This window comes from Rahnella selenatireducens (assembly GCF_046449555.1).
GTDB classification, from domain to species: Bacteria; Pseudomonadota; Gammaproteobacteria; order Enterobacterales; family Enterobacteriaceae; genus Rahnella; species Rahnella selenatireducens.
Window position 1 is genome coordinate 57134 of the sequence record NZ_JBKEZJ010000013.1, and the last position, 57534, is coordinate 114667.

51 protein-coding genes (2 of these 51 only partly in view) are annotated in these 57534 nt (G+C 54.6%); 29 read left to right on the forward strand and 22 right to left on the reverse strand.

Features of this window, described 5'->3' with window-relative positions; all coding sequences use genetic code 11:
- On the forward strand, positions 1–413 hold the end of the coding sequence (locus tag ACLBVC_RS19350; protein WP_410150975.1) for a M20 aminoacylase family protein. 754 nt of this gene lie to the left of the window's left edge; 413 of the gene's 1167 nt are visible here — the last part of the coding sequence; its start codon lies beyond the left edge, outside the window; the stop codon is at positions 411–413.
- 81 nt (positions 414–494) lie between these two features.
- Here the strand turns inward: ACLBVC_RS19350 and choX are convergent, their stop codons facing one another.
- Entirely contained in the window at positions 495–1433 is a 939-nt protein-coding gene (choX, locus tag ACLBVC_RS19355; protein ID WP_410150976.1) for a choline ABC transporter substrate-binding protein, read from the reverse strand.
- A gap of 5 nt (positions 1434–1438) precedes the next feature.
- On the reverse strand, positions 1439–2980 hold the full coding sequence (gene betC / locus ACLBVC_RS19360; RefSeq protein WP_410150977.1) for a choline-sulfatase: 1542 nt from the start codon (positions 2978–2980) through the stop codon (positions 1439–1441).
- A 105-nt stretch (positions 2981–3085) separates the two neighbouring features.
- On the opposite strand from betC, the gene ACLBVC_RS19365 reads away from it, so the two are divergent.
- From ACLBVC_RS19365 to ACLBVC_RS19375, 3 genes are all read left to right on the forward strand, one after another.
- Positions 3086–4018, forward strand: coding sequence for a LysR substrate-binding domain-containing protein (locus ACLBVC_RS19365; protein WP_410150978.1), 933 nt, complete (start codon positions 3086–3088; stop codon positions 4016–4018).
- Positions 4019–4141: 123 nt separating this feature from the next.
- A complete protein-coding gene (locus tag ACLBVC_RS19370; protein ID WP_410150979.1) occupies positions 4142–4981 on the forward strand; it encodes an ATP-binding cassette domain-containing protein in 840 nt (279 codons plus the stop codon).
- Between the two features lie 21 nt (positions 4982–5002).
- Positions 5003–5836, forward strand: a complete 834-nt coding sequence (locus ACLBVC_RS19375; protein WP_410150980.1) for an ABC transporter permease — start codon at positions 5003–5005, stop codon at positions 5834–5836.
- A 48-nt stretch (positions 5837–5884) separates the two neighbouring features.
- On the opposite strand, the gene ACLBVC_RS19380 is transcribed toward ACLBVC_RS19375, so the two are convergent.
- Complete coding sequence (locus ACLBVC_RS19380) at positions 5885–6667, reverse strand: CatB-related O-acetyltransferase (protein ID WP_410150981.1); 783 nt, start codon at positions 6665–6667, stop codon at positions 5885–5887.
- Between the two features lie 180 nt (positions 6668–6847).
- On the reverse strand, positions 6848–8635 hold the full coding sequence (locus tag ACLBVC_RS19385) for a methyl-accepting chemotaxis protein (RefSeq protein WP_410150982.1): 1788 nt from the start codon (positions 8633–8635) through the stop codon (positions 6848–6850).
- A 319-nt stretch (positions 8636–8954) separates the two neighbouring features.
- Between ACLBVC_RS19385 and ACLBVC_RS19390 the strand changes: the two genes are divergently transcribed.
- From ACLBVC_RS19390 to ACLBVC_RS19415, 6 genes are all read left to right on the forward strand, one after another.
- Positions 8955–9935, forward strand: coding sequence for a TIM barrel protein (locus ACLBVC_RS19390; RefSeq protein WP_410150983.1), 981 nt, complete (start codon positions 8955–8957; stop codon positions 9933–9935).
- 66 nt (positions 9936–10001) lie between these two features.
- Complete coding sequence (locus ACLBVC_RS19395; protein ID WP_410151060.1) at positions 10002–11045, forward strand: sugar ABC transporter substrate-binding protein; 1044 nt, start codon at positions 10002–10004, stop codon at positions 11043–11045.
- A gap of 33 nt (positions 11046–11078) precedes the next feature.
- The gene (locus ACLBVC_RS19400; RefSeq protein ID WP_410150984.1) at positions 11079–12581 is read left to right on the forward strand and encodes a sugar ABC transporter ATP-binding protein; all 1503 of its coding nucleotides are present in this window, start codon (positions 11079–11081) and stop codon (positions 12579–12581) included.
- 46 nt (positions 12582–12627) lie between these two features.
- Positions 12628–13599 carry an ABC transporter permease gene (locus ACLBVC_RS19405; protein WP_410150985.1) on the forward strand — a complete coding sequence of 324 codons (972 nt, stop codon included), beginning with the start codon at positions 12628–12630 and terminating at the stop codon, positions 13597–13599.
- Positions 13599–14456, forward strand: coding sequence for a MurR/RpiR family transcriptional regulator (locus tag ACLBVC_RS19410; protein WP_410150986.1), 858 nt, complete (start codon positions 13599–13601; stop codon positions 14454–14456). Before ACLBVC_RS19405 ends, ACLBVC_RS19410 begins: the two co-directional genes overlap by 1 nt.
- A 1-nt stretch (position 14457) precedes the next feature.
- Positions 14458–15318, forward strand: coding sequence for a ribokinase (locus ACLBVC_RS19415; RefSeq protein ID WP_410150987.1), 861 nt, complete (start codon positions 14458–14460; stop codon positions 15316–15318).
- Between the two features lie 60 nt (positions 15319–15378).
- Here the strand turns inward: ACLBVC_RS19415 and ACLBVC_RS19420 are convergent, their stop codons facing one another.
- The 4 genes from ACLBVC_RS19420 to ACLBVC_RS19435 form a co-directional block, all read right to left on the reverse strand.
- Positions 15379–16560, reverse strand: coding sequence for an MFS transporter (locus ACLBVC_RS19420; RefSeq protein ID WP_410150988.1), 1182 nt, complete (start codon positions 16558–16560; stop codon positions 15379–15381).
- Between the two features lie 140 nt (positions 16561–16700).
- Entirely contained in the window at positions 16701–17594 is an 894-nt protein-coding gene (locus ACLBVC_RS19425; RefSeq protein WP_410150989.1) for a LysR family transcriptional regulator, read from the reverse strand.
- Positions 17594–17899: an Rdx family protein gene (locus ACLBVC_RS19430; protein WP_410150990.1), complete on the reverse strand. Its 306-nt coding sequence runs from the start codon at positions 17897–17899 to the stop codon at positions 17594–17596. The genes ACLBVC_RS19425 and ACLBVC_RS19430 overlap by 1 nt, the downstream gene beginning before the upstream one ends.
- 91 nt (positions 17900–17990) lie before the next feature.
- Complete coding sequence (locus ACLBVC_RS19435) at positions 17991–18893, reverse strand: LysR family transcriptional regulator (RefSeq protein ID WP_410150991.1); 903 nt, start codon at positions 18891–18893, stop codon at positions 17991–17993.
- 121 nt (positions 18894–19014) lie between these two features.
- On the opposite strand from ACLBVC_RS19435, the gene ACLBVC_RS19440 reads away from it, so the two are divergent.
- From ACLBVC_RS19440 to recD, 5 genes are all read left to right on the forward strand, one after another.
- Entirely contained in the window at positions 19015–20112 is a 1098-nt protein-coding gene (locus ACLBVC_RS19440; protein ID WP_410150992.1) for an NADH:flavin oxidoreductase/NADH oxidase, read from the forward strand.
- Between the two features lie 205 nt (positions 20113–20317).
- Positions 20318–20830: an SRPBCC family protein gene (locus ACLBVC_RS19445; RefSeq protein WP_410150993.1), complete on the forward strand. Its 513-nt coding sequence runs from the start codon at positions 20318–20320 to the stop codon at positions 20828–20830.
- A 144-nt stretch (positions 20831–20974) separates the two neighbouring features.
- The gene (gene recC, locus ACLBVC_RS19450) at positions 20975–24421 is read left to right on the forward strand and encodes an exodeoxyribonuclease V subunit gamma (protein WP_410151061.1); all 3447 of its coding nucleotides are present in this window, start codon (positions 20975–20977) and stop codon (positions 24419–24421) included.
- Positions 24418–28098: an exodeoxyribonuclease V subunit beta gene (gene recB / locus ACLBVC_RS19455; RefSeq protein WP_410150994.1), complete on the forward strand. Its 3681-nt coding sequence runs from the start codon at positions 24418–24420 to the stop codon at positions 28096–28098. The genes recC and recB overlap by 4 nt, the downstream gene beginning before the upstream one ends.
- Positions 28095–30143 (forward strand): exodeoxyribonuclease V subunit alpha, encoded by a 2049-nt coding sequence (gene recD, locus ACLBVC_RS19460; RefSeq protein ID WP_410150995.1) that lies wholly within the window; start codon positions 28095–28097, stop codon positions 30141–30143. Before recB ends, recD begins: the two co-directional genes overlap by 4 nt.
- On the opposite strand, the gene ACLBVC_RS19465 is transcribed toward recD, so the two are convergent.
- The 6 genes from ACLBVC_RS19465 to ACLBVC_RS19490 form a co-directional block, all read right to left on the reverse strand.
- The gene (locus ACLBVC_RS19465; protein WP_410150996.1) at positions 30140–30382 is read right to left on the reverse strand and encodes a hypothetical protein; all 243 of its coding nucleotides are present in this window, start codon (positions 30380–30382) and stop codon (positions 30140–30142) included. The two genes, recD and ACLBVC_RS19465, sit on opposite strands and share 4 nt — an antisense overlap.
- A 204-nt stretch (positions 30383–30586) precedes the next feature.
- Positions 30587–30718: a hypothetical protein gene (locus tag ACLBVC_RS19470; RefSeq protein ID WP_410150997.1), complete on the reverse strand. Its 132-nt coding sequence runs from the start codon at positions 30716–30718 to the stop codon at positions 30587–30589.
- Positions 30719–30792: 74 nt separating this feature from the next.
- Entirely contained in the window at positions 30793–30900 is a 108-nt protein-coding gene (gene yniD / locus ACLBVC_RS19475; RefSeq protein WP_095923072.1) for a small membrane protein YniD, read from the reverse strand.
- A 25-nt stretch (positions 30901–30925) separates the two neighbouring features.
- Complete coding sequence (locus tag ACLBVC_RS19480) at positions 30926–31075, reverse strand: hypothetical protein (RefSeq protein WP_410150998.1); 150 nt, start codon at positions 31073–31075, stop codon at positions 30926–30928.
- A 98-nt stretch (positions 31076–31173) separates the two neighbouring features.
- Positions 31174–32403: an MFS transporter gene (locus ACLBVC_RS19485; RefSeq protein WP_410150999.1), complete on the reverse strand. Its 1230-nt coding sequence runs from the start codon at positions 32401–32403 to the stop codon at positions 31174–31176.
- On the reverse strand, positions 32400–33551 hold the full coding sequence (locus ACLBVC_RS19490) for a serine hydrolase domain-containing protein (RefSeq protein ID WP_410151000.1): 1152 nt from the start codon (positions 33549–33551) through the stop codon (positions 32400–32402). The genes ACLBVC_RS19485 and ACLBVC_RS19490 overlap by 4 nt, the downstream gene beginning before the upstream one ends.
- A gap of 115 nt (positions 33552–33666) precedes the next feature.
- On the opposite strand from ACLBVC_RS19490, the gene ACLBVC_RS19495 reads away from it, so the two are divergent.
- From ACLBVC_RS19495 to ACLBVC_RS19505, 3 genes are all read left to right on the forward strand, one after another.
- Positions 33667–34575, forward strand: coding sequence for a LysR family transcriptional regulator (locus ACLBVC_RS19495; RefSeq protein WP_410151062.1), 909 nt, complete (start codon positions 33667–33669; stop codon positions 34573–34575).
- Positions 34576–34727: 152 nt separating this feature from the next.
- Entirely contained in the window at positions 34728–35207 is a 480-nt protein-coding gene (locus tag ACLBVC_RS19500) for a 2TM domain-containing protein (protein WP_410151001.1), read from the forward strand.
- Positions 35208–35345: 138 nt separating this feature from the next.
- Positions 35346–36908 carry a sensor domain-containing diguanylate cyclase gene (locus ACLBVC_RS19505; protein WP_410151002.1) on the forward strand — a complete coding sequence of 521 codons (1563 nt, stop codon included), beginning with the start codon at positions 35346–35348 and terminating at the stop codon, positions 36906–36908.
- A gap of 76 nt (positions 36909–36984) precedes the next feature.
- Here ACLBVC_RS19505 and ACLBVC_RS19510 read toward each other — a convergent pair whose 3' ends face one another.
- Together ACLBVC_RS19510 and ACLBVC_RS19515 are read right to left on the reverse strand one after the other, a co-directional pair.
- Entirely contained in the window at positions 36985–37257 is a 273-nt protein-coding gene (locus ACLBVC_RS19510) for a hypothetical protein (RefSeq protein WP_259228963.1), read from the reverse strand.
- Positions 37258–37347: 90 nt separating this feature from the next.
- Positions 37348–38061 (reverse strand): DUF3053 domain-containing protein, encoded by a 714-nt coding sequence (locus ACLBVC_RS19515; protein WP_410151003.1) that lies wholly within the window; start codon positions 38059–38061, stop codon positions 37348–37350.
- A gap of 169 nt (positions 38062–38230) precedes the next feature.
- Here ACLBVC_RS19515 and ACLBVC_RS19520 point away from each other — a divergent pair, with 169 nt between their 5' ends.
- Together ACLBVC_RS19520 and cspE are read left to right on the forward strand one after the other, a co-directional pair.
- Entirely contained in the window at positions 38231–39301 is a 1071-nt protein-coding gene (locus tag ACLBVC_RS19520; protein WP_410151063.1) for a DUF1615 domain-containing protein, read from the forward strand.
- A 365-nt stretch (positions 39302–39666) separates the two neighbouring features.
- Positions 39667–39879 (forward strand): transcription antiterminator/RNA stability regulator CspE, encoded by a 213-nt coding sequence (gene cspE / locus ACLBVC_RS19525; RefSeq protein WP_101076387.1) that lies wholly within the window; start codon positions 39667–39669, stop codon positions 39877–39879.
- Positions 39880–40516: 637 nt separating this feature from the next.
- On the opposite strand, the gene ACLBVC_RS19530 is transcribed toward cspE, so the two are convergent.
- The 4 genes from ACLBVC_RS19530 to ACLBVC_RS19545 form a co-directional block, all read right to left on the reverse strand.
- Positions 40517–40654, reverse strand: coding sequence for a hypothetical protein (locus ACLBVC_RS19530; protein WP_410151004.1), 138 nt, complete (start codon positions 40652–40654; stop codon positions 40517–40519).
- 472 nt (positions 40655–41126) lie between these two features.
- Positions 41127–41330 carry a hypothetical protein gene (locus ACLBVC_RS19535; RefSeq protein WP_410151005.1) on the reverse strand — a complete coding sequence of 68 codons (204 nt, stop codon included), beginning with the start codon at positions 41328–41330 and terminating at the stop codon, positions 41127–41129.
- Between the two features lie 135 nt (positions 41331–41465).
- The gene (locus ACLBVC_RS19540; RefSeq protein ID WP_410151006.1) at positions 41466–42716 is read right to left on the reverse strand and encodes an L-lactate MFS transporter; all 1251 of its coding nucleotides are present in this window, start codon (positions 42714–42716) and stop codon (positions 41466–41468) included.
- Positions 42717–43124: 408 nt separating this feature from the next.
- Entirely contained in the window at positions 43125–43901 is a 777-nt protein-coding gene (locus tag ACLBVC_RS19545) for an alpha/beta fold hydrolase (RefSeq protein WP_410151007.1), read from the reverse strand.
- Positions 43902–44167: 266 nt separating this feature from the next.
- Between ACLBVC_RS19545 and ACLBVC_RS19550 the strand changes: the two genes are divergently transcribed.
- From ACLBVC_RS19550 to glnB, 6 genes are all read left to right on the forward strand, one after another.
- Entirely contained in the window at positions 44168–44566 is a 399-nt protein-coding gene (locus ACLBVC_RS19550; protein WP_410151008.1) for a hypothetical protein, read from the forward strand.
- Positions 44567–44806: 240 nt separating this feature from the next.
- Positions 44807–46753, forward strand: a complete 1947-nt coding sequence (gene mrdA, locus ACLBVC_RS19555) for a penicillin-binding protein 2 (protein ID WP_152324588.1) — start codon at positions 44807–44809, stop codon at positions 46751–46753.
- A gap of 587 nt (positions 46754–47340) precedes the next feature.
- Positions 47341–48777 carry a sensor histidine kinase gene (locus tag ACLBVC_RS19560; RefSeq protein WP_410151009.1) on the forward strand — a complete coding sequence of 479 codons (1437 nt, stop codon included), beginning with the start codon at positions 47341–47343 and terminating at the stop codon, positions 48775–48777.
- A 31-nt stretch (positions 48778–48808) separates the two neighbouring features.
- Complete coding sequence (qseG, locus tag ACLBVC_RS19565) at positions 48809–49585, forward strand: two-component system QseEF-associated lipoprotein QseG (protein WP_410151010.1); 777 nt, start codon at positions 48809–48811, stop codon at positions 49583–49585.
- Positions 49582–50919: a two-component system response regulator GlrR gene (gene glrR, locus ACLBVC_RS19570; protein ID WP_410151011.1), complete on the forward strand. Its 1338-nt coding sequence runs from the start codon at positions 49582–49584 to the stop codon at positions 50917–50919. The genes qseG and glrR overlap by 4 nt, the downstream gene beginning before the upstream one ends.
- A gap of 153 nt (positions 50920–51072) precedes the next feature.
- Positions 51073–51411 (forward strand): nitrogen regulatory protein P-II, encoded by a 339-nt coding sequence (gene glnB / locus ACLBVC_RS19575; RefSeq protein WP_013574351.1) that lies wholly within the window; start codon positions 51073–51075, stop codon positions 51409–51411.
- Positions 51412–51487: 76 nt separating this feature from the next.
- On the opposite strand, the gene hmpA is transcribed toward glnB, so the two are convergent.
- Positions 51488–52678: an NO-inducible flavohemoprotein gene (gene hmpA, locus ACLBVC_RS19580; protein WP_410151012.1), complete on the reverse strand. Its 1191-nt coding sequence runs from the start codon at positions 52676–52678 to the stop codon at positions 51488–51490.
- Positions 52679–53054: 376 nt separating this feature from the next.
- On the opposite strand from hmpA, the gene glyA reads away from it, so the two are divergent.
- Positions 53055–54308 (forward strand): serine hydroxymethyltransferase, encoded by a 1254-nt coding sequence (gene glyA / locus ACLBVC_RS19585; protein WP_195815491.1) that lies wholly within the window; start codon positions 53055–53057, stop codon positions 54306–54308.
- Between the two features lie 163 nt (positions 54309–54471).
- Positions 54472–55632 (forward strand): 3-phenylpropionate MFS transporter, encoded by a 1161-nt coding sequence (locus tag ACLBVC_RS19590; RefSeq protein ID WP_410151013.1) that lies wholly within the window; start codon positions 54472–54474, stop codon positions 55630–55632.
- Here the strand turns inward: ACLBVC_RS19590 and csiE are convergent.
- Positions 55629–56909, reverse strand: a complete 1281-nt coding sequence (gene csiE, locus ACLBVC_RS19595) for a stationary phase inducible protein CsiE (RefSeq protein ID WP_410151014.1) — start codon at positions 56907–56909, stop codon at positions 55629–55631. The genes ACLBVC_RS19590 and csiE overlap by 4 nt on opposite strands.
- 253 nt (positions 56910–57162) lie before the next feature.
- On the opposite strand from csiE, the gene ACLBVC_RS19600 reads away from it, so the two are divergent.
- Positions 57163–57534 carry the 5' portion of a DUF1007 family protein gene (locus tag ACLBVC_RS19600; RefSeq protein ID WP_410151064.1) on the forward strand. 228 nt of this gene lie beyond the right edge of the window, so the window shows 372 of its 600 coding nt (coding positions 1–372); it begins with the start codon at positions 57163–57165; its stop codon lies off the right edge, out of view.

The following is a 57534-nucleotide window of genomic DNA, read 5'->3' on the forward strand; positions in this document are numbered from 1 at the left end:
GCACGTTGCGCTGCCAGAGCAATGAAACGCGCATGACCTGCTGGCGGCTGATTGAAGAATACGTCAAAGCCGTGCCGTTGCCGTTTGGCGTCAAAGGCGAAGTCCGCTGGGAATTTGGTTATCCGGTCACGAAAAACCATCCGACGCAGGCAGAAATTGTGCGCGAAGCCGCGGAGAACTCGCCGGGCGTCACAAAAGTTCATTTCAATAATCCGCCGTCGATGGCGGCAGAAGATTTCGCGTATTTGCTCGAGCGATGTCCCGGCGCTTATTTCTGGTTGGGTGCTGACGGCGCAGAACCTTCCGCGTCGCTGCACAACGCCCGTTTCGATTTTAATGATGATCTCATTCCGCTGGGAATAGGCATCTGGGTCACGCTGGTGGAGAGACAGTTGAAGGATATGGCTGGTTAACCAGCTGACTGATAAACGTCAGACACAAAAAAACCAGGCACATAAGTTGCCTGCTTTTTTTTGTGCCTTTATTCCTGGCGATCAGATCCCCAGTGCTTTTTTCACCGTACTTTCTGCCGGTTTGCCGTCGCGGGTGGTCACGCCGTTCAGCCAGCCGGTCAGCAGTTCCGGATGTTTCGCCAGTTCGGCGCGCGCGGCGTCTTCCGGGCTTTGCTTGTCATCGAGCACGCGGGTGATGATGGCATTTTCCAGCGGTACGTTAAATTTCAGCTGCGTGAAGAAACGGTTGAGATTCGGGCACTGTTCGGCAAAACCTTTGCGCGTCACAGTGTTCACCGTCGCGCTGCCATAGTTCGCACCAAACCATTTATCGCCACCGCTCAGATACGTCAGCTTAAAGCGCGTATTCATCGCATGCGGTTCCCAGCCCAGAAACACGATCCACTGCTGACGGCTGACCGCTCGGGTCACTTGCGCCAGCATGCCGCTTTCGCTCGACTCCACCAGATTCCAGTTCTGCAAACCAAAATCATGCTGGTCGATCATCTTCTTGATGTTCTGATTTGCCGGTGCGCCCGGCGCGATGCCGTAAATCTTGTGATCAAACTTATCCGCGTATTTCTCCAGATCGGCGAAATCCTTCACGCCCGCTTTTGCCACGTAATCCGGCACGGCCAGCGTAAATTTGGCCGCCGGTAAATTAGCGCCGATGACGCGGATGTCATCGGTAAATTTCGCGATAACCGGTGCTTGCGCGGGCATCCAGTTACCTAAAAACACATCCAGCTGGCCGGTTTTCAATCCCTGAAATGCCAGAGCGACCGAAAGGTTTTGCACCTTTTGCTGATAACCCAGCGCGTTCAGCACCACGCCGGACACGGCGTTGGTCGCCGCAATATCCGTCCAGCCGGGGTCGGACTGATTAACGGTGGCACATCGGGCGTCGTCAGCGGCGAAACTGCTCAACGGCAGCAGGCTGGCACTGGCCAGAAGCGTCAGCGCGGTAAGTCTTTTTATCATCATCATTATTCCCCGGTCGGGTGTTTATAAGGGCGCGGGTAACGGGCAAAAGCTTCCTGCTCGTCCAGCGTCTGGTGGTTACGGATAAAGCGTTGCGAAGCGGCCTGATGCGGCTGGAAATCCCATTGCGGAATGGCATCCCGCCCGGCGATTTCGGTCAGATACAGCCTTTTTAACTGGCTGGCGCGAACCTGCTTGTTCAGGGTATTTAAGTCCCAGCGGGCGGCGACTTCGGCCGCAAACGCCGCGACGGTATCGCGATGTTCAGCCAGCGCCGCGAGGTTTTTCAGCTCAAACGGATCTTGCTCAAGCTGGTACAGATGCGGCGCTTCAGTCAGCGAATGAATGTATTTCCAAGGCCCGCGGCGGATCATCACCATCGGCTCAATTGCGCCTTCCGCCAGATATTCAGCGCAGGCTTCGTCCGGCCCCGGCTGGCCTTTAAGATGAGACACCAGACTGTGGCCGTCGAGCGGGGCAACCGGATGCTCAAGGCGTTCCGCGCCGCCCGCCAGTTCGGTAAACGTCGGCAGTAAATCCACCAGCGAGACATTGCCGCCGACGCGGCGGGGCGCAAAGCGTTTCGGATTGTGGACGATCAGCGGCACGCGCACGGCCCCTTCGAAGAAGGTCATTTTGTACCACAGCCCGCGTTCACCCAGCATTTCGCCGTGGTCAGCAATCACAAATACCACGGTGTTTTCCGCCTGACCGGTTTCTTCCAGCGTGCGGACCACTTCACCAAAACAGTCATCCACGTAGGCAATCGAGCCGTAGTAGGCGTGACGGGCACGGCGGATTTGTTCGTCACTGAGTAACCCTTCTTCGAGCTGATACATGGCGCGCAGGCGCTGCGAGTGCGCGTCGTCTTCCACGTCGCCCGCGCCGGTTTTCGGCAGGTCGATATCTTCCGCGTTGAAGCGGTCGAGATAACGGCGCGGAATAGCAAACGGATCATGCGGATGCGTCAGTGAAAGCAGCAGCAGAAACGGCTTATCGTCCGGTTTGCGCGCCGCGTCATACAACCGCTGGCGCGCCATGAACAGTGCTTCATCATCGAAATCCAGCTGGTTAGTACGTACACACTCACCGGCTTCCAGCACTGAACTCATGTTGTGGAACCAGTCCAGACGGCGTTCCGGATTTGCCCAGTCCGGCGTCCAGCCAAAGTCTGCCGGATAAATATCGGTGGTCAGGCGCTCGTCAAAACCATGCAACTGGTCCGGGCCGCAGAAATGCATCTTGCCGGAAAGCCAGGTCTGGTAACCCTGTTCTCGCAGGTAATGGCAGAAGGTTGGCGAGTCGGCGCGAAATTCCGCGGCGTTGTCGTAAACGCCGTTGTTTGACAAAAACTGGCCGGTCATTAGTGCCGCGCGGGAAGGGGCGCACAGCGGGCTGTTGCAGTAGGCGGATTCAAAGACCACGCCTTCGTTGGCCAGTTTGTCGATATTTGGCGTCAGGCTGACATTATTTCCGTAGGTGCGTAATGCCCCGGCGGTTAACTGATCGGCCATAAGAATAACGATATTCGGTTTATTTATAAGCATTATTAGCCTGAAAGAAAAATTAATTAGCGAATCGTGATATTTTTATCGCATGCCTTTTTCATTCTGTGAAGAGGTTATTAAATTATCATGGCATAAGGTGGGTTTATGGCAGGTAAATTAGAATTACCTCCGTTACAAGTTTTAGTGGTATTTGAAGCCGCCGCGCGACACGGTAATTTTACCGCGGCGGGAAATGAACTCGGACTTTCGCAACCGGCGGTCAGTCAGCGTATTCAGATGCTGGAAAATCTGCTCAACGGACCGCTGTTTGAACGGCGTCACCGGGGCGTGCAACTGACCGAATCCGGCAGTGCGCTTTACCAGATTGTCCGCGCCAGCTTGAGCGACATCAGCGAGCAGATAGAACGCACGCGATATCAGCGCAGTACGCTGCGGATTGACACCGATATGGGCTTCGCCACCTACTGGCTGATGCCGCGGATGAACGCGATTCAGGCGCTGATTCCTGGCGTTGAAGTGCAGGTATCGACCTCGCCAAATGACTATAATTTTCGCGATAACAACGCCCATCTGGCGATCTATTTCGGCAACGGTAGCTGGCCGGGAACGCATGCGCAAAAGCTGTTTCCCGAGGATGTTATTCCTGTTTGTAATCAGGTGGTTATGGATAAACTTGGCGATGATCCGTTGCCGGAAAAACTGATGCATTTCCCGCTGCTGAAACTGCCGGAAACCCGGCCACAGCGCTGGCTGACATGGGAAGACTGGTTTCGTTCGCAGGGATTGTCCGCGCAACATCACGCCGGATCGCGCACCTTTAATGCGTACTCGCTGGTGATCCAGGCCGCGGTCGAAGGACAGGGGATTGCGCTCGGCTGGCGGCCGTTGATTTCGGCGTTGCTGGAGAGCCGTCAGCTGTTCGTTTGCGGACCGGAAGTCCGCACGGAACGGGGCTATTATCTCATCTCTTCCGGCAGTAAACCGGCGTCCGTACAGCAGGAAAAAGTCACCCGCTGGCTGCTGAATGAAGCATGGAATTTTCATCATCATTCCGGCCCCGTTTCCCGGCAGAAATAGAGTGTATTTCACAAATAGTCATAAGCTAATGCGAAATAACTCTATATAGAATTCCAAAAGACATCACTTATTTTATTATTTTGAGTTAGCGTGTCAGGATAATTAACAGAGTGCGAAACCATTATGACGCAATCCATCATCGAGTTACGTCGTGTTTTTAAAAGTTATTCTTCCGCTACCGGAAAGAAACTGTTTTCCCGCGAGGAAAATAAACCCCCGGTCAATGCGCTGGACGATATTAGTTTGCAAATAACAGCCGGTGAGATCTTTGTTATTGTCGGGCTTTCCGGCTCGGGGAAATCGACACTGCTGCGCACGCTCAATTTTCTCATTCAGCCGGGTTCCGGCGATGTCCTGTTTCAGGGGCAGGCGCTGGGCAGCCTGAATGCCCGCGAAATGATTGAACTACGCCGCAGCCAGATTGGCATGGTTTTTCAGTCGTTTGCGCTGTTTGACGAACGCACCGTGCTCGATAACGTGGCGTTCGGGCTGGAAGTGTCGGGCGTCAGTCGTGACGAACGGCACAAACGGGCGTACGCGATGCTGGAAAAAGTCGGGCTGGCGCACGTTGCCGTGCAGTATCCGCATCAGCTTTCCGGCGGCATGCAGCAGCGCGTCGGGCTGGCGCGGGCGCTGGTGGTGAACCCTGCGGTGCTGCTGATGGATGAAGCGTTCTCGGCGCTGGATCCGATTATCCGGCGCGACATGCAGTCATTGCTGCTGGCGCTTCAGGCAGAACAGCAGCGCACGGTGGTTTTCGTTACACACGATATGGAAGAAGCGCTGCGTCTGGGGACGCGCATTGCGATTATGGAGGAGGGCAAACTGGTGCAGGTCGGTACGCCGGAAAACATCATTAACGCTCCGGCGTCGCCTTATGTCCGGCACTTTTTCTCCGGCGTGGATACCTCGCGCTGGCAACTGGCCGAATCTTACGCCGATGTCTGGCAGTCGCCGCTTTAAGTCTTTTAAACAGAGAACGCTATGGCTTACCCCTTAGATTTTAGCCGTCAGATCGACAGCGCCATTCACGCGCTGCTGGTGCATGCCGGCGGTTTTTTTGATGGCCTTTCGGCAGGCATCGACGCCGTTGCCGGTGGGCTGGAAACCCTGACCGGCTGGCTCTCGCCGTGGGGGCTGGTGTTTCTGGCCGTCGCGATTGGCTTCTGGCGTATCGGCAAAGGTTTCGCGCTGTTTGCGCTGCTCGCCACGCTTTACATCGTTTACAGCGGCTACAGCGATCACGCGTCCATCACGCTGGCGCTGACGCTTTCTTCGACATTTTTCAGCCTGCTGTTTGGCATTCCGCTGGGGATCTGGAGCGCACGCCGCACCACCGTCGGCAGCGTGGTGCGCACCCTGATGGACTTCATGCAGACCATGCCCGCGTTTGTTTATCTGATCCCCGCGACCATTTTGTTTGGCCTCGGGCGTCCGCCGGGCATTTTTGCCACCATCTTATTTTCCATGCCGCCGGTGGTGCGCCTCACGGATCTGGGGATCCGCCAGGTGAGCCAGGCGCGTATTGAAGCCGGGCTGGCGTTCGGCTGTACGCCGTGGCAGTTGCTGTGGAAAGTGCAGCTGCCTGCCGCGCAACCGGCAATTATGGCGGGCGTGAACCAGACGATTATGATGGCAATGTCGATGGTGATTATCGCCTCGATGGTCGGAGCCGGTGGTCTGGGGAATGATATTCTCAGCAGCATTCAGCAGCTGGATATTGGGCTCGGGTTACAAAGCGGAATTGTGGTGGTGCTGATGGCGATTTTGCTGGACCGGCTGTCGGCCAGTTTTGCAGCGAAAACAGGAAAGTCATGAACCGCGCCGGCCACACCCCTGAGGTGCTTTGCGCCGGCGTGGATATTCTTATATTTTTGCTAACTCTTGCGTGATATTAACCACGTTATATTGATGTTTTCTTATTTCGCCACGGGCTATTTTTTCTTCCATCTGTTGGAGAAAATAAAAAATGTCATCCGAATGGGTGACATCTGGCAGATCCGTAATTTTATATTCCCACCACTCAGTCGCCTGTAGCCGGTCAATAATATCCGGTGCAAAGCGATATTTAATGATCTTAGCCGGAATTCCGCCGACGATGGCGTAAGGCGGCACATCACTGGTGACAACGGCATTGGCCGCAATAACTGCGCCATTTCCGATGGTGATGCCGCCTTTTAATACGGCGTGTTCCCCAACCCAGACGTCATGGCCTAATAATGTCGGCGCCGGCATATAGTCGAACCCGGCAATGTTCATTATTTCACCAAATTGTTCCTGCGCTACTTTCGGGAAAAAATCATGGTATGTCAGGGGGCTGGTCGTGAACCGGTGGATAGGATGTTGCGGCCCCATAATCCGTACCCCGGCCGCCAGGCTGCAAAACCTGCCGATTTTGAGGTTGTTGGGTAATTTACTGCACGCGTAAGAATATGCGCCCATTGAGCAGAAACTTTTTCGCGGCATTGAGGCATATTCTTCGACCCAAACATCTGAGGTGAATTTTATTTTCTCCCCTTTTTTAAAAAGAAATATGTTTCTCTTTTTATATATCCCTTTCACTATCTCAGGAAATTTAAGATGGATCTTATGGCGTAAGCAATAATCCTCGTGTTTTTGAGTCCATCGAAAATCAACAGGATACTTCATTCATTATTCCTCAGAGGTGACAGCTGTTTTTATATATTCTTATCAAAATCCTAGCATAAAACAGACATTGCAAAAAACTGAGGTCGGTAAAAATCACGTGTGAAGGGGGAAAAATAAAGCAAAAACGCCCGGAGGATAAAATCCGGGCGCTGTTATTAACATCTTACTCAGGTGACTTCATCAGACCCGGAAATGCCCGACCGCAAGCGCCAGCCCGGTGGCCTGTTCCTGTAAGGCTGACGCTGCGCCGGTAGATTCCTGAACCATCGCCGCATTTTGCTGCACCATGCCATCCAGCTGAGTAATCGCCTTGTTGATTTCATGAATACTCAGCATCTGCTCTTCGGACGCGTGAGTGATTTCCATCATCACGCTGCTGACGTTCGACACGTTACTGACGATTTCACTCATGCTGTCGCTGGCCAGACGCACCTGCGCGGAACCCGATGCCACGCTGCTCACCGTCGATTCAATCAGCACTTTGATCTCTTTTGCCGCCTGGGCGCTGCGCTGCGCCAGACTGCGCACTTCACTGGCAACCACGGCAAACCCGCGGCCCTGTTCACCGGCACGCGCGGCTTCCACCGCGGCGTTCAGCGCCAGAATGTTGGTCTGGAACGCAATGCCGTCAATGACGCCGGTGATATCACCGATTTTTGACGATGCGCTTTCAATCGTTTCCATCGTCGTAATGACTTTCGTCACCACTTCGTCGCCGCGTGTGGCGGCTTCTGAGGCGGATTTTGCCGTCGCGCTGGCCTGTTTAGCGGAGCTGGCGGACTGCGAAACCGTCGCGGTGATCTGCTCCAGCGACGCGGCTGTTTGTTGCAGGCTGGCAGCAGCGGATTCAGTACGGCCTGACAAATCGTTATTTCCTGCGGCAATTTCATCGGCAGCAATTTTGACGGATTCGCTGGTGGTGCGGATTTCGGACATCACCTTGCTGAGTTTATCCACGAACGTGTTGAACGCACGGGCAATTTGCGTGACTTCGTCGTGGCCGTCGGTCGGTAAACGTTGGGTCAGATCGTCTTCGCCGGAGCTGATAGCGTTGAGCGTATCGCGAACCACAGACAGGCGGTGGAAGGATTTTGTGATGATCAGGCCGACAACGGCGGCTGAAATCAGCACGATCACAATCAGCGTAATCACCGAAGAGGTCAGCAACGAACGCATACCCGCCGTTGACTCGCTCTTGTCCTGCAACACAAGCGTGTACCATTCGGTGCCCGCGACCGGCAGGGCCCGAACGCGCTTTGTTGCGCCATTAAGCTGAATATCCACCGGCGTTTTCGCTGCGAATAAATCCTGCAAATTCACACCTTCCGCCAACGAACTGAACGGTTTCAGGGCCAGCTTATCGTCCGGGTGCGCGATGATGACACCGGACTTATCCACCAGCATGCCGAAACTGCCGGGCGTCGGATGGATGGTATTGACGTTATTCACTACGCTGTCCATCGAGACATCACCGGCGACAATGGCTTTCAATGTACCGCCGTCCATCACGGGTACGGCGAATGTGACCACTAACTTACCGGTGCCGGCATCAATATACGGCGGCGTGGCGACCGGATGCCCGGCTTCGGCTGCCTGCTTGTACCACGGACGGCCCGTCGGATCGTAGTCGGACGGCACGCCGGTCGGATCGGAGAATTTCGCGGTTTTATTCGCATAACCGACGTAGACGTTGGTAAACCCGCCCGCGCTGGCAATTTGTTTAAGTACCGGAATCGGATCTTCCGTTAACGCAACTGGCTGAAGTGAAACAATCATCCCTGTTTTTGAACTGACCCAATCGCTGATCCCTTGCGTGTGGCTGGAGGTCAGGGCGTTCAGCGTGGTATCTGTCGCCTGACTGTTGTATTTATCTGCAACGGTGTAACTGAGGAAGGTATTGATCACCAGCGAGCAGGCCACAATGGCGATGCAGGCTGTAATAATGCGCGAACGGATGGTCTTTAACATGGGCGTTTCCCTGGAAGGAATCTTAAGATTTAGATAACGGCAGAAAAGCGAAAAACTTGAGATGTGTCACAGAAAAACGGAGGTTTATAGGGAAGAAATAGCGCCCTTTTTTATTTCTGCGTGAAATTTATCGTCATCAGCCTCCAACTCACTATTCCCACCACGCTTTACCGGAATTTCGTGAAACTCCTCTCAAATCTGATCACAAAACCTGCAAGGGATCTTGCGGGTTTTTTCGTCGGGTGATAGTAATGCACTACTTCACGTAATATCGTGAAGAAGGAAAGTACATTACGAATCAGTTTACAAAGGACACCCCATGTCAGAACTTAAATTTGCCACACGTCTGAACTCGTTTGCCTCGGGGGCTTATCTTTACTGGCCGGAACTGAAAGGCAAACCTTCAGTGCTGCAAATGATCGAACGTGCAGCTACGGTTAAAGGATTGACACATCTGGACCTGAATTATCCTCAGCACATGACTGATGACGTTAAATCCATGCGTCAGAAAATCGAAGAAGTCGGGCTGGCGGTCAACGGGATGCAAATGCGCTGGGATGCTCCGGAATTTAAAATCGGTGCATTCACCAACCCGGATCCAAAAATTCGTCGTCAGGCGATTGAGTTAACCAAACGCGGCATCGACGCCGGGCGTGAATTTGGTGCCAGCATCATGACGCTGTGGATGGGCCAGGACGGTTTCGATTATTGCTTCCAGGCTGACTACAAAAAAATGTGGGAAGACGCGGTCAGCGCAGTGCGCGAAGTGGCGGAATATGCGCCGGACCTCGACGTCAGCATTGAATACAAACCCAACGAACCGCGCGCGTACAGCATCTTCCCGAACGCCACCACCTGCCTGCTGGCGGTGGAAGAAGCCGGTTGCAAGAATTTAGGGATCACGCTGGATTTCGCGCATGTGCTGTTTGCCAATGAAGTCCCGGCGTTTGCCGCAGCGATGGTAGCGCGCCGTTCACGCCTGCTCGGGCTGGATCTCAACGACGGCTGGGGCAAACGCGACGACGGCCTGATGGTCGGCTCCGTGAACCCGCGCGCCACGCTGGAATTCCTGCTGCAAATGAAACGTGACGGCTATAAAGGCGCGTATTACTTCGATACGTTCCCGGACGCCAGCGGCCTGGATCCGGTTCGCGAAGCGGAAACCAATATCGCGACCGTGATCCGTTTACTGAAACTGTGCGAAAAACTCGAAAACAACCCGGCGCTGAATGAAGCCATCAGCAGGCAGGATGCCGTCGCCTCTCAGCAAATCGTGAACGACGTGATGCTGGCGCAATAATAAAAGCGACCGCCACAGCGCGAGTCGCTGTGATAACCATAAAAATAACAATCCGAAGGCCAGATGATGAAAAAACTCTTACTGTCTGTACTCACCTCTACACTGTTTTGCTCCAGCCTTTATGCGGCGGATTTACCGCCCCTGCAATCCGACACAGAACCGGATCGCACCGACTGGACACAATTGACCGTCAAATATGGCCCGTTACCGGCTATCGATAAATCGCTGAAAATCGGCGGCGTATCGAAAACGCTGACCAACGAGTACTGGCGTTCCCTCGGCCAGGGCTATAAAAACTTTGCCGATAAGCACGGCTTCACCGTGGAATATCAGGCCGCCGCCAATGAAGACGACCAGCTCGGCCAGCTGTCTATCGCCGAAACGCTGATTTCACAAGGGTTCAATGGCCTGCTGGTCTCCCCGCAAACCGACGCCAACCTGCAACCGGCGTATGAATCCGCCAAAAGCAAAAACATTGCCGTGGTGAACGTCAATGACGCCGTGATGCCAAATGCGGCGTATTACGTTGGCAACGTGCAAAAAGATAACGGCGTTCGCGTGGCGGGCTGGTTCATCAAAAAACACCCTGAAGGCGGCAAGGTCGCGGTCATTGAAGGCCAGCCGGGCGTGTATGCGGCAACGCAGCGCACCAAAGGCTTTAAAGAAACGATTCAGGCCAGCGGGAAATTCACCGTGGTCGCCAGCGTTCCTGCCAACTGGAGCCGCGAAAATGCGTACAACGCCGCAGCGACAATTTTACAGCAACATCCTGATCTGATTGGCTTCTACGCCAACAACGACGGCATGGCGCTGGGCGTGGTGGAAGCCGTTGCGGCTGCCGGAAAATCGAAACAGGTTGCTGTCTTTGGCACCGACGGGATTTCCGATGCGTACGCGTCAATCAAACGCGGCGAGCTGACCGGTACGGTTGACAGCTTCCCTGTGTTGACCGGCGAAGTGGCGATGGAAGTGGTTGTCCGCCTGATTAATGGCCAGAAAATTTCCCGCGTGGTGTCCACTCCGCAGGCACTAATCACCCAAGACAACGCCGACGCATTCTCCACCAAAGATAACGCGAAGATTCGCCAGTTGCTGGCACAGCAGCAATAAGTCTGGCGTCAGAGAACAGGGCGAGGAGAGTTTATGGAACAGTATTGTTTGACGATGCGCGGCATCAGCAAAAGCTACAGCGGCGTGGCAGCGGTTCAGGCGGTTGATTTCTCCGTCAGGCCGGGCGAAGTCCACGCGCTGATTGGTGAAAACGGCGCCGGAAAATCGACGTTGCTCAATATCCTGTCAGGCGTCCGGGGCGCCGATTCCGGCGAGATCCTGGTGGAAGGGCAGGTGATTCAGATGAAAAACCCGCTGTCTGCGCGTCATGCCGGTATCGCAATGATTCATCAGGAGTTGCAGCACGTCCCTGAACTCTCCGTCGCCCAGAATATGTTTCTCGGGCGGCCTCTGACCAAAATGAAAGGGCTGTTTGTTGACAGAAAGGCGCAGTACAAACGTGCGGTGGCGATCCTGCGCCGTCTGGATCCGAGCATTAACCCGGATGAGCCGATCAAAAACCTGAAAGTCTCGCAGCAGCAGATCGTCGAGATCGCCCGTGCGCTGCTCGATGAAGCCAAAATTATAGCGATGGATGAACCGACGTCGAGCCTGACGCCGACGGAATTTGAACGCCTGGCTGAACTGATTTCTGATCTGAAATCGATGAATGTCTCGCTGATTTACGTCTCGCACAAAATGAATGAAATCTTCAAAGTCTGCGACCGCGCCACGATTTTGCGCGATGGCAAGCAGGTCGGCGTGGTGAATATCTGCGACGAAACCGAAGAAACGATCGTGACCAAAATGGTTGGCCGCAAAATCGAAAAAGTGCAGCACCATTCATATGCCACCGAACGCATCGTGCTGAGCGTGGAAGATTTGAGCCGCGATAAAGCCGTGCGTAACGCCACGTTCAGCGTGAAAGCCGGCGAAGTGCTGGGTATTGCCGGGCTGGTGGGATCCGGGCGCACCGAGTTGCTGAAATTGATCGCCGGTATCGATGCCAAAACCGGCGGCAACATTGAAGTGGAAGGTGTCACGGTAAAAAAACATAACGTCAGTTCCGCCATTCGCGCCGGGATTGGCCTGGTGCCGGAAGACCGTAAAAAAGAAGGCATCATTAAAGAGCGCGCCGTCAAAATGAACATGGCCCTGCCGTCGATGGCGCGCTTTACCCGCTTTGGTCTGCTCAAAAAAAGTCAGCTGAACCAGACTGCGCTGGATGTGATGACGGATTTGCGGTTACGTCCGCTCAATATCGAAAAAACCATTGGTACGCTGAGCGGCGGGAATCAGCAAAAAGTGATTATTGGCCGCTGGGTGGCCGCCGATAATAAGGTGTTTCTTTTTGACGAACCGACCCGTGGAATTGATATCGGTGCCAAGTCTGAAATTTATAATCTGATTGAAAAACTCGCGCAGCAGGGAAAAGCCATTGTGGTGGTTTCTTCTGAAATGCCGGAAATCATTCGTATCTCAGATCGGGTTCTGGTGATGCGTGAAGGGCAAATTACGAAAGAACTTAACGGCGACGATATCACCGAAGAAAATATCGCGCGTTATGCCATTAATGATGTGAAAAAAGCCGTCTGAATTTAACGATACGCTCCGACACCTACCGATTTTTAAGGCCATTATTATGACGACTCAAGGTAATGTTCAGCCAAAAACTTTCCCTCTGGCATTATTTAAATTCAATGTTCGCGATGCCGGTACGCTGATTGGTTTACTGATTATTGTGATCACGTTCTCTTTTCTTTCGCCGGTATTTTTCACGCTGCCGAACCTGCTGAATATTTTGCAGCAGTCATCGATTAACGGAATTATTGCGCTGGGGATGACCCTGGTGATTATTTCCGGCGGCATCGACTTGTCCGTCGGGCCAACGGCGGCGCTATCTGCGGTACTCGGCGCGACGCTGATGGTGGCGGGCGTGCCGGTTCCGCTGGCGATTATGGCGACGCTGGGCGTCGGCGCGCTGTGCGGCGTTTTCAGCGGAATGTTAGTCGCCTATGCCGGTTTGCAGCCGTTTATCGTCACCCTCGGCGGCCTGTCGCTGTTCCGCGCGCTGGCGCTGATTTTCACCAACGGTAACCCGATCTTCGGTATCCCGATGGAGTTTCGCACGGTCATCAATAGCACGGTATTCGGGGTTCCGGCGCCGATTATGATTGTTATCGCCATCGCGGCAATCCTGTGGGTGGTCATGAATAAAACGCCGTTGGGCGAATACATTCTGGCCGTCGGCGGTAACGAAGAAGCCGCGCGCGTCGCCGGTGTGCCGGTCAAAAGAACCAAAGTTACGGTGTTTGTGATTTCCGGCGTACTGGCGTCTCTGGCCTCACTGATTCTGATTGGTCGGCTGGGCGCTGCCGAGCCGACGATGGGGAATTTATGGGAGCTGGATGCGATTGCCGCGGCGGCCATTGGCGGGGCTTCGCTGATGGGCGGCAAAGGCAGTGTCATCGGTACGCTGATTGGCGCGGTTATTTTGGGTTCATTACGAAATGGCCTGACGCTTCTGAATATTCAGGCGTTTTATCAATTGCTTGCCACTGGCCTTATTATTATCATAGCGATGTTGATTGACCGGGCGACACGAGGCAAGTAATGAATCAGGATCCGCGAGCCATAGGCGCTCAAATTCGTATGAAATTGCCACATCTGACGCCACTGGAAAGAAAAGTTGTCGACGCAATTACGTCTAAAACTGATTTTTCTGAGCAAACTTCTTTAAAAGAAATTGCGCAGGAAAATAATGTTTCTGAGGCGATGATTGTTAAATTGACGAAGAAATTGAATTTCTCAGGATTTAGAGATTTCAGAAGCAGTTTGATTTATTACAACTATTCTGAAGTGGCAAATTTACATGCGGAAATTGAGCCGGGAGACTCGTCGGAGCAATTACTTGAAAAGGTATTTCGCACATCTATTCAGGCAATAGAAGAAACATTATCTATTGTCGATGTGTCGGAATTTAACCGCGCCGCTGACATTCTTTTTAAAGCCAGGCACATCGATTTATATGCCGTCGGGGGTTCTGCCGCCGTCGCCAGAGATTTATCGCATAAGCTCCTGAAAATCGGGATCAAAACGACGGTCTACGATGATGCCCATATTATGCTGATGTCAGCAGCAGTCTTGTCGGACGATGATGCGGTGGTCGCTATCAGCCATTCCGGCGCCACCCGTGCGGTGAATGACCCGATTAAACTGGCGGCGCGCAACGGCGCCAAAGTTATCGCGATCACCAATTACGCCGAGTCGCCTATTGCGCGCAATGCGCATGTGGTTCTCAATTCAACCTCTCAGGGATCGCACTTGCTCGGGGAAAACGCTGCTGCCCGCATCGCCCAGTTAAATATTCTGGATGCCTTATTTGTGGCGATTGCGCAGAAGGATTTGAAGACAGCGGAGAAAAACCTGATGAAAACCCAGCAGGCGGTTCAGGACCTTCGGGAATACTAGAATGGGTAAAATTTTAGTCACGGGCAGCCTTCATTACGACATCGTGATCCACGCGCACCACCGCCCTGAAAAAGGCGAAACGGTGATGGGCAGCGGTTGTTCGTACAAATTTGGCGGTAAAGGTGGCAATCAGGCGGTGTCCGCCGCAATAGCGGGCGCGCAGGTCAGCTTTGCCGGTGCTGTTGGCGCAGATACGCAGGGCGATTTCCTGCGTTCCGTGCTCGAAGATAACGGCGTGAATACGGAGTTAGTGGCCGTCAGTACTGGCGTGCCGTCGGGCATGAGCGTGGCGCTGATGGACGCAGAAGGGGATTACGGCGCGGTCGTTGTTTCCAACGCCAATAACCGGGTGGACGCCGCGCAATTTAGCCACGACGCTGTCTGGCAACAGGTTGAGATGTTGCTACTGCAAAACGAAGTGCCGGAAGCGGTCAATCTGGCGGCAGCAGAAGCGGCAAAACAGCGCGGCATCCGCGTGTGCCTGAACGCCGCCCCGGCGCGCGCGATGTGCAGCGCGCTGCAATCCGCCGTCAGCTTGCTGGTGGTCAACGGCGTCGAAGCCCGCGACCTGAGCGGAATTGCAGTGAATACGTTATCCGACGCCCGCGCCGCTGCCGAATGGCTCGGCGAGCATTATCCGGCTGTGGTCGTCACGGCAGGCGAACACGGCGTCGCCTGGTGCGAAACCGGTGAACGCAGCCAGTCCATGCCCGCCGAAAAAGTCGAACTGATCAGTACGCACGGCGCAGGCGACTGCTTTATGGGCATGCTGTGTACGTCACTTTTGCAGGGTAAAACGCTGGCTGATTCCGTGGCAAAAGCCAACCGCGCCGCAGCCGAACACGTTTCACGTAAAGCGTAGCGTTGATGCAAAACAATAAGGCATGGAGATCCTGCCTTATTGTTTTATCCCCTTTCGGGGCTATGACTTACAGCGCATAAATCCAATCAAACCTGCTGACAGCAACAAAATAATCCCGCTGCCGGTGACCGTTCCCAGCGTGCCGTGTGCATCAAGTAAAAGCCCGCCCAACGTTGCACCTGCCGTGATGGCAAGCTGAATTGACGCGACCTGCAAACCCCCACCGCTTTCGGTTTCATCCGGTACTGCGTAAGTCAGCCACGTCGTCCATGCCACCGGAACGGCGCCGAAAACAAATCCCCACAGTGTGACCAGAATTGCTGTCACCGGCTGACTTTCGCCGAATCTGACCAAAACTGCGGCCATCAGCGCCAGTATCAGAGGCATGAAAAGCAGGGTGCCTTTCAGGCTGCGGCGCAGCATCATGCCTGACGCCGCCGTCCCGAGAATATTAGCGATGCCAAAGCCCAGCAAAATGGCCGAAACACCGCTTACGTTGAAATGCGACACGTTTTCCAGCAAGGGACGCAGATAAGTAAAGAAGGCGAAATGCCCCCCAAATACGCCGACCATTCCGGCCATAGCCAGCCGGATTTGTGGTCTTTTCAGCAGTCCGAATAATGTGCTCAGGCGCGTTTGTCCGGCCGGTTTCATGGAGGGAAATACGCTGTACTGCCAGACAAACGTGATAATACCCAGCGCCGCCGTGACCAGAAATACGCCGCGCCAGCCTGTGACAGCGCTGAGCCAGGTTCCCAGCGGCGTCGCAACGGCCATCGCGACAGAAACGCCGCCGAAAATAACCGACAGCGCTTTCGGGATCAGCGATTTATGCACCAGCCGCATTGAAACCGCCGCCGCCATCGACCAGAATCCGCCAAGGCTGATGCCCAGCAATAAACGCCCGATCAGCAACACCGTGTAATCTGGCGCAGCTGCCACAATGACATTGGAGGCAATCGAAATCAGCGTGAAACCCAACAGCACCAGACGGCGGTCAACTCTGCGGCAAGCCGCCGCGATAAACAGGCTGGCGATCATTCCCATAATGGATGTCGCGCTGACCGCCTGTCCGGCCATGCCTTCGCTGATACCCAGATCGGTGGCTATGGGCGTTAACAAACTGACAGGCAGTATTTCTGCTGTTACCAGACTGACTACGCTTAAGGCAATTGAAAATACGGCGCTCCAGTGAGCGTGAACGGGGGATTCCGCCGCTTTCTGAGGATAGGTTTGCGTCATGAAAGAATATCCGTGCGTGTTGATATCGGAGGTTACAGGAAGCAGGAAGTGTAGGGAGAACGTTCCCGCTAATGAATAGCGGGAAATGGGACACCATCATGAGCCAGGCTCATTAATGAAATAAATTATGCCGAAATACGCTAAATCCCCGCCCGCAGGGCCTTAACGACTAACGCCAGTGCGCGCGATGATTCCCGGCGGCTGGGGTAGTAAATATGCAGGCCGTCCCAAATCGGGCACCATTCATCCATCACCTGAATCAGTTTCCCTTCGGCGATCAGCGGCGCCACAATGTCTTCCGGAATATGCGCCAGGCCAAAGCCTGAAACGGCGGCAGAACGGATCTGATATACGCTGTTAAAAATAACCTGACCCTCAACGCGGGCCTTTACCTCGCGTCCGTCTTTGGCAAATTCCCAGACGTAAAAACCCCCGTGCGTGGGCAGCCGCAGATTGATACAACGATGCTGAAGTAAATCCTGTGGCGTTTCAGGCTTCGGGTTGCTGGCGAAATATTCCGGAGAGCCGACCACGACAAAGCGCAAATCCGGGCCAATTCGCGCTGAAATCATGCCATTTGTCACCTGTTCACCCAGGCGTATGCCCGCGTCATAACGGTTCGCGACGATATCCGTCAGTCCGTAGTCGCTGATAAGCTCGATGGTGATGTCCGGGTATTCATGCAGAAAATGTTCCAGCTTAGGCCATAAAAGCTGGTTAATGGCGTAGTCCGTCGCGGATATGCGGATCACGCCGGAAGGCTTATCACGCAGATCATTGAGTGCTGCCAGCTCGCTGTAAATCTCATCAAACCGCGGTGCCAGCGTAGCCAGCAGGCGCTCACCGACATCAGTCGCCGAGACGCTGCGGGTGGTGCGGGTCAGTAACCGCATACCGAGCCGCGATTCCAGACCGCGAATGGTATGGCTGAGCGCTGACTGTGAAACACCCAGCTGTGCGGCGGCGCGGGTAAAACTCTTCTCGCGGGCAACGGTAACAAACGCCACCAGATCGTTGAGATTATCGCGCGGCATTACGCTTGTCCTTCCTCAGGAATTTTCTTCTTATCCACATGTCCTAAATCCCGGTCCGGGAAGCAGATATCGCGCACGCGCTGTTTCAGCGGTGCAGCGTCCGGAAAACCGCCGTCTCTTTTACGTTCCCAAATCAGTTCGTCATCGACTTTGATTTCGTAAATTCCGCCCGTACCCGGCACCAGCGTGACGGACGCCAGATCGGTGCTGAACGAATTCAACAGTTCCTGCGCCATCCATGCGGCGCGCAACAGCCAGTTGCATTGGGAACAATAAGTGATGGTAACTGCCGGACGTTTTTCCATGGAATAACCCTTCTGTGCGCGGTTTTATTGCCGCATTTTTTAACATGTGAAAAGCAGATGACGTCTTGAAAATACCATGATGTGGCGCGATTTACTCCCCGCTGCACGCTTGTGCCAGAAGCTGGCGCAGCCACTGATGCGCCGCCGATAAATGCGAGCGCTCGTGCCACGCTGCGACTTTGGTAAAACCGGGGATCGTCAGCGGTGGCGGTAATACCTCAAGCCCTGAGGCGTCGCGAACCAGACGTTCCGGTACCACGGCAATCAGGTCAGTGGTTTGCAACACCGGCGGCAGCACCAAAAAGCTGTTCACCGACAACACCACGTTACGTTTTTTACCCAGCGCCTGAAGCGCCTTATCGGTCACGCCTTGGAAGTTTTCGCCGCTCAGCGACACCAGCGCGTGATCGTACCGGCAGAACGTTTCGAGAGAAATTGTGCCGTTTTTCAGCGCCGGATGGCCTTTGCGCAGCGTACAAACATAACGTTCGTCGTAAAGATGACGAATGTGTAAATCAGGTGGCGTGGTATCCGGTGTCAGTAACGCAAGGTCTATTTCGCCACGTTCCAGCCGGCCCTGAATCGTGGCATCTTCAGCGCGTTGTACTGACAGATGAATGCCCGGTGCAAGCTGTTGCAACAGGGAAAAGAACGGCACAATAATCACACTCAATGCGTAATCTGTGGCCGCCAGCGTGAATGTCATTTCGCATTCTGCGGGGACAAACGCTTCCGGCTCCAGCAGCGCTTCAATTTGCGCCATGACCCGTTTTACCGGTTTCGCCAGCGCCATCGCGCGCTCAGTCGGCACAATGCCGTAACGTGAACGGACAAAAAGCGGATCATCAAAACTGTCACGCAGACGTGTCAGCATACTGCTGACGGCAGGCTGCGTCAGGGACAGGCGTTCGGCGGCGCGGGTGACATTACGCTCATCGAGCAGTGCGTCGAAAGTCTTTAACAGGTTGAGATCGAGGCTTTTAAGGTTGCGCATCGGCAGGGCACTCTTTGAGTTATAACGAAATATTATGTGCACTATAATATTTCTTCACTTCCGCATATAGCTGTCCGACGACACTCTGGTCGCCGGATGCCAAACTCACCGGGAAAAAATTATGTCCGCACTCTTTACGCCATTTTCACTGAAAGATGTCACGTTAAAAAACCGTATTGCTGTTCCGCCGATGTGCCAGTATTCCGCCACTGACGGCGTGCCGAACGACTGGCATCAGGTGCATTACGCAACGCTTGCGCGTGGTGGCGCAAGCCTGGTGATCGTCGAAGCGACCGCCGTTTCGCCGGAAGGCCGCATCACTCCGGGATGCTTAGGGATCTGGAACGACGCGCAGGCTGCTGAACTGGCGAAAATCGCCAAGTCTATCAAAGCCGCCGGAGCTGTTCCGGGGATTCAGATTGGTCACGCAGGGCGTAAAGCCAGCGCCAACCTGCCGTGGGAAGGCGATGATCATATTGCAGAAGGCGATCCGCGCGGCTGGCCGACTATCGCACCTTCTGCGGTAGCATTCGGCAAACATCTGCCAAAAGTGCCGAAAGAGATGACAAAAGCCGATATCCAGCGCGTGATGGCGGATTTCGTCGCGGCGGCAAAACGCGCGCGCGACGCCGGTTTTGAATGGCTGGAACTGCATTTTGCCCATGGCTATCTGGCGCAGAGTTTCTTCTCCGTGCATTCCAACACCCGTTCCGATGAATACGGCGGGGATTTCGCCGGTCGCAGCCGTTTCCTGATTGAGACCTTCGACGCCGTCAACGCGGTCTGGCCGAAAAACCTGCCGATCACCGCGCGTTTTGGCGTGATCGAATACGATGGCCGCGACGAAGAAACGCTGTCTGAATCCATCGAACTGACGCGCATTCTGCGTGAGAAAGGGCTGGATATGCTCAACGTCAGCGTCGGTTTCTCCACCTGGGAAGCGCAGATCCCGTGGGGCGCAGGTTTCCTGGCACCGGTTTCACGCCGCGTGCGCAAAGAAGCCGGGCTGCCGGTCGCCAGCTCCTGGGGCGTGGCGTCTGCGGACGTCGCCGAACGTTGTATCAGCGAAGAAGATATGGATCTGGTGATGATTGGCCGCGCGATGCTTGCCAATCCGCATTACCCGTATGCGCTGGCAAAAGAGCTGGGCGTGGAAAACCCATCATGGGTTCTGCCCGCGCCTTACGCGCACTGGCTTGAGCGTTACAGCATCAGCTAAAACGTCAGTGGTAATATCTGCGTAAAATAGCGGTGAAAACAACAGGCAGAAGCGATCCTTCTGCCTGTTTTTTTGCCTGTTATCCAGATATAAAAATAAAAGATGATTATCATCATAAGTGATGATTTCATTAATATCTTGCTATTGCGTATCTTGTGCTCAACGCCAGCCTGCGGGCCGGACGCTTAATTCTGAGGAGCTAAACATGAACGCAATACTCTGGCCGGAAGGCTTTATCCCCGGCGAAACTGACAACTTCGCGTCTAACGAAATGATCATCACCGGCCTGACCGTGGAAGAGCTGTGGGCGCAGCTCGACAACACCGCCGCATGGCCGGTGTATTACAGCAACGCTTCGGATATTTTTTTCCACGACGGCACCGGTCCGGGCCTGAGCGACTGCGCACGTTTCCGCTTCAGTACGTTCGGTTTTCCGGTCGAAGCGCAGGTCAATGAATATGTACCGCCGGTAAAAGGCCAGCCCGCGCGCATGGCGTGGCATGGCTGGGCAGAAGGCGACGCCGAAACCCGGCTCGACGTCCATCACGCCTGGCTTTTCGAAGAACTCTCTGGCGGCCGCGTCCGCATTCTGACGCAGGAAACGCAAAACGGTAAACCTGCCCGTGAACTCGCGATCACGCGCCCAAACCCAATGATCAACGGCCATCAGGAATGGCTGGATGGAATGATCGGCGCGGCTCGCAAAATGCGCGGCTGATTTTCAGTGAATTACATTTTGCTTCGGGGCAGGCCGCAGGGTCTGTCTCTTTTCTTTTCAATCCTTTCAATCCTTTCCAAATCAACGCAAAATCTGTCTTCTTGAGCGGCGACAATAAGGGATGCGGGCGTGAATTCAGGTTTGATGGTGTTACACGGAAATCACTCAGAAGCGCTGAGGGATATTCTGGTGTCGTGGATGGCGGCGCATCCGCTGTCTCCGCTGGAAAACGAAGTGATTCTGGTGCAAAGCAACGGTATCAATCAGTGGCTGAAATTGGCGCTGGCGCGCGATGTGTCCGAAGGCGGCTGCGGGATCGCGGCGGCGCTGGATATTAAGTTGCCTGCGCGCTTTTTCTGGCAGGTTTACCGCGCGGTGCTGGGTAAAGAACAGGTACCGGATTCGTCTCCGTTTGACCGCCCGTTACTGACATGGCGGCTTATACGTCTGTTGCCGGAATTACTGCCTGAACCGGTTTTTGCTCCCCTGGCGCGTTTCTTAAAAGACGACGGCGATATGCGTAAGCTGCATCAGCTGGCGCAGCGTCTGGCGGATTTGTTCGATCAGTATCAGGTTTACCGCGCCGACTGGCTGGAAGACTGGGGCAACGGGCTGGACGTGTTGCGTGCCAGCCGCAAAGGCAGTGAGCCGTTGCCGGAAAACCTGCTATGGCAGCCGCAATTGTGGCGCGCTTTGCTGGCCGATGTGCCTGAAAGTGAGCAGGGAACCAGCCGCGCTGCGCTGCATCAGCGTTTTCTGCAACATGCCCAAACCATTCCTGAAGACGAGCGTCCGGCCGGTTTGCCTGCGCGTCTGATTGTCTTCGGGATCTCTTCGCTTCCGCAACAATCCTTAGAAGTTCTGGCCGTGCTGGGCCGCTGGACGCACATTTTTATGTGTGTGCATAACCCGTGCGAGCACGACTGGAGCGATATTATCGCCGATAAAGATCTGCTGCGCGCGGAACGTGCGCGTCAGCGGCGTAAACCGGGCATGCCGCAGGTGATTACCGAAGGCGATTTACATCAGCATGCGCATCCGTTGCTGGCGGCATGGGGTAAACAGGGGCGCGATTACATCGGGCTGCTCAACGAATATGACAACCACGAATCCTACGCCTCCACGCTAGCGCCGGTGATCCCACGTATTGACCTGTTCACCTCCAACGGCGAAGACACCTTATTGCATCAGTTGCAGGAAGATATTCTGCAACTGCGGCCGCTGGCGGAAACGCAGGAAAAATGGCCCGAGATTGATGCGCTGAATGACGAATCCCTGCGTTTCTCGATAACGCACAGCGCCCAGCGTGAAGTGGAAGTGCTGCACGACCGTCTGCTGGCCGCGCTGGCCGCCGATCCGACCCTGAAAGCGCGCGATATTATCGTGATGGTGCCGGACATCAATGGCTATGCGCCGCACATTCAGGCGGTGTTTGGCCTGATGGAACGCAGCGATCCTCGCTATATCCCTTTCACTGTGGCCGATCAGGGGCCGCGTCAGAATAACCCGCTGCTCGGCGCGCTCGAAAGCCTGCTGACATTGCCGCAGTCGCGTTTTGCCGTCAGCGATTTACTGGATTTACTCGATGTGCCGTCGGTGCGTCAGCGTTTTGGCATCGGCGAAGAACAGTTGCCACTATTGCACCGCTGGATAAGCGCCGCCAACGTGCGCTGGGGGCTGCATGCGGAACAGCGTCAGAGCCTTGAACTGCCGTTATCGCCGGAGCAAAATAGCTGGTTCTTCGGCCTGCAACGAATGCTGCTCGGTTACGCCGTCGGCAGCGGTGACGCCTGGCAGGGCATTGAACCGCTGGATGAAATCGGCGGGCTGGAAGCGTCGCTGATTGGCCCGCTGTCGCATCTCTTAAATTGCCTTGATGAAACCTGGCGCCAGATGCGTGAGCCCGCGTCGCCGCCGGTGTGGGGCGAACGTTTGCAGGCGTTGCTGAGCGGTTATTTTGCCGAAGATGACGGCGATGACGGCTTTATTTTAGTGCGTCTGCATACCGAGCTGGAAACCTGGCTTGAAGCCTGTGAAAGCGTCGATCTTCAGGCCGAGCTGCCGCTGTCTGTCGTGCGCGAACACTGGCTGGCGCAGTTCGACCAGTCCGGCCTGACGCAGCCGTTCTTTGGCGGTGCCGTCACGTTTGCCACGCTGATGCCGATGCGCGCCATTCCGTTCCGCCACGTTTACCTGCTCGGGATGAACGACGGCGATTATCCGCGCAACCGCGTGCCGATGGATTTCGACCTGATGGGGCGTGATTACCGGCCGGGCGACCGTTCGCGCCGTGAAGACGACCGTTATCTGTTCCTCGAAGCGCTGCTGTCGGCGCGCGAACGCCTGCATATCAGCTGGGTCGGGCGCAGCATTCACGATAATACTGAACGGCCGCCGTCGGTGCTGGTGGCGCAACTGCGCGACCATCTGGCAGCGGGCTGGAAAGCGATAAACGACGGCGATCTGATCCATGCGCTTACCGCCGAACATCGCCTGCAACCGTTTAACCGCGATTACTTCAGCAAGGGCAGCGAGCTTTTCAGCTACGCCCACGAATGGCGCGCCGGAATGGACGCAGATATCAGCGCCGATGCGCCGCAGCCATTGCCGCCGGTGGAGCAGGAAGGAGCGCTTACGCTGCGTCAGCTGGCGGATTTTCTGTCCGATCCGGTGCGCAGTTTCTTCCGCCAGCGTCTGAATATTTACTTCGAGCTGGAAGATGCGGGAAGTGAAGATCAGGAGCCGTTTGATATCAATGCGCTGGAAAACTGGCGTTTGCAGGACGAACTGATCCGCGCGCAGAAATGGGCGCTGGAGGCCGGAGAGTCGCGTCAGGATATTCTGCGTCAGCAGCTTGAACGCATCGAACGGCGCGGTGAACTGGCACCGGGCGAATTCGCCGCGGTGCTGAGTGAAGATCTCGCCGAGCCGATGGAAACGCTGTTCGCCAGTTATCAGAGCGTGCTCGATGAATGGCCGCAAACCCTGGCCAGTGAAGCGATGAGTGTGGAAACCGCAGGCGTGATTGTCTCGGACTGGCTCGGCGATTTACGTGCGAACGCCAGCGGGGATCGCGCCCGCGTGGTGCTGGAAAGCATAGGCATCATCAAAGACCGCAATTACCGCCTTGACCGTTTGCTTCCTTATTGGGTCGCGCATCTGGCCGGACACCTTGGCGGACAGCCGATGCACAGCATTATTATCAGTAAAAACGGGACGGCGGAATTACCACCGCTGGAGATTGCCGACGCGCAGGCGCTCTGGCAGCAACTGATCGAAACCTGGCAACAGGGACAATTAAGGCCGTTGCCGCTGGCGGTCAAAACGGCCTTTGTCTGGCTAAAAAAAGACGGCACCGCGCAAAGCCCACCGGACAGCGATGCCGGGCTTGCGGCCCGCGACGCCTATGAAAATCACGATCCCGCCAATATGAAATTTGGTGAACGCGACAGCAACCCGTATCTGGCGCGCGCATGGCCGGATTTCGCCACGCTGTGGTCCGGCGGCGAATTCGCCGAACTGGCGGATAAACTGCTGGCACCGCTGAAAAATCATCTTTCCCGCAGCAGCAAAAAAGGAGCGAAAGAATGAAGGAACACATTTTTCCCTCTGCGCTGAATGTACTGAATTTCCCGCTGACCGGTAGCCGCCTGATTGAGGCAAGCGCCGGAACGGGTAAAACCTTCACCATCGCCGCGCTGTATGTGCGCCTGGTGCTCGGCCACGGTGGCGGGAACGCGTTCGGCCGCCCGCTGACGCCACCGGAAATTCTGGTGGTGACATTTACCGATGCTGCCACCAAAGAGCTGCGAGACAGGATCCGCGAACGCTTGTCCAGAGCGGCGGCGTGCTTTCTGGAGGAGCCGGACCAACCCTCGGCAGGCGACGAATTTTTGCTGAACCTGCGCGCGGAATATCCGCCGCAAGAGTGGGCGGGGTGCGCGCGTAAGCTGCAACTGGCGGCGGAATGGATGGATGAATCAGCGGTCTCCACCATCCACGGCTGGTGTAACCGCATGCTCGGCGAACACGCTTTTGACAGCGACAGCCTGTTTACCCAGACGCTGGAAACTGACCAGACCGAACTGCTGATGAACGTGGTGCGCGATTACTGGCGTAGCTTCTATTTTTCCCTGCCGGAACCTGATATCAGGACGCTGCGCGCGTGGTGGCGTTCGCCGGAAGACCTGCACAAGAATGTCTCTCCGCTGCTGGAATACGCTGAAATGCTGGGTACCGACGAACCCCCCGCGGTCATTTTTGATACGGTGAATCAGCAAAAAGCCGCAGAGATGAGCGCGCTTAAAGCGGGCTGGCCGGAATGGACGAAGGAACTGCGGACCCTCCTTGAAGGTGCGGTGGCGGCAAAAGTCGTGAACGGCCGGAAAATTCAGGCGCGGTATTTTAATCCGTGGCTGGAGAAACTTTATGCCTGGGCGACCAGCGATGAGCTCATTCCCGAGCTGAACACCGGCTGGGAGCGCCTGACTCCAAACGGTCTGGCTGAATGCTGGACGCAGGGCGAACCGCCCGTACACCCGGCGCTGACGGCGATGGAAACACTGAAAGCGCGTCTGGAAACGTTGCCCGATGCCCGCAGCGGCCTGCTGCAACATGCCTGTCGCTGGATTGAAAACCGTTTTGACGTCGAACAGAAAAAACGGGCGCAGATGGGCTTCAACGATTTGCTGACCCGTCTGGACGCCGCGCTGCGCAGCGATAACGGCGAACGGCTGGCGGAGATTATCCGCACGCAATTCCCGGTGGCAATGATCGACGAATTTCAGGATACCGATCCGCTGCAATACCGGATTTTCGACACCGTTTACCGCGTAGCCGAAAACGCGCCGGAGCAGGGGCTGATCCTGATCGGCGACCCGAAACAGGCAATTTATGCCTTCCGCGGTGCCGACATTTATACCTATCTGCGCGCCCGCCGCGACACCGGCGGACGTCACTACACGCTGGCGACCAACTTCCGTTCTACCCGTGCGATGGTGGCATCGGTGAACAGCGTCTTTTCGCTGGCCGAAGACCGTACTGCCGGAGAAGGTACATTCCTGTTCCGCCGTGGCGATGAAAATCAGGTGCCGTTCCTGCCGGTGGAGGCTCAGGGACGCAAAGAAACCTGGGAGATTGACGGAAAAGAAGCCGCGGCCATGACGTTGTGGTATCCGGAAAATCAGACCGATGCACTGCCGAAAACGCAATACGCCCAGCTGATGGCCGAAGGCTGCGCGACGGAAATTGTCCGTTTGCTGCGCCTCGGGCAGCAGGGCGCGGCCGGTTTCAGTCAGCCGGAAATACCGTTTAAACCGGTCGCGCCGGGAGACATTGCCGTGCTGGTGAATACCGGACGGGAAGCGGCGGCGATCCGCACGGCGCTGTCTAAACGCGGCGTGCGCAGCGTGTACCTTTCTGACAAAGAATCCATTTTTCAAAGCGCGCAAGCAAGGGAATTGCAGTTCTGGCTGGCGGCCTGCGCTGCGCCGGAAAACGACCGTCTTCTGCGCGCCGCGCTGGGTACGCCTTCGCTGCATTTAAGCTGGGAAGCGCTGGACCGCCTGAATCAGGATGAAAACGAGTGGGAACGCTACGTTCAGCAGTTCCAGCAACTGCGTCTGTGCTGGCGCAAGCAGGGCATTTTGCCAATGCTGCGGCGTCTGATGTGGGAGTTTGACGTACCGCGTCATCTGCTCGCGCACGGCGACGAACGGGCGCTGACCGATTTGCTGCACCTTTCCGAATTACTGCAACAGGCCAGCGTGCAGCTTGATGGCGAGCACGCGCTGATCCGCTGGCTGGCCGAACAGTGTCAGGATGAAAATCAGGGCGGCGATGCGCGCAAACTGCGTCTGGAAAGTGACGCGGCGCTGGTGAAAGTGGTTACCGTGCATAAATCCAAAGGGCTGGAGTATCCGCTGGTGTTCCTGCCGTTTGCCTGCGCATTCCGCGCGGTGAAAAAACAGGATTCACCGCTGAAATGGCATACGTCGGAAGGTGAACTTGAAATCGCGCTGAGCGCCACGGAAGCGCAGCGGGAGCTGGCAGACCATGAACGCCTGGGCGAGGATCTGCGTAAATTTTACGTTGCACTGACCCGCTCGCGTTACGCGCTTTGGCTCGGCATGGCGCCGCTGAAAGAGTTTGAGAAAAGCGCACCGGGTTACCTTTTTCACGGCGGCGAACCGGTTGAGGCAGAAGAGTTGTCCGCCAGTTTGCAGGCGCTGGAAACGGAAAATATTCAGGCGTGGCCGTTGCCAGTTTCTGTCGGAGCCGTGTATCGCAGCGAACAGGCATTGCCGGAACTCGTGCCGCGTCCGCCGCTGCGCACGCACAAAGGCCCGCGCTGGTGGGTATCGAGTTTTTCCGGCCTGCAGATCGCCCCGGCCGGTACTTATATCGTGCCGGAAGCGCTGAACCGTGAACCGCCGATTGAAATCGAAAGCGCCGCGCAGGACAGCTATTTAGAAGATAAAAAGTCAGAGAACAAAGAGTCTGCCGACGGGCTTTTGCAGCCGATGACCGGTGAGAATTTATATGCTTTTCCGCGCGGGCCTGCGCCGGGTAATTTCCTGCACGGTTTGCTGGAATGGGCGGGCGATGAAGGTTTTGCCGCACTGGCGGAAAACCCGGAGCGAATCGCCGATCAGGTGGCGCGTCGTTGTAATACGCGCGGCTGGGAGCAATGGATTGTTCCGCTGACCGGCTGGCTGACCGCGTTGCTGACACAGCCGCTGGCGTTGCCGGGCGGAGAGAGTTTCACGCTGGCCGCACTGCCGCCGTATCAGGTGGAAATGGAATTCTGGTTCTCGCTGTCGCAGGTGTCCACGCGGCGTCTTGATACTGTCGTTCAGCATTTCACACTTGAGGATGCAGAGCGCGCACCGCTGCTGGCGGAAGAACTTAACGGCATGCTGAAAGGCTTTATCGATCTGGTGTTTGAGCACAACGGGCGTTATTACGTGCTGGATTACAAATCCAACTGGCTCGGCGATGACGCCACCGGTTATGACCAGACGGCGATGATGCAGTCGATGCGGGATCACCGTTACGATTTGCAGTTCACGCTGTATCTGTTTGCACTGCATCGTTTGCTGAAATCCCGTTTGCCGGATTACGACTACGACCGCCATATCGGCGGCGCGGTGTATTTATTCCTGCGCGGCAGCCACGCGCCGGGTAACGGGGTCTGCGTCCAGCGGCCGGATAAAGCATTAATGGAAGAACTTGACGTTCTTTTCAGCCGCACTGAGGAACGCGCATGAAAATCAACAGCCGTGAAGATATTTTAAAACTGCTGGCCAGCTGGGTGGAGTGCGGCTGGCTGCGTGAACTGGATCGCGCGCTGGTGACGTTTCTGGCAAAAGAAGCGCCGGATGCGCACCCGCTTTTATTACTGGCGACGGCGCTGACCAGCTACCAGCTGGGGCGCGGCCATGTGTGTCTGGATTTGCAGGCCACGCTGGCGGACAGCGCGTTTTCACTCTCGCTTCCGCCCGATGGCGATCACTCCGATGGCGCGATTTCCCGTCCCTCTGCGGTGCTTGACGATCTGAGCCTGGAAGCGTGGATGGCGGCGCTGATGAACCCGCAGCTGGTGGGCAGCGGCGACGGTAATTCGCCGCTGGTGCTCGCCGGACATCGCCTGTATCTGCGGCGTTACTGGCAGTACGAGCAGAATGTGCGCGAAGCCGTTGAACAGCGCCTGAGCCGCACGCAACTGAATGCGCTGCCTGCTGAATCGCTGCGTGTGTCACTCGATGCCCTGTTCCCGCAGGCCGGAAACCCAGAGCAGGTGAACTGGCAGAAACTGGCGTGCGGGCTGGCGGCGGGGAGTGCGTTCAGCATTATTACCGGCGGCCCCGGCACCGGGAAAACCACCACGGTTGTGCGTCTGCTGGCGTTATTGCAGGCGCTGGCGCTGGAAGAAAACGGCCAGCCGCTGCGTATCCGGCTGGCCGCGCCGACCGGTAAAGCGGCGGCGCGTCTGAACGAATCGGTGGCCGGTGCGGTTTCCCGGTTAGATCTGCACTCGCTGAACAGCGGCGATACGGTACGCGAAAGTATAAATACCGATGTGGTGACGCTTCACCGTCTGCTCGGCAGCAGGCCGGATACCCGGCATTTCCGGCATCATGCGGGCAATCCGCTGATGCTCGACGTGCTGGTGGTGGACGAAGCGTCGATGGTCGATCTGGAAATGATGGCAGCGCTGCTGGCTGCACTGCCGCAGAACGCGCGGCTAATCCTGCTCGGCGATAAAGATCAGCTGGCCTCGGTGGAAGCCGGTGCGCTGCTCAGCGAGTTATGTCAGCGTGCCACCGGCGGGCACTATCTGCCGCAAACCCGCGACTGGCTGCAAAGCGTGACCGGGGAAAGCATTCCGGATGCTCTGGTCGACCCGGCGGGAACGGTAATGGATCAGGCCGTGGTAATGCTGCGTCACAGCTACCGTTTTGATGCACAAAGCGGCATCGGACAGCTGGCGGAAGCGGTCAACGACGGCGACGTTAAAGCGCTGAAACAGGTCTTGAAACAGGGGTACGCCGATCTGGCACAGCTTACGCTTAATGCGGATGATGATACCGAACTGCGCGACTGGGTGATTAACGGCGCGGCGGGGCGGTTTCCGGCTGCACAAAGTCGCAAAGGCGTCGAGCCACCGGTGGGTTACCGTCATTATCTGAACGTGATGACAAATGAACGTCCGGCCGATGATGCGCCGCCGGAAGCGTTCAGCGCCTGGGCGGCGAAGGTGCTGCTTGCGTACAGTCAGTTTCAGTTACTGTGCGCATTGCGCGGCGGACGCTGGGGCGTGGAAGGGCTGAACCTGCGGATTGCGGAAATTCTGTATAAAGACGGGCTGCTAAAAGCGTCGGTCGGCTGGTTCCCTGGGCGTCCGGTGCTGGTGACGCGCAACGATTACAGCCAGCGGCTGATGAACGGCGATATCGGCATCACGCTGGAAATTCCTCACCGGCTGGCGGACGGTTCCGTGGTGCCGGTGCTGCGCGTGGCATTCCTGACCGGCGACGGCACTCAGGATATCCGCTGGGTGATGCCGGGGCGGTTACAGGCGGTCGAAACGGTATTTGCCATGACGGTTCATAAATCGCAGGGCTCTGAATTTACTCATACGGCGCTGCTGCTGCCGGACAATCTCAGCCCGATCCTGACCCGCGAGCTGATTTACACCGGTATTACTCGTGCGCGTCACTGGTTCAGTCTGGGATGTGTGGGGGGAATTAACGCGGTGCTGCCGGAAGCGGTTCAGCGCAGGGTGCTGCGCGCCAGCGGGCTGATTAATTAAAACTCGTACTCGTGCATTTTTGCCGGTTTACGCAGCGGGCGGGCTTTCGGACCCGCGACTTTTGTGGCTTTGTGTGGATCGCCGGCAACAAACTCCAGCGTCGGCGAGTAGTAAAAAGGCAGCCAGCCGCCGTAGCCATTCTCCCACTCCCAGCGAACCGGGCAGGGCCAAAGAATGTCTTCGTGCATAATGTAATAGGTCCATCGCCCGTGCGGACGACGAGGTTTGCGGTTATTCATAAGCAGACGGTCAGACTCTTAAACATCACGGGGGATATTTTCGCCTGCACGGCATCAGGTTTCAAGCCCGCTGGCCGAATTGTTGCTTATTTAATCAGCAAGACATGGCCGGTGGAGGTGTTGTTCGGAAGGATGTGGCCAGAATCAAAGAATGACATCAGGGGCGGGAGGCCGAAAACGGGGGCGTCCGGGCGACGAGAAAGGTCAGGTGCGTCTCATATCTTCGAGATACATAAAGAACTGGCTGATCCGCAGGCTGATGTTGCCGATATCAAACAAAATCATTGCCCATAAAATCAGGATCATCACTAACAGAACTTCGGCCAGACGGTACATGCCGTGTCACCTCCTTGTATTTACACGGAAAATAACTTAACTCAAATTGATAGCGTGGACAACCTTGCAACAGGTTATCCCCAAATCATGGCGGCCCAGCGCAGGAGCATCAGCGCTCCGCAGATACACAGCAGCACCACCACCATTTTCCAGTGTTTGGCCATCATCCGTTTTGTCACCATTTTTCCTCCCTGTTTTGGGGGGCATTTAGCCCGCCAGATGCTGATCGACATAGTGAACAACATGTTCTTTGAGTTCTGGCACCGTTTGATCGGCGAGCCATTCGAAGGCCATCAGCAGCAGGGCTGCTGTGGCCAGAACGGTTAAGAGTAAACCCGCTTTTTTACGCGCTTCCATGGATCTCATTTTTTCTGATTTGCCTGTTTTTTACTCTACCAGAACAGGCCGGGATCCGGGAAGAATTCAGGCGTCTGGTTCGGGAAAGGTTTAAAAAATTATACCTTTTGTGCCTTTCCGAAACTTTGATCCTGCGCCTGATGCGGGTGAGAATGCCGCGGGCCGGGTCTGAAGCCCTGTGTTCTGGCACACCAGGCAATCAGTAAACCGGCGACCAGCAGAATCTGCATCGCCCACGGGAAGACGCCAATCCCGGCAGTTTCCAGCAGTATTCCGCCGGACAAACTGCCGCCCGCAATGGCCAGATTCCAGGCCACCACGACCATCGATTGCGCCATGTCCGCATGTTCACCTGTGGCATCGGCAATTGCGGTTTGCAACAACGTCGCCGCGCCGCCGAACGTCAGACCCCAAACCGCAACGCACAGCGTCACGATGAGCGCCGAATGGCTGCTGAGCGCCAGCACCAGTGAGATCAGCGCAAACATAGCGAGGCTGGTGAGCAATGTCTGGCGCAGACGTTTATCCACCAGTATGCCGGTCAGCCCGATGCCCGCCAGCGCGCCAATGCCAAACACCAGCAGGATTTGATCCGCATGACCGGCCAGACCGGAGAGCCGCAGGAACGGCACAATGTAGGTATAAAGCAGGTTGTGGGTCAGCATCCACAGCAGGATCACCGCCAGAATGCTGCGCACCCCCGGCATCAGAATGACCTGCCGCAGCGACTGTCGTTCTCCGGCTTTCTGACCGGGATAATCCGGCACCTTGCGCAGCACCCAGACCACCAGCAGCAACGTCATCGCAGACATCACTCCGAAGGCTATCCGCCAGCCGAGCAGCGTACCCATCCAGGTTCCCAGCGGCATGCCGACCGATAGCGCAACCGGCGCGCCGAGCATCGCAACCGACAGCGCGCGCCCCTGCTGATGCGCGGGCACCATGCGCCGCGCGTAACCGGCCAGTAATCCCCACGCCAGTCCGGCGGCGGCACCGGCCATCCAGCGGGCAAACAGCGTCAGGGCAAAATTCGTCGAGAACGTGGTCAGCGTGTTGAAAACCAGGAAGCCGGCGATGGCCGTCAGCAGCACCGTGCGGCGGTTCCAGCCGCGCGTGAGGGCCGCCAGTGGGATCACTGCCATCAGCGAACCGGCGGCATATGCGGTAATCATCTGACCCGCTAAAGCCTGCGATACGTCCAGGCCACCGGCAATTTCTGGCAGCAAACCAGCGGGCAGCGTTTCCGTCATGATGGCAATAAAACCGGTCAGCGCCATCGCCAGCAAGGCCGAGAGCGGGAGCGGCGTTTTTTTCGATGTCTGATTCATGACTTCACTCCATACACCGCATCGCGTAATTCATTCACAAAGGCACCCGACATCCCTTCGTACAATGTGTTAGTGAAGGCGACCACGCTCAGCCCGGCGGTGCGATCGACAAACCAGGAATGACCGTAAGCGCCGCCCCAGCGCCAGGTGCCCGCGGATTCCGGCGACGCTGCCGCCTGCGGATCGCGCAGGACGGAAAAACCCAGCCCGAAACCGGTGCCCGGCATGTCCGGCAGTTCAAGGCCGCCGGTCTGGTCGCGCCCCATTTCATCCACCTGCGCCGGTGTCAGTAACGGGTGTCCGCCCTGACGCAGCATTTCCAACATTTTCAGCACGTCGTGCGCGCTGCTGATCATTCCGGCTCCGGCAGACGGGAAAGCCTGTGCATCCAATGCCCTGAGAGGTGAATACGCAATGCCCACGGTGTCTTCGAAGGCGGCGACCTTTTCGCCTTCCTGCAAGCGGTGAGGCACGGGGAAATCGCTGACATACGGCGTCGCCAGCCGCGCCGGATTAGCGGTATAAAACGCGGTGTCGTTGATGCCCAGCGGGCCGGTAAGATGGTTTTTTACCACGTCGCCGAGCGGTTGCTGGCAAACCTGCTCAAGCACTGCGCCGAGCACGTCCACGGCAAGGGAATATCCCCATGAGGTGCCCGGCGCATACAGCAAAGGCACTCCGGCCAGACGACGCAGGTTTTCCGCCAGCGAAATTCCGCTGTTATCCATGCCATCAGAAACCCCGGCAAGCGCATACGGACCCTGCTCATCAGGCTCAAAAAAGCGGTAACTCAGCCCTGCCGTATGGCTTAATAAATTCCGCACAGTGATCTGCGCGTGCTGCCCGCCGGCAAGGGAAGGGGAAAATTCCGGCAACCATGTCTGAATGTTGTCATCGAGTGCCAGCTTGCCTTGTGAAATTAAGATCATCGCGACGGTTGATACGATGGGTTTACTGACTGATGCCAGACGGAACAGTGTACTTTCTGTCATTGCCCGCCCGGCCTCACGGTCAGCCAGCCCTGCGGCGTGGTGATAAATCAGCTCGCCTTGTTTAGCGACCAGTACAACGGCACCCACAAGGCGTTTTGAGGCGATCGCCTGCTCAACAACGAGGTCGAGTCGGGATTTCAGCGTGGAGGAATTCATGGTGTTATCTCAGTTTCTGAATGTGTTAAATCACGATAGAGAACTCCTCAGTACGGAAAAAGTAGGGTAGATTTCCAGAATATACGGACACTAACGTCCGCAATGAGAGGTGGCAGTGGAAAGTCTGAGCAGCCTGAATGTGTTTGTACACGTCGCGGAAACCCGCAGTTTTGTCGCGGCCGGTCGCCTGCTGGGCGTTTCGGCTTCGGCGGTGGGCAAAACCATTGCGCGCTTGGAAGCCAAACTGAAGGTTCGTCTTTTTCACCGCAGCACCCGCAGCGTGACGCTGACGGCAGAAGGCGCGCTGTTTCTTGAGCGCAGCCGCCGGATTGTTGCGGAACTGGAAGCCGCAGAAAGCGAGTTGTTGCAGCTTTCTGAATCCCCGCGTGGTCGTTTGCGGCTGAGCCTGCCGCAGGTCAGCACACTGTTACTGCCGGTGCTGGGCGAATTTATGCGGCGTTACCCGGATATCGAACTGGATCTGGACTTTACCGATCGCATTGTGGATGTGGTTGACGAAGGGTTTGATGCCGTGGTGCGCACCGGTCAGATGGTAGATTCGCGTCTGTCGATGCGTAAACTGGGGACGTTTCACCATTTGCTGGTGGGTTCACCGGCGTATTTCAAAGAGTATGGCGTTCCGGCCTCGCCGCCTGATTTGCTCTCTCACCGGTGTTTGCATTTTCGTTTCCCAAACAGCGGAAAGCTGGAAGCCTGGCCGCTTGGCGAATATCAGGATCTGGCGCTTCCGGTTTCGATGGTTTGTAATAATATCGAGACGCGGCAATGTTTCGCGTTGCAGGGCCTGGGCATTGCGTGCCTGCCGGATTTTAGTATTCGCAAAGAGCTGGCGCGTGGGCAACTGGTCACCGTGCTGGATGACTATGTCAGCCGCAGCGCCGACTTTTTCATTCTCTGGCCGTCGGGTGGCTACATGACGCCAAAATTGCGGGTTCTGATCGACTTTCTCAGCGAGCGCGTTTTTCCTGAAAACCCTGAACTGGCTTTGTTGTGTCCGAATTAGAAAGCCCGACAATACGCTACATCACAGGCTAACGTGATGATCTGAAAAGCTGTCAGGTTGATGTCGTGCCGGTGTCAGGTTGCTGACGTGTTGGTTTCCGGTTGGGTATAGCATGCTGTTTCTGTGTTCAACATTCACGTAAAGGTAAGAATATGAATCAGAGCAAAATCAGGCAACTCAGGATCTCCCGCGCCTGGTCTCAGGAGCAGCTGGCAGAACTTTCCTCACTCAGCGTGCGTACCGTTCAGCGTATCGAAAACGGCGAGCAGGCCAGTCTCGAAACGCTCGGAGCCATTGCGGCGGCGTTTGATATGAAAGTTTCTGAACTGACAGAAAATGATCCGCAATTTGATGCCATGCCCGAGCATGCGCTCGATGAACAAATCGAAAAAGCCAGAAAGCGGGTTGAGGAAGAAAGTGGCTTCTATCGTTCGGTGGTTTTCTGGGCGGTGATCAATATCGGTTTATTTGCGATTAACCATTACACCTCGCCCGATACCATCTGGTTCGTCTGGCCGTTATGTATCTGGGGCGGTATTTTGCTGATCCGCGGGTTGGGAATTTTTGTTTTCCGTGGTTCGGTCGAACGCTGGCAGAAAGCCCGGTTACAGAAACTGATCCGCAAGCCGTGAGGCGAAAACCGTAAAATTAAGACAGATTGCTGCCTGCAACTTCAAAGAAGACCGCCCTGACTGAGACATATCAAATTTCCGGCTTAACATGCTGCTATCCTCTTTAGCATTCAGGGTTATCAGCTCAACGGACAGAGAATGGATCAGCAACGGCGGTTTGCATTTAATCTTAAAAGACTGATATTGCTGCTGGCTCTGGTGAGTACGCTCATCATTTTGCTCAGCAGTTATCTGGCAATTTTTCAGGTCGAAAGAAAACTTCTTATCGATTCTTCGCTGCGCGCCAGTCAGTCCTACGCGGCGCGTCTCTCCCTGACGGCCGATCTTTTTTTCAGTGCGGCTCAAAAACAGCTGATGTTCAGTGCCGGTTTGCTGGGCGAAGAGTTTGATGATCTTTACGCTGTCGGTGATGAAGCGGACCGTTTGCAGATTCAGAGTAAGCGTTACAGCTCTGTGCTGGTGGTGGATAAAACCGGTACGGTTCGCGCCGCGTCGAGAAACTCCGCCAATATGGTCGGTCTCAGGCTGGTGTCAGACGCCAACACGCAGGCGCTGGCCACGCAAAATCCGGTGATCAGTTCCCCTTTCCGCACCGCACAAAATAATCACATTATTGCGATGTCCGTACCGATTCGTAATGCGCGGGGAAAGTATCTCGGCTATCTGGTGGCGGAAATTACCCTGCAACAGGGCGGTATTATTGATTCACTGATCAATGCCCGGAACTACCGCAAAGACGCGTATATCTATGTGATCGACAACGAAGGCGACGTTTTGTACCGCGCCGCTGACGGCTGGACGGAAAGCACGCCGCAGGGAAATGTGAATAAAGCGCTGCTGGAAGGCCGCGATCAGGGTTTTCTGCACATGAAAAATTTGCAGAGCGAGGATTCGCTGGCCGGTTTCTCGACGATGGAAGTCGCGGGCTGGACGGTGCTGGTGCTTCATCCGGCAAGGGCTGACGTGATATTGCTGTATGACGTCATGTTGCAGGTTCTGCTTTATACCCTGCCATTTGTGATTCTGGTGTTTATCGGCATCTGGTTGCTGGCGCGCTATATTTCCCGCCCATTACGGCAACTCGCATCGAAAGCGGACACAATGGATTATGAGGATGTCTCCTCGGAAATTCAGCAGGTGAATGCCTGGTATTACGAAGCCTCAAAGCTGAAAAGCGTGATGTTGCAGGGGATCCACTTGCTGCATCAGCGCATTGAAAAGCTGAGTACGCAGGCGCATACCGATCCGATGACCGGCCTGCTGAACCGGCGCGGTTTGTACGAGCAGGCGGATAAACTGCTGAGCGAGGCGTCGCAAATCGGTGTGATTACACTCGATATCGATCACTTTAAAAAGATCAACGATACCTATGGTCACGACGTGGGAGATGGTGTGATTACGCAGTTGTCGCGACTCATTCTGAACAACTCGCGTGATGAGGATTTGCTGTGCCGCATGGGCGGAGAAGAGTTTCTATTGCTGCTACCGGGCACCTCACTAACACGCGCTGTACAACTGGCAGAACGGTTACGCCGGCAGGTTGAAAAAGAGCACTTTGACACGGCCGTAAACGTGACGATTTCGCTGGGCGTGACCCATTTTCATCCGGGAAAAGTGAACATCGACAGTGCGCTGAAATCGGCTGACAAGGCGTTGTATCAGGCGAAAAATGACGGGCGAAACTGTGTGGTGAGCCGTTAATGCGCTGAAGGGCGTTGTGGTATCGTTGCTGGAAGAAGGCCAGGTTTTTTACCTGGCCTTTTTTATTATGTATCGCTTAGCGGCTGCCGGGCAGCAAAGATTCTGTGCATTTGAAGACATCCTCACGGAATTTCCGCGAGGCGTCGTCCAGATCGGCCTGATTGGCGACGTCGGCACGGTTAGCTTCCAGTGCCTGATTGACGGCCACGGTAAAGGCGTTTTCCTGACTGGCGTTCAGCACGTTGCCCACGCTGCCAAACAGCAGGCGCATGGCGGAAATCTGCACCAGCAGTTCACGGTTTACGCGTTCAAGCTGGTCTACGCGTTTGGTCAGGGTTTCGTCGTTCATGGGTGTCTCCTTATTTAATTGCCGCACACCATAGCAAAAGCACCGGCATGAAAAAACCGCCTTGCGGCGGCGAAAGGGATGTCTGCCGGTTTAACGCACCATTTGCTGCATCTGACGGCTCAGTTGCATCAGCTGCGCATTCAGCGGCACCAGTTGCTGCTGAATGGCGTTGTATTTATCCAGCTGTTTCTGGTTGGCAAATTGCAGGCGATTGCCGGTGATGGTGACATTTTTGCCCTGACTTTTGATGAAGTCGGCTTTTGCCACAATCAGGTTGAGCACCTGCGGCAGCAAATCAAAGACCTGTTCGGTGACGGCAGCCGGTTTGCTTATCGTTTTCTCATACGCCTGGTCGTACACTTTTTTCAGGTCATCCGGCTGCTTGAGCGCCGCGTGCTGCGTATCTGCCTGCGTTTTGAGCAGCACGATTTTTTCTTTCCAGTTCGCGCTGCTGTCGGCCATTTTCTTCAGGTCGTCGCGTTGTTCGAGCAAGTTATTCACGCTGTTAACGCCGTTCATTCCGGCAAACACCGGTACCAGCGAGGAATCCAGCTCGATATTCATCTGATGATGGAAGCCGGTAATGATCGCGTAATCTTTGCTGTAATCGCCAAATTCTTTGGATTGTGCCTGCGTCAGTTGCGGGACGGCCAGCACCGGTTTGTCCAGGATCCGCGATTGGAGGAAATCCATAAAGGCTTTGCGCTGGGCAGGCTCTTTATCGCCACATCCGCTGACTATAAAAACCATCAGCAGCAGTATAAAAGGCATCAAAAATGCGCGGCTAAAGTGTGAGTTCTGCATAAATTCCTTGCTCCGTAAGCTCCGTTATCAGGATCCTAACCTTACTGAGAAAGGCTATTTTTTGCTAGATAGTTGCCGATATCTTCGCTAACGTCTTCGGCAAAGCCATTGATTCAGGGAATGTTTAACGTTGAACGCAAAGCGATTTTCAATTAACCGATCTGCCGTGATGCTGGCTGCGATGATCCTCGCCGGATGTACAACGGGAAAGAAAACCGAAGCGCCGGTGCAAAACCCGCGTGACGTCAAAGCCGATATCATGCGGCTGATGCCGTCTTCCGCACCGGATAGAAAAGGGTGGGCGACTGACATTACCGCCGCTTTCACCGCACAGGGCATTTCGGCGACGACGGAAAATATCTGTTCGGTGCTGGCGGTGGCGCAGCAGGAATCGAATTTCAATGCCGATGCGCCGGTGCCGGGGCTGGGAAAAATCGCGTGGAAAGAAATTGATCGCCGCGCGGATGCCGTTCACGTGCCGAATTTCCTGGTTCACACCGCGCTGCTGATTAAATCCCCGAACGGAAAGTCCTACAGCGAGCGGCTGGATAACGTAAAAACCGAGAAACAGCTCAGCGCCATTTTTGATGATTTCATCAACATGGTACCGATGGGGCAAAAGTTGTTCGGGAATCTGAACCCGGTGCATACCGGCGGGCCAATGCAAGTCAGCATCGCGTTTGCCGAAGAACATGCCAAAGGCTATCCGTACAAAATTGACGGCACAATCCGTAATGAAGTGTTCAGCCGTCGCGGCGGCGTCTATTTCGGCGTGAAGCATCTGCTGGGATATCCGGCCAGTTATTCCCAGCCGCTGTACCGTTTTGCTGATTTTAATGCCGGGTGGTACGCCAGCCGGAACGCGGCTTTCCAGAGCGCGGTGAGCAAGGTGACGGGGATTCCGCTGGCGCTGGACGGTGATCTGATTAACTACGGCACCGATAAACCAGGCGGCACGGAGCTGGCGGTGAGAACACTGTCGAAGCGGCTGGACATCAGTCATTCCGCCATCCGTAAAGCGTTGGAGAAAGGCGAGCAGCCGGAGTTTGAGGAAACCAGCCTGTATAAACAGGTTTATGCGCTGGCGGATAAAACCACCGGTAAGCGTCAGCCCCGCGAGTTGCTGCCGGGGATTACGCTGGAAAGCCCGAAAATCACCCGCAAGCTGACCACCGCGTGGTTCGCAAAACGGGTAGACGGACGCCGCGCGGATTGCATTAAACGCGCATCTGCCGGGTAATCCACTGGGAGAATAATCTTAAAGCCTGCTGATTTCCGGCAGGCTTTATGTTTTATCATCAGCCTGTAGCCACCGTCAGCGGCGGGCTGCACGTTATTTCCTGACGAATATAAATTGCGTCAATATAATAGCGATGAAATAAAAGCTTGCTTAATAAATCCCCCTGTGTGTAAATAGCGTCAACGGTTTGTAGTTAAGACCTATTTATGTAAGACATTTTAGTAAAGTAGTTCCTGGTTCAAGTGATATAGCAAATCCTTTCTCCGACGAATTTCCTTCTCTGATGCATCCATAAGTATTTCAAATAAAAACAGACCTCTATTGCCCTATGGCATCATAAAATAAAAACGAAGAAGGTATTTCCTATGTCTACTAAAATGACTGGTTTAGTAAAATGGTTCGACGCTGGTAAAGGTTTTGGTTTCATCAGCCCTGCAGACGGCAGCAAAGACGTGTTCGTTCACTTCTCTGCAATCCAGAGCAATGATTTCAAAACCCTGGACGAAGGTCAGAACGTTGAGTTCACCATCGAACAAGGTCAGAAAGGCCCATCAGCCGGTAACGTTGTCGTTCTGTAATGTCGCCAGATATTGAAAGTAATCACTCTGCAATAGCGAAGATGGGATAACCCGGAGCAGACAGAATAATTAATTCAATATCGACATGAATAATGACAAAAATAAGCCCTGGCCAACGCCGGGGTTTATTATTTAAACGCTTCCAGAATTATCTCGGGAGCCACAACAGAAAAACCGGTTTGCTTTTTTATTTATTTAGCCGTTTTTTCTGTTGTGAAAAGGCCGCGCTCAGGCCGCGTAATGTTGGAGTGTACGATGAACGCTTACGCCATAATGTGACAGCCGGGAAAGCACCGGCAAATTCCCTTCATTCTTTAGGCTGGCTCTGTATTGGCTGCCTTCGCTCACCTCAGTCACATACTTAATCTACGCTCCCGGGGATTCGTTACGTTGCCGCCTTGATCCAACCCAAATGATTTCGGGAATTGGCTTCTGTGCCTCTTATCCAAAACTAAATTTTTTTGAAAAAAAGCCAAAAAAAAGCCCGCACACGGCGGGCAAAATAACAGGGTTCTACAGGGGTATTACACAGGGACTTAACACAGGAACATCACACAACATTTGATGGATTTAAGATAACAAACGCTGTGTATGGTTTTGTCATTGTCCGGTAATGTTACTCCAGCAGATGTAAGCCTTATTTGTCGGCGTAATGACCAATGATCTGATCTATTTTGGCGTCAGCCATCGCAATTCCCTTCTGCATCAGAGACTCAGAGCCGATACTCGCCAGCACAATAACCGCAGCAACAATCATTAATCCTTTCCAGGTCATGATTTTCTCTTCCGTTTGTCACAGTGAATGGCAGCATTATGCGGCGATACGCGAAGTATCGCCACCGGGCAGGGCAAAACAATGAAAAGGCGTTAAGCGCCTAAGTGGCCGACGGTGAAGTAAGTGACCAGGCCGACGATGACCAGCAGCGCAATCGCTGCAGCGGTGTAGAGGATGATGCGTTTGGGGCTGTAAAATGTCATAAAATGTCCTTATTTATCCGTGGTGTTCAACGTTGCTGGATTAGAAAAGTTCCATCATCAGTGCCATCACGTAGCCGATTCCGACAGAACCGCCCGCCATGATTAACCAAAATGCTGTTGCCTTCATTTCACACTCCTTGTGCGTGTTGCGGAATAAATCGCCGAATGATCGGTTTCGAGCCGTGATTATAACAAACATATAATCCGTATGGATAATTATCTGTTCTAATTTTAGACACTTTACCGGAGTAAGGGCGGATTTTGTGATCTTATTTCAGATAGTCGCTGCGGGAAGTCAGTTTGCTGTGCGCGCCGGAGTCCAACGTGGTGGACGGGCGGGAACCGCTTTCGCTGGCTTTGCGGTTCAATTCAGAAGCCACTTCCTGTGCGCTTGAAGGGTAAGCCACGGCGAAACTGTTCATGGCGGTCATCGCCAGCATAAGACTGAAAAGAGCGAGGGTGGTGCGTTTCATTAACGGGTGTCCGGTCTGTTCACATTTGTTCATAGGTTTTTCGTGAATAAGCAGCCGGCTTTATATGCTTTACTCATAAGAAACGGGAGCAAATTATGCTCCCGTTCATCATTTATGATGCGTACAGCTGCTGCTTTACACGTGCTGGAGCGTATTATGACCGGCTTCTGATTTATTCGGTAAGCGAATCGTGGCAGAAAGAACCAATGATACTATCAATAATGCGGTAATGATGCTGAACGTTACCGCGAAGCCGCCGAACAGAGACGCCACCAGAGAAGCGAAGATGCTGCCGATACCGAAGCCGAGATACAGCAGACCGTAGTTTTTGGTCATGTTGTTCAGGCCGAAGAAATCGCTGACCAGTGAAGGATAAACGGTGATGGTGCCGCCGAAGCTGAAGGCCACACAGGCAACGGAGATGAAGAACATTGTTTCGTTCATGTGGGTGAACAACATCATGCTCATACCGGCCAGGGAAACAATCTGCGCGATGGAGATAACGCGGATACGTTGCATTTTGTCAGACAGAACACCCAGAACCAGACGACCGCTCAGGTTAGCAATCGCTATCACGGTCACGGCGTTCGCGGCTGTCAGGGCATCCAGTTTAACCAGGCTCTGGCCGATATCTTTTGCCACACCAATCACGTACAAACCGCTCATGCAGGCGGTGAGGAACATCAGCGCCAGCATCCAGTATTGCGGAGCGCGCACTGCTTCGGCCAGCGTGAAATCACGGCTGTCGTTGCTGTTGTCGTTCAGGCTGTTTTCTTCGCGGGTCACATCGGCAGTCTGCTGTTTCGGCGCATCTTTCATCATCATCGCACCAACAATCACCATCACCATTGCCACGCCACCCCAAATCATGAAGGTGTTTTGCAGGCCTTCGGTTGCCAGTAAATGCCCGCAAACGAATTTGAATAACAGGCTGCCCAGACCGTAAGCACCGATTGAACAGGCAGAAATCAGACCTTTGCGCTCAGGGAACCATTTCACGCAGTTGGTCAGCGTCAGCAGGTAACCGGCGCCATCCGCCAGGCCGACCAGCACACCGGCGCTGATGTACAACATAATCACGTTGTCAGAATGCGCGGTCAGGAAGAACCCGGCGGCCATCAGTAAACCGGCGGCGATGGTCACGGTACGCACACCGAAGCGTTCCTGAAGCTTACCAGCGACAGAAGAGGCGAGGGCCAGACACAGGCTCAGGATCCCGAAAGTCAGTGCCACGCGGCTGATAGGTTCGCCCAACTTCTCGGACAACTGGCCGTTGAACAGGCTCCAGGTGTAAACGGAACCCAGAGCAAGCTGAGTAAGAATGGTACCGGCCAGTGTCAGCCAGCGGGTACGGTTGTCGTTGTGCATGCCAGATTTGTCACTCATAGCGGGTTCTCCCGAGCGAAGTAGATTCAATTAACTGTCGCTATGATAGTCCTCGCGAATACATGCAGTTCATTTGCGGCGTGAGATGCATGAGTTATGGAATGAAATGCATCTGGCGAGGTATGAGTCGCCATTTTGGCGCCAAAAACACCCTGAAATTGGACTTAAAACGTGGCTGCAGGCCTTGCGGGACAAGGGTTTTAGTTGATCTGGATCACTAATCCTTCAATTAACCTTTTCGTGCATTCTCACAAGTTTTGTTACAAGCGACGGTTCTACGATTATCCGCTGACATCCGCAGAAGCAGGGAAGAATTATCACAGCAGCGATTTTGACTATTTATCAGGGGCTATAAATGCAAAACGAGCCTTAACCGGCTCGTTTTATACTTCAGTGCTTCAGGCCGAATCACAACGCTTCTGCATTCAGCGCCGCATTGATTGCCGCCGCAACGCCGGTCGGATTTTCCCACATCATCGAATGACCCGCCTGCGGTACCACGGCGGTATGCACGCCATGCTGCGGTAAAATCGCGACATCCGGTTCCGGCAGTGAAAACTCGCCAAACAAAACGGTGGCGGGCATTTTCAGGTTATAGAGCTGTTCGCGCCACGGCGTCGGTTCGCCATTGACCAGCCCGACGGCTTGCCGGTGAATGGCCAACGGAGACGCGACGCTCATCGATCCTGCCCAGACAGGATCATTGCTGCGCACGGCGACATTAATCAGATGCGCGTGGCCTTTAGCCAGATAGTCTTCTTCTGTATATTCCGCGACCGCACGGCTGAATATTCCGCCGCCTGCATCAAGATTTGGCTCGGCGACAATCAGGCGCTGAATCAGGTCAGGCCGCTGAGTCGCTACCATGATGGCAATACTGCCGCCCATGCTGTGGCCGATTAAATTGACCTGCGGTACCCCGAGGCTTTCCAGTAATGCGATGACGCACAGCGTGTGATCCTGCAGGCTGTAGCTGAAATCCTTTGGTTTATCACTGAAACCGGAACCCGCTAAATCCAGCAGGAATGATCGGCGAGGGCGCAGGGATGCATCGGTGGCGACGCGTGGAAAATCGCAGGACGCCGCGCATCCCAGGCCGTGGATAAAAACCAACGGAACGCCCAGCCCAGATAATTCGTGAAAACGTAAGACCATTTCCGTTCCGGGTACTTTGAAAGATTTCATCTCAATCCTTTGTTAACGGCGTATGTGCAATCTGCGGATTATAGGTAGGTTTTTTCTGCGTGGCAGTACAAAAAACAAGTAAATGAACAGAGTCATGAGTTTTACAGCAAAGTGCTTTCACATCTGTTTATCAGATTCCTGTTTTAGTTAAATTTTGTCTAAAAAATCGCCAATCAAACTGCGTGTAGTCCCGAATTTGGCTTAAGGTTTTTGGCACGTGAAAATATCTTTTGCGGGCTCTTTTCATCGTGCAGCCAAGTGATAGCATGGAACTCTTGCTCACTTTATGGATTTATCTGATGGTCAGGTTAGGCGGTTGTGTGGCGGTTGTCTTGGCGCTGGCGTCGTTTTCAGCATCGGCAGTCACGCAGTATCAATGTGTGTTAACGCATCATACGCAGTCCGAAGACGGCAATGATGTTTCTGAAGTCGTGAATAAAGATGCGCGCGTTTATGACGCCGGGAATACGTTCAGTTTTTCCCCTGACGGCAGCAAACTGGTCACCAGCCCTGAACTGACAGATATCATCGGTAAGGACAATCAGCCGATGAAAGCTGGCGCGCAGGATAACCTGATGTATATCCACGTAAAAGACAGCTTTGTGGTCGCGACGCAAACCGAAGGTTATGTCTATGGTGACTGCAAGGTCAACACGGTCAAGTGATGATGCGCGTCATATCGAGCTACAGGTGCGTTATTTGCTCCCGGTAACCCGAACTTTTTAAAGCATCATGCTCAGCCTGACGGTCAGCCGTTAATAAATAGAAACACTCCTGCCACTTCATTAGCACACTTCTTATAGTCGCCCGTTTACCGACGGGCTATCCTTGCGCACTTTTCCAGCCCCGAATTTTTCTTTTTTCGCCCGCTTCAAGAAGCAGACAATAAAGGTATTTGCCCGCTTATGGCCTTACTTAACGACGAAATCCGCGACCATACCGCCGAGTCCGTCCTTTTCGTTCGTCGCGCCGTGATCGCATTTCTGGTTGTGGCCTTAATGTCTGCTGCTCTGGTGTTCAACCTGTATCATCTGCAGGTCGGAATGCACGATTTTTACCAGACCCGCTCGAATCAAAATGACATCAAAATGCTGCCGATCGCCCCGAGTCGCGGGTTGATCATGGACCGCAATGGCGTGGTGCTGGCGCAAAATATTACGCTTTACCAGATTCAGGTGATCCCCGGAAAAGTGCCGGATCTTAAAGCGACCCTGAATGCACTCAAACCGATTGTCGATCTGACACAGGATGATCTGGACAGCTTCCATGACGCGATGATCCATGGCCGTCACTTTGCGCAGATCCCGCTGAAACTGGCGCTGACTGACGTCGAAGTCGCCCGTTTTTCCGTGAATCAGTTTGATTTCCCCGGTGTTTCCATCAGCACTTATCAGCAGCGGCGTTATCCGTACGGTGCGGAGCTGGCGCATGTCGTCGGTTATGTGTCGAAAATCAATGATAAAGACGCGAAACGTCTCGATGAAGAAGGGATCGCGGAAAACTACGCGGCTGACCACGATATTGGTAAGCAGGGCGTTGAAAAGTATTATGAAAATATCCTGCATGGCCGCACGGGTTATCAGGAAGTGGAAGTGGATAACCACGGGCACGTCGTGCGTCTTCTCAAAGAAGTGCCACCGCAGGCCGGGCAAAATATCTACCTGACGCTGGATCTTGGTTTACAGCAGTACATCGAAAAAGTCCTGAAAGGACAGCGGGCTGCCGTTGTGGTAATGGATCCGCGGGACGGCGGCATCAAAGCGATGGTGTCGAGCCCGAGTTATGATCCGAATCCGTTCGTGAACGGAATTTCCAGTAAGGAATACAGCGCATTGCTGAAAAACCCGGATCTGCCACTGATAAACCGTGTGACGCAGGGTTTGTATCCCCCGGCCTCGACGGTGAAACCATTCATGGCAACGTCTGCTTTATTTGAAGGGGTGATTACGCCGCAAACGACCTTCTTCGGCGCACCGACCTGGACGCTGCCAGGCACCGAGCGTCATTATCGCGACTGGCTGAAAACCGGCCACGGCCTGCTGAATGTCACCAAAGCCATCGAGGAATCCGCCGATACGTTCTTCTATCAGGTGGCGTATGAAATGGGCATCGACCGCATTCATACCTGGCTGAGCAAGTTCGGTTACGGGCAGTCCACCGGCATCGATCTCGACGAGCAATATAATGGCGTTCTGCCAAGCCGCGAATGGAAGATGAAAGTCCATAAAAAGGGCTGGTATCAGGGGGACACGGTTTCGGTGGGTATCGGTCAGGGTTATTGGGTCGCGACGCCAATCCAGATGGTGCGTGCGCTCAGCGCGCTGGTGAATAACGGCAAACTCGAAACGCCGCATCTGCTTTATTCTTCAAAAAGCGGCAAAGTGATCACGCCCTATAAAATGCCGCCGACGCAGCAGATTGCCGATGGCAAATCGCCAATCTGGGGAATAGTGAAAAATGGTATGTTCGGAATGGCGAATTTCCCGAACGGTACTGGTTATAAACTCTTTCACACCGCGCCTTATCAGATAGCCGCGAAATCAGGGACGTCTCAGGTATTCAGCCTGCGCGAGAATCAGGTCTATAACGCTAAAATGACGCCTGTCCGCCTGCGAGACCATATTTTCTATACGGCATTTGCCCCCTATAAACATCCGACGGTGGTGATGGCGCTTATTATGGAAAACGGCGGGGGCGATGGCGTGGTCGCCGGGCCGACGGCGCGTGCCATTCTTGACCATATCTTCCTGCCGCCGCAGGCCACGATGTGTGACCCGGCGAAAGCAGACAATCCGGCAGACTGCGAACAACCGGTGCCGACCCCGAATTCTCTTGGTTTCAGCGAGCACTGACAGACTCTTAATAAATCACTGATAAGATGATGTCATTAAATGGCGACAGATAAGTTTAAGTGTGTCGTCATTTGGCGACATTTAACCCACTGATTATAAGTAACTTTATTTTTCATCAAAAAACATGTTGGGAAATGACGACAGGAAGCGTGATTTTCATGCAGAGATTGCAGCCATTTTTTGAGTGAGACCTTCACTGATAAATAAAAGTTGTTATTTATCAGCGTAATGTAATTTATAAGTTATAACTGGCACGCTTTGTGCTATATTCTGGCAGTTGCTCATTCACCTGATTATGACTGCTCACGCGAGAGCGTTGATATGCTCATAATGTACGAATGACGCCAAAGAAACGGTGCCTATCGTTCACCAGACCGATAATCGTTGCGCAAGCACGTTATCAAGCATCGAACGACACGTTGAGTGAGGCACCACCTCTTCCGGTTTGTTGGATATCCATCAGGATATCCAGCAATACCACTCCTTCAAAGACTTCCTGTTTCTTTCAAATCCTCTTTCACTTTCTCCGTGACACACTGGCTGTTCAAACCGTTGTCAGTTAGCATGGTTTATGTGCGAAAAATGAGATGAATGCGTTGAAAAGAGGACGTTTATTCCCCGGTTCTTTACGCCAGCTGGTATTGATGGCTTTCCTGTTAGTCCTGTTGCCGTTACTGGTGCTAGCCTGGCAGGCTTATGACAGCCTCGATCAGCTCAGCCGTCAGGCGGCGCATATTAACCGCACGACATTAAGCGATGCGCGCCGAAGCGAATCCATGTCCAGCATCGCGCTCGAAATGGAACGCAGCTATCGCCAGTATTGCGTTCTCGACGATCCGACGCTTTCCCGCCTTTATCAGAATCAGCATAAACAATATTCGCAGCTGCTGGATGCGCACGCGTCCGTCCTGCCCGATTTACGCTATTACCAGACGCTGCGTACGTTGCTGACGCAACTGACCGAACCCACCTGCCACAATAATGCGCCGGATAATGACGCTTCCGCGCGGCTGGAAAACTTCTCGCGCACTAATGCCGAAATGCTTCAGGCAACCCGTGAAGTGGTCTTTTCCCGCGGTCAGCAGCTTCAGCGCGCGATTGCCGAACGCGGCCAGTTCTTTGGCTGGCAGGCGCTGGTGCTGTTTCTGCTCAGCGGCGCGCTGGTGGTGCTGTTTACCCGTATGATTATCGGGCCGGTGAAAGGCGTGGAGAGAATGATCAACCGGCTGGGAGAAGGGCGCAATCTGGGAGATGTCACGCGGTTTAAAGGCCCGCGTGAAATTCGTTCTCTGGTGCAGCGTATCGTCTGGCTGAGTGAGCGTCTGGCGTGGCTGGAATCTCAGCGCCACGAATTTCTACGTCACATTTCCCATGAACTCAAAACGCCGCTCGCCAGCATGCGCGAAGGCACGGAGTTGCTGGCCGATGAAGTCGCCGGGCCGCTGACGCCGGATCAAAAAGACGTGGTAGCGATACTCAACAGCAGCAGCCGTCACCTGCAAACGCTCATTGAGCAATTGCTTGATTACAACCGCAAACTGGCGGATGCGCCGGCGCTGAGCGTGGCCGTTGACCTTAATGCCCTGGTGAATGACGTCGTGATCGCCAACAGCCTGCCCGCGCGCGCCAAGAAGATCCGCAGCGAAGTCACTATCGGCGCGCCACTATGTCTGGCGGAACCGACACTGCTTAAGCGCGTGCTGGATAATCTCTATTCCAATGCGGTGCACTACGGGGCTGAATCCGGTACTATCTGGGTCCGCAGCCGGGAAGAAGCAGGGCGGGTGGTTATTGAGGTGGCGAACACCGGAACCCCGATCCCCGCAGCCGAGCGCGCGATGATTTTTGAACCTTTTTACCAGGGTAGCCAGCAACGAAAAGGGGCTGTAAAAGGCAGCGGTCTGGGATTGAGCATTGCTCAGGACTGTATACGCCGCATGCATGGAGAGCTGCAACTGGTTGCCGTTGAAGATGCGGACGTTTGTTTTCGTATTGAATTGCCCCTGACGGCTGAGAAAAACTGATCATGATCCTATTTGCAGGCTGGTGCGGCCAATGAACGCATTAACCTTTATGTCGAAATTCGTTTCCCGTCTGGTGCGCGTCGTGGCTCGCCGCCGGGTTCTCCTCCTTAGCGCTCCTCTGGCGCTGGCGGGTTGTGTGCCACATTCCGCCGATAACCGTTATTACCAGCAAGTTTCCGACCAGATTGTGCCTGACAGCAAAGTCATTGATTTCCGTATCGCCCCCTGCGAAACCCTATGGACGCTGGATGACGGCGAAGCGATGACCAACTCGCTGTACTGGCTGCGGGCGATGGATTGCGCCGATCGCATGAGCGATGCGCAGGCGCGTTTCCAGGCGCAGCAGATTTCGGCGACCCGCTGGGATCAGGTCTTCAAGCAAAGCATTCTGCTGTCTGGCGCTGAACCGGATCAACAGCAGCGCCGGGCATTGCTGGCCAAAGTGAGCGAATTCCGCGGCCAGATGCCGGGATCCATTCGCCCGCTGGTGCAGTTGTGGCGTGAGCGCCAGAATCTGCAAGTCGTGCTTGGTGATGAGAAGGCGCGTAACGCACGTCAGCAGGCGGTCAGTGAAGACAAACTTCAGATAATGGCCGCTGAACAACTGGTGCTGGAAAATAATTTAGCCGATACCCGCCGTAAGCTGGAAAACCTGACCGATATCGAGCGTCAGCTTTCCTCGCGTAAGCAGATCCAGGGCGATCTGCCGGACAACGACGCGACCTCGTCGTCAAAACCGGCGACCGGATCCACGGTGAAACCGGCAGAAACTTACGTGCCGCCTCCAAAGGAGTCGAACGCCAAATGACGATACGTAAAGCAGCAAGTTTATTACTGGTGGACGACGATCCCAGCCTGTTAAAGCTGCTGGGCATGCGTCTGACCAGTGAAGGTTTTCGTGTCACAACTGCCGAAAGCGGGGCTGAAGCGTTGCGCGTATTGCATCGCGAACGAATCGATCTGGTGCTGAGCGATTTACGCATGGATGAAATGGATGGCATGGCGCTTTTTGCTGAGATCCAGAAATTTCAGCCGGGAATGCCGGTCATTATTCTGACGGCGCACGGCTCAATTCCCGACGCGGTTGCCGCCACGCAGCAGGGGGTTTTCGGGTTTCTCACCAAACCGGTCGACCGCGATGCGCTATATAAAGCCATTGATGAAGCGCTGGCGCAGTCCAGCCCGTCGGTGGATGAAAGCTGGCGCGAGTCGATTGTGACCCGTAGTCCGCTGATGTTGCGTCTGCTGGAGCAGGCCAATATGGTCGCGCAGTCCGATGTCAGCGTGCTGATTAATGGCCAGAGCGGCACGGGTAAAGAAGTGCTTGCGCAGGCGATCCACGGTGCCAGCCCGCGCGGAAAGAATGCGTTTATCGCTATCAACTGCGGCGCGCTGCCGGAACAGTTGCTGGAATCTGAATTATTCGGCCACGCCAAAGGCGCGTTTACCGGTGCGGTCAGCAGCCGTGAAGGGCTGTTCCAGGCGGCGAACGGCGGAACGTTGTTTCTCGATGAAATCGGCGACATGCCGCTGTCATTGCAGGTCAAACTGTTGCGCGTTTTGCAGGAGCGCAAAGTCCGTCCGCTGGGCAGCAATCAGGATATCGACGTCGATGTGCGCATTATCTCTGCCACGCACCGCGATTTGCCGAAAGCGATGGAGAAAGGCGAGTTCCGTGAAGATCTGTTTTATCGTCTGAACGTCGTGAGCCTGAAATTGCCGACGCTGAGCGAAAGGGCGGAAGATATTCCGCTGCTGGCAAACCATCTGCTTCGCGTGGCGGCGCAGCGGCACAAGCCGTTCGTCCGCAGTTTTTCCACCGATGCGCTGAAACGGCTGATGGCGGCGAGCTGGCCGGGCAATGTGCGTCAGCTGGTGAACGTGATCGAGCAATGCGTAGCGCTGACTTCCGCGCCGGTCATCAGTGAGGCACTGGTGCAGCAGGCGCTGGAAGGCGAGAACACCGCATTGCCAACTTTTGCTGATGCGCGAAACCAGTTCGAGCTGAATTATTTGCGTAAGCTCTTGCAGATAACCAAAGGCAATGTGACACAAGCGGCGCGTATCGCCGGGCGTAACCGCACCGAATTTTACAAGTTGCTTTCCCGCCACGAGCTGGAAGCCACGGATTTTAAAGAGTAACGTGAATTTACTTTCAGCGGCATCGGGTACATTCCTGCCGCTGAACTATGATACCTTTAGCGCCTTCGCATGCTCCGGCATCCGAAACCAGACTGTGAACCATGCTGCCGCTCAGGAAGGCGGAGAGCAAACGAATGATTATAAGGGTCCGCCATGAAAAAGATTGATGCGATTATCAAGCCATTCAAACTCGACGACGTCCGCGAAGCACTGGCTGAAGTTGGGATCACCGGGATGACTGTGACCGAAGTAAAAGGTTTTGGTCGTCAGAAAGGTCATACCGAACTGTACCGTGGTGCGGAATACATGGTCGATTTCCTGCCAAAAGTAAAAATCGAGATTGTTGTGGCAGATGACATCGTGGATACCTGTGTTGAAACTATCATGACCACCGCGCAGACCGGCAAAATCGGCGACGGCAAAATCTTCGTGTTCGACGTGGCGCGCGTAGTCCGTATCCGCACCGGCGAGCAGGACGAAGAGGCTATCTGATTTTATTCAGAGTCTGAAACAGAAAAGGCTGACATTGCGTCAGCCTTTTTACTTTTCAGCGCGAGTATTCTCAAAGTCAGATGACTTTATGCGGGCCGAAACATTCGTAGTGAATGTTGGCTTCCGCAATGCCCAGTGCCAGCAGTTGTTTTGCAGCAAACTGCATGAAGCCCACCGGACCGCACAGGTAGAAGTGCATTGCCGGATCGGTCAGTTTTTCGCTGACTTTGCTCAGATCCATCAGCCCCTGATACTGGAAATCTTCACCGGGTAAATCGCTTGTCAGCGGCTGATTATACCAGACATGGCTTTCCAGCTGCGGAAGTTGTGTCTGCGCGCTTTTCACTTCACCGGCAAACGCATGAACCGCGCCATTTTCGGCGGCGTGCAGCCACTGAACCGGCGCTTTATGGCCGCGCTGCGCCAGCGTGCTGAGCATGCCTAACATCGGCGTCTGACCGACACCAGCGGAAATCAGCGCGACCGGCGTGGTTTCGCTGACATCCATGAAGAAATCACCGTGCGGCGCGGCAAGGTGAATAATATCGCCCGGCAGCGCAAAGTTATGCAGGAAATTAGAAACCGCGCCCTGACCTTCACGTTTTACTGCGATGCGGTACGTTTTACCGTTCGGTGCTTGTGTCAGGGAATACTGACGAATTTCCTGATTTTCCAGGGAAGCATCGCGGATATAAACCGCCAGATATTGCCCCGGCTGGAAATCTGCCACCGGCTTGCCATCAGCGGGTTCCAGCAGGAAAGAGGTAATCAGTTCGCTTTGCGGCTGTTTTTCCACAATGCGGAATTCACGGGTGCCGCTCCATCCACCGGTTTTTTCGGCGCTTTCTTTATAGATTTCTGCTTCACGATTGATAAAAACGCCCGCCAGCACGCCGTAGGCTTTGCCCCACGCCTCCAGCACTTCCTGACCGGGACTGAACATTTCATCCAGCGTTGCCAGCAGGTGTTCACCGACAATGTTGTACTGTTCCGGCTGAATGATAAAACTGGTGTGTTTCTGCGCGATACGTTCCACGGCGGGTAAAAGCGCCGCCAGATTTTCGAGATTCGCCGCATAAGCGCAGATGGCATCAAACAGTGCCTGACGCTGATCGCCATTGCGCTGGTTGCTCATATTGAAGATGTCTTTAAGCTCGGGATTGTGCGCGAACATGCGATCGTAGAAATGAGCCGTCAGTTTCGGGCCGGTTGCCGCGAGCAAAGGAATGGTGGATTTAACGGTTGCGATAGTTTGTGCATCTAGCATAGTGAACTCCTTCCCCTTCGTCCTTGAAACTGCCGCAGCTCCAATGACTTTAAGGTTATTTAGAATGAAAAATTATAACATGTATTTTACATGCATCTTATATAAACCCACAATTTCTGTAAACACCCCCAAAAGGGGTAGGGCTATTTTCCGGTGAGCGGTATCTCACAAAGCTGAAATTTGACCATGTTCAGGTGAATAAAATTCCCTTGATTATGGGCAGAGGTTCGCAGATCAAAGCCTTGCTGCATCTGGAGCCAATCGTTTGCTTAAAAACCTGAAACTGACCCTATCCGAAGGCGGCCTAAACATTTACACTGTTGCGCAGAACCCGGAAGGGGCGTTTATTTTTAGTTTGTTGAGTCAGGAGATGCGGATGTTAAAGCGTGAAATGAACATTGCCGATTATGATGCTGAGCTGTGGGCAGCAATGGAAAAAGAAGTTGTTCGTCAGGAAGAACATATCGAGCTGATTGCGTCAGAAAACTACACCAGCCCGCGCGTTATGCAGGCTCAGGGTTCGCAGCTGACCAACAAATATGCCGAAGGCTATCCGGGCAAACGTTATTACGGTGGTTGTGAGTACGTCGACATCGTTGAACAACTGGCTATCGACCGTGCAAAAGAATTGTTCGGTGCTGATTTCGCTAACGTTCAGCCACATTCCGGCTCACAGGCTAACTTCGCGGTTTACACCGCACTGCTGCAACCGGGCGACACCATTCTGGGGATGAACCTCGGCCACGGTGGTCACCTGACGCACGGCTCGCCGGTCAACCTGTCCGGTAAACTGTATAACGTGGTGCCTTACGGCATCGACGAAAGCGGCGACATCGACTATGACGACGTTAAACGTCAGGCCGAAACACACAAACCAAAAATGATCATCGGCGGCTTCTCAGCCTTCTCCGGTATCGTTGACTGGGCAAAAATGCGCGAAATCGCAGACAGCGTTGGCGCGTACTTCTTCGTCGACATGGCACACGTTGCCGGTCTGATTGCTGCGGGTGTTTACCCGAACCCGGTTCCACATGCACACATCGTTACCACTACCACGCACAAAACGCTGGCTGGCCCACGCGGCGGTCTGATTCTGGCGAAAGGCGGCAGCGAAGAGTTCTACAAAAAACTGAACTCCGCTGTCTTCCCTGGCGGCCAGGGTGGCCCGCTGATGCACGTGATTGCCGGTAAAGCGGTAGCACTGAAAGAAGCGATGGAACCTGAGTTCAAAGCGTACCAGCAACAGGTTGCTAAAAACGCGCAGGCGATGGTTGCTGTGGTTCTGGATCGTGGCTACAAAGTGGTTTCCGGTGGTACGCACAACCACCTGTTCCTGATGGATCTGGTCGATAAAAACCTGACCGGTAAAGAAGCCGATGCTGCTCTGGGCCGCGCGAACATCACCGTGAATAAAAACAGCGTGCCAAACGATCCGAAGAGCCCGTTCGTCACCTCTGGTGTACGTATCGGTACGCCTGCTGTTACCCGTCGCGGCTTCAAAGAGGCTGAAGTCCGTGAACTGGCTGGCTGGATCTGTGACGTGCTGGACAACGTGAACGACGAAGCAACTATCGAACGCGTTAAACAGAAAGTTCTCGATATCTGTGCACGCTTCCCGGTTTACGCATAATATTTGCGGAGCCGTTAAGCTGCTAAAACCCGCTCCGGCGGGTTTTTTTATGGGCATGTATCAGAATTTGTGAGCTGGCAGACATTATGGGAGTCAGAGTTCGTCTGCGGATTGCTAGCGATTGTGAGCTTTGTCAAAGTATTGGCCTCACACCGGAGGATTTATGGAATTGCGTTCCACGCGCTGGCTTGCACTCAGTTATTTCACTTATTTTTTCAGTTACGGCATTTTTCTTCCCTTCTGGGGCTTATGGCTAAAAGGTGAGGGAATCTCCTCCGAAAGCATCGGCCTGTTGCTCGGTGCCGGTTTAGTCGCCCGTTTTCTCGGCACGTTAATTATTTCTCCGTCGATTAAAGACCCGTCTCATCTCATCACCGGGCTGCGTATTCTTGCGTTGCTCACGCTGGCGTTTGCCGTCGGGTTCTGGTTTGGGAACGGCTGGGCGTGGCTGATGATCAACATTGCCGGTTTTAGCTTGTTCTTCGGGCCGTTAGTGCCGCTGACCGATGCATTAGCGGGTACGCTGCAACGCCAGATCAATATGGATTACGGCAAAGTGCGCGTCTGGGGATCGATTGCCTTCGTCATCGGTTCTGCGGTCACCGGCAAACTGGTTGAGGTTTACGGCCATAACGCGATTTTGTATACGCTGACGGCGGGTATCGCGGCGATGCTGCTCGGCATGCTATTGCGCCCGAGCGTGAAGCCGGTGGGTGTACCGCGCGAAAACGGTGCGCCGACCATTTCGTGGAAAGCGTTGCTGGGCGAAAAGCCGGTCTGGCGGTTCCTGTTGTGCGTCACGTTATTGCAGGGGGCGCACGCGGCTTATTACGGATTCAGTGCGATTTACTGGCAGGACGTCGGCTATTCCTCAACGACCATCGGCTATTTATGGTCGCTGGGCGTGGTGGCGGAAGTTCTGGTCTTTACCTTCAGCCATCAGCTTTTCCGGCGCTGGTCGGCGCGGGATTTGCTGTTGTTGTCGGCGGTGTGTGGCGTTGTCCGATGGGGCATGATGGGCGAATTTACCGCGCTGCCGTGGCTGATCGTGATTCAGATCCTGCACTGCGGCACGTTCACCGTTTGTCATCTGGCAGGTATGCGCTTCATCGCTTCACGCCCGCGCGATCAGGTGATCCGGTTGCAGTCGGTTTATTCCGCGCTGGCGATGGGAGGCGGCGTGGCCATTATGACGATGGTTTCCGGCTTCCTGTTCGAACATCTTCACGCCGGATTATTCTGGGTGATGGCGGTGCTGGCGGTTCCGGCGATTTTCCTGCGTCCGAACGTCACACCTACAGCACCGGCTGAGACAGCCAGCTAGGGAGCTTCGAGCAGCGAGCGGATACGTTTTCGCTGCTCTTTCGCCAGCGGCAGTTGAGTGTGGATGACTAAAGGATCGGCGTCGGTGCTGCGGATGGCGTAAGGCGTGACAATCATCGCCACGCCGCCCGGCGCGCCGAACTGATAAAAATCCGCCAGCGTCTGATATTTGATATTGAGCGGCAGCAGCGTGGCTTCACGCAGTTGCTGCTCGACTGCTTCTTCCAGTTGCGGATTGTCATGCGTCAGCAGCAAAATCTGTTTTTCCTGCAAGGCATTTCCCTGCATCAGCCAGGCGCCAAACGTAATCGCCGCCAGCCCGATTTCATCTTCTGAAAGACTGATCAGATATTCATGTTCAAACCCTTTCAGCGCTTCGCGCGTGGTGCGCACCAGACGCGGATACATCCGGTTCACTTCTTCCTGCATCAGGTTATCGATACCAATACCGAAATGGCAGCGCTCTATGGCCGGGCCGAGATGGGCGAAAAGCTGGCCGACCAGCCCTTCGTAGCTGCTGAATTTCATGCCGGCGATTTCCTGAAAGCGCGCCACCATATTCTCAATTTCCAGCAGGAGACGCTGATCTTCCGTCGAACCGGAACTCTGGTAACTGTGGTTTTTTAACATGCGCAGCATCAGGGTAAAAAATTCGCACTCGCAGTCATCCAGCAAACCGTTACTAAGGCTTTGCAGTTGAACAAAAATTTCACGTGCCGCCGCGAACTCCGGTTTTTCCCGCAGCCAGCGGCGCTGTTGTTCCGTGAAATTTAAGCCGGTGGGCTGGTCGTTTTGCCATAAACAATACTGGAGGCAAATCTGCATCAGCTGGCGATCGTGCTGGCTGAGCGCTTTCGGCAGCAGCGACGAACAGTCTTCGATCACGACGCCGAGAATGTCATTTCTCAGCGCCACCTTCGGGCAGGTCTGGCCGTCAAAGGCGATGTGCAGCCACGGGATAAAATGGCGGGAGACGAAATCAGGAGAAATGCGCAATGTGCGGCGTAGTCCCTGAAACAGGCAAAGACGCTGGGCGAGCTGCTCGCCCTGGATCCGGCACTCTTTTTCGCTGTACTGCAACACATCCAGATGGTGGATCCGTTGGATTTCGCAGGTGACTTCGGCGAGATCTTCCCATGTCGTACTTAACCCAACGCCGTTTATTTCGCTGATGATCTCCAGTTGAACCGCCGTCAGCGGCGCGTACAGCATCAGCAACACGTGGCATCTGCGTTGCGTAGCGGAAAGCGCTGGAGAGGGCTGTTTTTCTGGGGTCATATCACCTTCTGTAATGATGTCGCGTGAAATTATTAGTCAAGCATAGCAAAGCGACTGCGCGCGATAAGGCACCGGCATTGGGTTTTACTCCGGCTTACAACTCAGATCACAGATATTTTTGACGACCGCTTAAATGCACAGCAAAATACTGTTACTTAGTAACAATTTGATGGCGCTTTACAGGGAGATGACCTTGAACAAAGCCAGGAACCGGCCTGCTTCCCGCTGTGCGAAATGGCTGGGTTTAGCGCTCATGTGCCTGCCAGCCAGTGTGCTGGCACATCCGCACAGTTTTATTGATATGCAAACCACGCTGGTGGCGGACGCAACGTCGCTGAACGGGCTGAAAATGGTCTGGACGATGGATGAAATCACCTCCGCCGACTTGCTGTATGACGCGCAGAATGCCAAAGCGGGATCGGATGTCTGGAAGAAACTGGCGGCAGAAGTCATGGCACGGGTGCTCAGCCAGCACTATTTCACCGATTTCTACCGTGAAGGCAAACCGGTGAAATATCTCGATTTACCCAGCGAATATGCACTTTCCCGCAAAGGCGATCAGGCTGTGCTGGAGTTTGTACTCCCGCTGGCGCACCCGCAACCGCTGGTGGGAAAACCGATGCAG

What these genes read in the sequence shown, in the direction of transcription:
- ACLBVC_RS19395 (WP_410151060.1), top strand. Translation starts at nt 10,002, where the DNA reads ATGAAAAAACTCTTACTGTCTGTACTCACCTCTACACTGTTTTGCTCC.
- qseG (WP_410151010.1), top strand. Translation starts at nt 48,809, where the DNA reads ATGAACGCATTAACCTTTATGTCGAAATTCGTTTCCCGTCTGGTGCGC.
- ACLBVC_RS19465 (WP_410150996.1), bottom strand. Translation starts at nt 30,382, where the DNA reads ATGAATAACCGCAAACCTCGTCGTCCGCACGGGCGATGGACCTATTAC.
- ACLBVC_RS19405 (WP_410150985.1), top strand. Translation starts at nt 12,628, where the DNA reads ATGACGACTCAAGGTAATGTTCAGCCAAAAACTTTCCCTCTGGCATTA.
- recB (WP_410150994.1), top strand. Translation starts at nt 24,418, where the DNA reads ATGAAGGAACACATTTTTCCCTCTGCGCTGAATGTACTGAATTTCCCG.
- glyA (WP_195815491.1), top strand. Translation starts at nt 53,055, where the DNA reads ATGTTAAAGCGTGAAATGAACATTGCCGATTATGATGCTGAGCTGTGG.
- ACLBVC_RS19485 (WP_410150999.1), bottom strand. Translation starts at nt 32,403, where the DNA reads ATGAATCAGACATCGAAAAAAACGCCGCTCCCGCTCTCGGCCTTGCTG.
- ACLBVC_RS19470 (WP_410150997.1), bottom strand. Translation starts at nt 30,718, where the DNA reads ATGTACCGTCTGGCCGAAGTTCTGTTAGTGATGATCCTGATTTTATGG.
- choX (WP_410150976.1), bottom strand. Translation starts at nt 1,433, where the DNA reads ATGATAAAAAGACTTACCGCGCTGACGCTTCTGGCCAGTGCCAGCCTG.
- ACLBVC_RS19535 (WP_410151005.1), bottom strand. Translation starts at nt 41,330, where the DNA reads ATGAAACGCACCACCCTCGCTCTTTTCAGTCTTATGCTGGCGATGACC.
- ACLBVC_RS19510 (WP_259228963.1), bottom strand. Translation starts at nt 37,257, where the DNA reads ATGAACGACGAAACCCTGACCAAACGCGTAGACCAGCTTGAACGCGTA.
- ACLBVC_RS19385 (WP_410150982.1), bottom strand. Translation starts at nt 8,635, where the DNA reads ATGTTAAAGACCATCCGTTCGCGCATTATTACAGCCTGCATCGCCATT.
- ACLBVC_RS19540 (WP_410151006.1), bottom strand. Translation starts at nt 42,716, where the DNA reads ATGAGTGACAAATCTGGCATGCACAACGACAACCGTACCCGCTGGCTG.
- ACLBVC_RS19490 (WP_410151000.1), bottom strand. Translation starts at nt 33,551, where the DNA reads ATGAATTCCTCCACGCTGAAATCCCGACTCGACCTCGTTGTTGAGCAG.
- cspE (WP_101076387.1), top strand. Translation starts at nt 39,667, where the DNA reads ATGTCTACTAAAATGACTGGTTTAGTAAAATGGTTCGACGCTGGTAAA.
- glrR (WP_410151011.1), top strand. Translation starts at nt 49,582, where the DNA reads ATGACGATACGTAAAGCAGCAAGTTTATTACTGGTGGACGACGATCCC.
- ACLBVC_RS19445 (WP_410150993.1), top strand. Translation starts at nt 20,318, where the DNA reads ATGAACGCAATACTCTGGCCGGAAGGCTTTATCCCCGGCGAAACTGAC.
- glnB (WP_013574351.1), top strand. Translation starts at nt 51,073, where the DNA reads ATGAAAAAGATTGATGCGATTATCAAGCCATTCAAACTCGACGACGTC.
- csiE (WP_410151014.1), bottom strand. Translation starts at nt 56,909, where the DNA reads ATGACCCCAGAAAAACAGCCCTCTCCAGCGCTTTCCGCTACGCAACGC.
- ACLBVC_RS19430 (WP_410150990.1), bottom strand. Translation starts at nt 17,899, where the DNA reads ATGGAAAAACGTCCGGCAGTTACCATCACTTATTGTTCCCAATGCAAC.
- recC (WP_410151061.1), top strand. Translation starts at nt 20,975, where the DNA reads ATGGTGTTACACGGAAATCACTCAGAAGCGCTGAGGGATATTCTGGTG.
- hmpA (WP_410151012.1), bottom strand. Translation starts at nt 52,678, where the DNA reads ATGCTAGATGCACAAACTATCGCAACCGTTAAATCCACCATTCCTTTG.
- ACLBVC_RS19410 (WP_410150986.1), top strand. Translation starts at nt 13,599, where the DNA reads ATGAATCAGGATCCGCGAGCCATAGGCGCTCAAATTCGTATGAAATTG.
- betC (WP_410150977.1), bottom strand. Translation starts at nt 2,980, where the DNA reads ATGCTTATAAATAAACCGAATATCGTTATTCTTATGGCCGATCAGTTA.
- ACLBVC_RS19370 (WP_410150979.1), top strand. Translation starts at nt 4,142, where the DNA reads ATGACGCAATCCATCATCGAGTTACGTCGTGTTTTTAAAAGTTATTCT.
- ACLBVC_RS19420 (WP_410150988.1), bottom strand. Translation starts at nt 16,560, where the DNA reads ATGACGCAAACCTATCCTCAGAAAGCGGCGGAATCCCCCGTTCACGCT.
- ACLBVC_RS19590 (WP_410151013.1), top strand. Translation starts at nt 54,472, where the DNA reads ATGGAATTGCGTTCCACGCGCTGGCTTGCACTCAGTTATTTCACTTAT.
- ACLBVC_RS19440 (WP_410150992.1), top strand. Translation starts at nt 19,015, where the DNA reads ATGTCCGCACTCTTTACGCCATTTTCACTGAAAGATGTCACGTTAAAA.
- ACLBVC_RS19560 (WP_410151009.1), top strand. Translation starts at nt 47,341, where the DNA reads ATGAATGCGTTGAAAAGAGGACGTTTATTCCCCGGTTCTTTACGCCAG.
- ACLBVC_RS19425 (WP_410150989.1), bottom strand. Translation starts at nt 17,594, where the DNA reads ATGCCGCGCGATAATCTCAACGATCTGGTGGCGTTTGTTACCGTTGCC.
- ACLBVC_RS19400 (WP_410150984.1), top strand. Translation starts at nt 11,079, where the DNA reads ATGGAACAGTATTGTTTGACGATGCGCGGCATCAGCAAAAGCTACAGC.
- recD (WP_410150995.1), top strand. Translation starts at nt 28,095, where the DNA reads ATGAAAATCAACAGCCGTGAAGATATTTTAAAACTGCTGGCCAGCTGG.
- ACLBVC_RS19545 (WP_410151007.1), bottom strand. Translation starts at nt 43,901, where the DNA reads ATGAAATCTTTCAAAGTACCCGGAACGGAAATGGTCTTACGTTTTCAC.
- ACLBVC_RS19515 (WP_410151003.1), bottom strand. Translation starts at nt 38,061, where the DNA reads ATGCAGAACTCACACTTTAGCCGCGCATTTTTGATGCCTTTTATACTG.
- ACLBVC_RS19550 (WP_410151008.1), top strand. Translation starts at nt 44,168, where the DNA reads ATGGAACTCTTGCTCACTTTATGGATTTATCTGATGGTCAGGTTAGGC.
- ACLBVC_RS19435 (WP_410150991.1), bottom strand. Translation starts at nt 18,893, where the DNA reads ATGCGCAACCTTAAAAGCCTCGATCTCAACCTGTTAAAGACTTTCGAC.
- ACLBVC_RS19375 (WP_410150980.1), top strand. Translation starts at nt 5,003, where the DNA reads ATGGCTTACCCCTTAGATTTTAGCCGTCAGATCGACAGCGCCATTCAC.
- ACLBVC_RS19505 (WP_410151002.1), top strand. Translation starts at nt 35,346, where the DNA reads ATGGATCAGCAACGGCGGTTTGCATTTAATCTTAAAAGACTGATATTG.
- ACLBVC_RS19380 (WP_410150981.1), bottom strand. Translation starts at nt 6,667, where the DNA reads ATGAAGTATCCTGTTGATTTTCGATGGACTCAAAAACACGAGGATTAT.
- yniD (WP_095923072.1), bottom strand. Translation starts at nt 30,900, where the DNA reads ATGGTGACAAAACGGATGATGGCCAAACACTGGAAAATGGTGGTGGTG.
- mrdA (WP_152324588.1), top strand. Translation starts at nt 44,807, where the DNA reads ATGGCCTTACTTAACGACGAAATCCGCGACCATACCGCCGAGTCCGTC.
- ACLBVC_RS19520 (WP_410151063.1), top strand. Translation starts at nt 38,231, where the DNA reads ATGCTGGCTGCGATGATCCTCGCCGGATGTACAACGGGAAAGAAAACC.
- ACLBVC_RS19365 (WP_410150978.1), top strand. Translation starts at nt 3,086, where the DNA reads ATGGCAGGTAAATTAGAATTACCTCCGTTACAAGTTTTAGTGGTATTT.
- ACLBVC_RS19415 (WP_410150987.1), top strand. Translation starts at nt 14,458, where the DNA reads ATGGGTAAAATTTTAGTCACGGGCAGCCTTCATTACGACATCGTGATC.
- ACLBVC_RS19480 (WP_410150998.1), bottom strand. Translation starts at nt 31,075, where the DNA reads ATGGAAGCGCGTAAAAAAGCGGGTTTACTCTTAACCGTTCTGGCCACA.
- ACLBVC_RS19500 (WP_410151001.1), top strand. Translation starts at nt 34,728, where the DNA reads ATGAATCAGAGCAAAATCAGGCAACTCAGGATCTCCCGCGCCTGGTCT.
- ACLBVC_RS19530 (WP_410151004.1), bottom strand. Translation starts at nt 40,654, where the DNA reads ATGACCTGGAAAGGATTAATGATTGTTGCTGCGGTTATTGTGCTGGCG.
- ACLBVC_RS19390 (WP_410150983.1), top strand. Translation starts at nt 8,955, where the DNA reads ATGTCAGAACTTAAATTTGCCACACGTCTGAACTCGTTTGCCTCGGGG.